Below are 56,493 nucleotides of genomic sequence, written 5' to 3'. Positions count from 1 at the left end.
AGACGCCCACGACGCTCTCGAAGGCCTGCCCCTGGAAGAGCCGCGCGTCGTGGCAGACGACGAATCCCCCGTCCGAAAGCACGACCTCGCCGACGGTGACCGTACTGTCCGTCACCGACTGGTTCTCGAAGTCGAGGCTGGCGAACTGTGCTTGGTCCCCGGCCGGCGCGTCGCCCGGTGAGACGAACCCGAGGTCGACCACTGGCAGGTCGGCCTGGACGTACTGGGCGTCCTCGTTGCCTTCGCTCGTGACGAATTCGTACGTCTGGTTGTCGTTGGAGTCGGCGTGTGGCATCGCGATCAGCGGCATCGGTTCGTCGATGGCCTGCTGGTCGATGGTCCGCCCCGGCACGTCGAACAACTGCACGGACACGTCCGAGTGGCTGCCGGGATCGAGGTACGCCGAGACGCCCACGACGCTCTCGAGTGGCTTGGCCTCGAAGAGGCTCAGATCGTGGATGGTGACGAAACCGCCCGCCGAGAGCACGGTGGAATCGACGACGACCGTCGTCCCGTCCGTCGATTGGTTGGTGAACTCGATCGACGCGAACGGCGCTGGCTCGCCCTGCGCTGTCCCATCGTTCTGCTGTCGGCTCCTCGAATCGGCGACCGCACCGGCGGTCCCGCTCACGCCGGCGAGCAGTCCTGTCGCGGCCAACCCGCGCAACACGCCACGCCGCGTCGAAGCCCCGATACAGGAGGATCGCTGTGACTGCTGTGGTACCATGTCCGAACCCTGTTGTCACGTCGTCCAGTCCGGGCGATAAATCCGCGCAACCGTTTTTTCGATAACCGATTGTTAGTCCGCGTTTCGGTCGACTTACTCCCTGACGGCCAGTCACCTGGGTGATCGTCGGCTCCTCGACCCGATCGTGCCAGAGACTGCGATCGATGCCTCACGTCGGTCTGTCTGGTCGCAAACGGTGACGGACGACGGCGCAATGTCGACGTTAGGAGCAGTCTTCGATGATCAGTCCGCGATCAGGAGTTCCACGGTGAAAACTGCGCCTTCAGGTTCGTTATCATCGATCCACACCTCACCGCCGTAGGAGTCGACGAGTGTACTGACGAGATACAGCCCGACGCCGGTGCCTTCGCTTTCCAGTCCTTTCTCTCCCTTCCCGAAGATCGCGTCCTTCTGGCTGTCGGGGACGCCCGGGCCGTTGTCCGCGACCGAGACCAACAGGGAGTCGTCGGTCTGCGTCGTCGAGACGACGAGTTCCGGCACGTCTTTGTCGTTGTGCTGGATTCCGTTTTTGAAGAGGTTCCGGAACACGGAGTCGAGCAGGTCGTTCGCCACCACCGACACGTCCGGGAGCGAGCCGTCGACCTTGACGACCGCATCCGTGTGTGTTGCCCGAATCTCGTCGAGTTCTCGCTCGATGACCCGCCGCACCTCGACTGGCTCTAGGTCCCGTTCGCTCTTCAGCATCACCTCCGCCATGTCGCGGGCCGTCTTCGTAAGATCGACGGCGTTTTTCGTACTCTCCAGAGCGGTGTCGATGAACTGGTGTGCGTCGTCGTCGGCGTAGTCGTAGAGCAGATCGAGGTACGCCAGGACGATCTGCAAGTCGTTCCTGATGTCGTGGCGGACGACGCGATTGAGGACGTCGAGGTTGTCCCGTTGCTCTTCGAGGCGGTCTTCGTACTCTTTGCGGGCCGTGATGTCCTGGATAACGCCGTCGAAATACGTGCCGGAGTCCGTTTCCGTGGCGAACGCCGTGACCGATCCCCAGAACTCCGTTCCCGAGAGCGTCTCGAGCCGCAGTTCCTCCTCTTTTCTGTTGGGGTCCGTCTCGAGGAGGTGGTCGGAGAACTCTTCGCGCCGTTCGGGCGTCGCGTACAGGTCGCTGACGGCGTGATCGAGCAGGTCCGCTTCGGAGTCCGCGTCGAACATGTCCACCATCGCGGGGTTCACCTCGATGAACTCGCCGTCCTCTCCGGGCGTGTTCCGGTAGATCCCGACTGGGACGTTCTCCATGAGTTCTTTGTAGCGTTCGAGTTCCTGTTCGTACGCGACCCGGTCGGTGACGTCGTGAATGACGGAAAACAGTAGCTCCTCGTCGGCGAGCGTAATCGGTGACGAGTGGACCTCGACCGTTCGCACCTCGCCCGTCGCCAGTTCGTGATCGAACACGAAGTGGTTGCGGTCCGCCTTCTCTGCTCGTTCGCGTTCCCGCGCGACCGCTTCCGGGGAGAGTCGATTGATGTCCTGGATCGTCTTCGACAGTAACTCGTCGCTCGAGTAGCCGTAGAACGCGGCCGCGGCCTCGTTTGCGTCCTCGATCGAACCTGACTCGGGATCGATCAGTAGCATGGGGGCGCTGTGGCTCTGGAACATCGTCCGGAACCGTGCTTCTCGACGGCGCAGGCGGTCTTCGCGTTTCCGCCGTTCGGTCACGTCTCTGAGAATGGCCAGGTGCGCGAGGTCGCCGTCGAACGTGATCGGCGAGACGTTGTACTCGACGACGATCTCGGACCCGTCGTGGGCCTGGATCGTCATCTCGTCGCGTCGTGGGGCGTCCTCTCCGTCGAGCCAGGCCTGATACCGTTTCGTCACTTCCGCTCGTGACTGGGGCGCCACGTACTCGAGAAACGAGTCGCCTTCCATCTCGGCCGGCGAGTCGGCACCGATCATCTCGGCGAGTTCCTGGTTCACTATCACGAGTTGGCCCTGCTGGGCGACGGCGATCGCGTCGTTGCTGTTCTCGACGAGCGTCCGGTACTTCTCTCGCTCCGCCTGGAGCTGGCGGTTCCGTTCGATCTGATCGAGCGCTGCCGTGACGTTCTGGCCGAGCAGGGTCGCGACCGTCTCGTCCTTTTCGTCGAAGTCAGTGCGTCCGTCCGCGGCACAGGAGAGGACGCCATGATCACCCAGCGGCACGAAAATCGCCGAGTGGAGCGGCACGTCCGCCGCCAGATCCTCGGCCGGAATCGGATCGCGGACGATCGTCTCGCCCGCCTCGAACACGTCCCAGAGCCAGTTTCCTTTCGGATGCGTCGGTGACGGGGTTCCCGCGTCGTCGAGCAACTGCTGGTGCTCCGTGGAGTTCGCCACGAGCTCGAGCGTCGACCCGTTCTCGGCGGGCGCCCAGACCGACGACATCGGGAATCCGAGGAGGTCTTCGGCGGCCGCGACGGCGATCTCCCCGACTTCGTCCGTCGTCTCGGCGTCGAGGAGCTGCTGGGTCGCGTCGTGTAAGGCTTCGATCTGGCGTCGGTACTCCCGCCGTTCGGAGATATCTCGGGCGACGCTGAGAATCGCTGGCTCGCCGTCGTAGGAAATCCGACTCGCGTTGATCTCGACGGGAATTTTCCGGCCCTGTTTCGTCTGCTGGACCGTCTCGAACACGAGGGTCTCGTTCTCCTCGACGTTCGCGATCCGGTCCGCGACCTTCGCTGCTTCCGCGGGCGTCGTCAGATCTCGCGGCCCGCGCGAGAGGAGTTCCTCACGCGTGTATCCGAACCGCTCGACGGCCGCGTCGTTGGCAGCGATGAAGGACCCCTGGAGATCGACGACGAGGACGGCATCGTTCATCCCCTCGAAAAAATCCCGAATCACGTCCGCGTCGGTCTCGATCACAATACTGTCGGTTGTCGTTAGATTGCTAAAAGGCAACTGATCGATCGTCGACTCACGACGCCACCGTCGTTGAATGTCGATCGAGTGGAAAATACTGCGGTGCATTCAACGCGTCTTACCCCTCAGTTCCATCCTCCCGTTGCTTCACATTTGCAGCTATGTCTGGCTGCTATTCACGGCAAAGGGAGACACGCCTCTCTAGAGGGTCTCGGAGTCCCTCACCGATGGAGTAATGTCAATTGGTAACGTCGTCTTACCTAATTCTGGTGGACCGCGAGACCGCGCCGAGAACGCTCGGGGGTTCGGTGCAGACGTAAGTTCGGACTTACCTGTTCAGTCACTTTCAATAGACGATCCGTCAAGCAAGAACTATCGCAATCCCCTACCGGCAGTGGCGTGAAATATGATACCGTATGCCAGAGAATCTCGACAAAGAGAAAACGAACGAGACCCGGCGGGGGTTCCTCCAGTCCGTCGGCGTCACGGGCGCACTCGTCGGTGCGGTCGGAGCCGAGACGGTTCTGTTGCAGGACGCTCAGACACAGGACGTCGCGACGACGTTCGCGCTCGGTGGTCGGATCGAAGGCTGGCAGGGCGCGGCACCGACGGACATCGACGGCCAGCGGAATCCCACGCTCTCGCTCGAAGCCGGCAGTACCTATCGACTGTACTGGCAGAATCTCGATGGGGCAGCCCACAACTTCGAGATTCGGGATTCGGCCGGCAGTGCACTCCAGGTGCTGCAACCGATTCCCGTCGACCAGCAGACCGTCCAACAACTGTTCGCGGATGGAGGGCAGGCGAGCACGCCGTCTGGTGGCAATGCGACGGGCAGTCCGGCGACCGAGACCGGCACCGCGACGGCCGGTGGTGGCGCTCAGGATGGTACCCTCGTCTCGACGACCGGAATCGTCACCGAGGAAGGCGCCGCGCAAGCCGTCCAGTTCACTGCGACCGACGAGATGGCCCAGTACATCTGTCCCATCCATCCGACGTCGATGGTCGGCGACGTCACGCTCTCGGGTGGCTCCGGGGCGGGCAACAGCACGAGCGGCTGACGCTGCCCGAAAAAGAGGCGACGGAATTCCCGAGTAGCCGCCACCGATCTCGGGAGCCGCCTTGTTGGTACGTTATTGGGTTTCGGTCGGTGATCCGCCAGGCGTCTCAGTCGGGGTTCCACCCGGCGTTTCGGTCGGCGTCTGCGTCGGTGTTCCGCCCGGCGTTCCTTCCGGCGTCTCAGTGGCCGTTCCGGTGGGCGTCTGCTCGCCGTCGCCGTAGCCGTTCAACTGCAGCTCGGCCTGGGCGACGTAGCCGGTGACGCCCGCAGGGTGGGGCACCTCGTCCATCGACGCTTCCATGATGAGCCAGAAGATGACCCGCTGGTCCTGTATCTGCTCGCCGTCGACGTACTGTGCGGGGTGGTAGAACGCGGCCTCGACCTCCCTGTCCTTGGTTCGGGTCACCTGGTCCTGTGCGGGACCGATTTCGTCGGAGTTGGGGCGGACGACCACGACCTCTAGGTCCCGGTTCAGCGGCACGTCGATCTGTTCGCTCCCGTTGGGGTTCGAGAACCGGAGCTTCTGGCCGGGTTCGCCAACGTGGTAGAACTCCTCCTCGGGAGTGGTCCACTCCTCCCCGTCGAATAGTTGCGTCTGGACGCCCCCGTCGGTCGTCCCCGGCGTGGGTTCCAGGGCCGTTTGGTGAAGATACTGCTGGACGACGATCTCCTCGCCCTCCCAGTCCTCGGGGACGCCGTAGTTGCGGAGCGCTTCCACCAGGTAGCCGGGTCCGTGCCGGCGCCAGATGGGGATCATCCGGCCGTCCTCGAAGAATTCGTAGGAGATGTTGTAGTTGTACGGTCCGAACTGCGCGCCGGAGTGGAAGTCGACGCTCCCGCGGCCCTGTGCCCCGGTGTGGTAGTGGGTCCGGAACTGGAACCCCGAGGGATGCCCACGGCGTTCGGGGTAGTCGATCTTCGCCATTTGGCCGGGACCGCCGAAGGGGATGCTGTGGACGTCCCAGAAGATGTGGTGACCGTTGATCACCGGTTCGTCGTCCGGGAAGTACCACTCGCGAGTGTTACGGCCCTCGCGCGGTGGGAGGCCGTACGCCGTCGGGGTCGCCATCGCGTTCATCGTTTTGAACACTGGCTTGCCGTTGTACTGACCCCAGAAGGTCACCCCCTGGGTCTCCGGCGGTTCCCACCGAACGCTCCAGTTGTTCTGCTGGAACTGTTGGTCGGGCAGCGTCTCGAACCGGTGGAACCCGTTGTTGGCGGTCTTCATCGGCCGGTTTTCCACCGGAACGCTCGGAACCTGGTCGAGGACCGTCTGCTCGTTCGTGGCGGTCTGGCGGGCCATCTCCTGGACCGGATACCGGATGAAGTCGTCGACGATGTACGCCTTCATGAACTGAGGATTGCCCTCCTCCCGGACGTCGAGGAAGCCGGAGACGACGCTGACGCTGTCCTGGTCCACGACGTAGAAGATGATGGTCGAGATCTCGTAGTGCGCGAGGCCGCGACCGCTCGTGATGCTTTCGGCGACCTTGAACATCGGCCAGAAGTCCTTTCCCTGGACGTACTGCTGGACCTCCTGCTGGTCGAGCATGACCTGGCCGCGCCGGACCTCCTCGTCGGTGTACTCCTCGGTCCACGAGACGTCGGTGGGGTCGTTGATCTGGAGTGCGACAATCTCGTTCCGGCGTCGATCGATCAGCCCGTAGATCGTTTGCCGGTTGACCGCCGTGACGTTGAACGTCCCCGATTCGAGGCTCCCGTCGACGGTATAGTCCGTCGGTCCCTGGATGCTCACCGCGTCGAGGTGGTTCGTCAGCGCCTCGTAACTGATGAAGTGCGCGATCCAGTTGCTCGCAACGCGGTTGACCTCCGGGTCGCGCAACAGCGTCTGCACCGCTTCCTTTCGGCGGTGGACGTTGATGATCTCGTAGTTCTCTTCGTGGAAGTCTCGCGGCCCGACCCGTTCGGCCAGGTCGATCCGCTGCTGTGCGTCCGGTAGTTGCGGTTGTTCGTCGGTTGTGATGACGGTGTCGTCGCCCTGCCCGTTTTCCTGTGCCGTCGCCGTCGGCACCACGGTCGCGACGCCGGTGGCCGCCATCCCTTTGAGTACGCTTCGTCTCAGCCATTCGAGCCCGTGCGAATTGGTATCCTCTGGCATGGTCCGTCCGTAGTTCAACGTGCCAACTGAAATGCGTATCATCGCGATTGTATGCCTTGGAAGGAAAGTGCTATCGAAGTGGCTAGAGGCGGAGATTCCTCCATGCCAGATAGGAGTGAAACCGCTAGCGTCACGGAGCGTGCTACCGCGAAATGCGTAGGTTAGTACCTTCGTGGGCAAATAAACTACAGCGGTGGACGGAGACAGGTGGCCGGGGTGACTCGCGATCAATCGTCGGCGGCTTCGGGTTCGGCCAGGAACCGTTCGTCGTGGAGAAGGCAGGCAGCGTGGTGATCGTCGTCGATCGCGTAGTGAGCAGGCCGGTCAGCTTCGCACGGAGTCGGGAACGCAGCAGCGAGGACGTCCCGAGCCGCCTCGACGTCGTCGTCGACGACGGCGTCGAGTGCGTCGTCGAGTGCCCCATCGGCCGCGGGATCCTCTAGTCGTTCGGGAATGTCGAACTCCTCGCGGATCCGTCGCTTCAACCGCACGTCGTCGGTCCCGACCTGTCGGTCTGCCTCGCCCCCAACGAGTTCTCGAAGTGAGGCCAGATCGATCCCTTCGTCGCGGAGGTGGACGCGAACGTCCATCACTGCACGCCAGTTCTCCTGATCGAGGTCGAGGTCCGCTGGCTGGATGACCGCCGGACAACGCGTGTGGAATCGACAGCCAGGAGGTGGATCTGCCGGGTCAGGCAAGTCCCCCGTGAGGCCCGACAGGTGGTGTCGTTGCCGCGGATCCGGTCGGAGAATCGACGCGAGGAGTTCTCGGGTGTACGGGTGGCCCGGATTCTCGAAGACCCCGGCCGTCGGCCCCTGCTCGACGATCTCGCCGAGGTACATCACGGCGACGCGGTCACAGACCTCCCTGACGATCCCCATGTCGTGACTGATAAACAGGACGGCGAGATCGAACTCTTTCTGGACAGATTCGAGCAGCGAGAGAATCGACGCCTGGATCGACACGTCGAGCGCGCTGACGGGCTCGTCGGCGACGATCAGATCGGGGTTCACGACGAGCGCGCGGGCGAGCGCGATGCGCTGTTTCTGGCCGCCGCTGAACTCGTGGGGGTACCTGTCGGCGTCGTCGGCGTCGAGGCCGACCCGCTCCAGGAGGTCGGTCACGATCGCTCGCCGGCGCGACCGGTCGCGCATTCCATGAACGCGGAGCGGCTCCGCGACGGATTCGCCGACCGTCATCCGCGGATCGAAACTCGACGTGGGATCCTGGAAGATCAGCTGCGCACGCCGGCGAAACCGCTTCAGTTCGGCCTTGTCGAACTCGATGACGTCCGCCCCGTCGAAATACACTTCGCCGGCCGTCGGCTCCTCGATTCGGAGGAGCGAGCGGGCGGCGGTCGATTTCCCGCACCCGGACTCGCCTACCAGGCCGAGCGTCTCGCCGGCGTCGAGGTCGAAGCTGATGCCGTCGACGGCGCGGACCTGCCCCGTCTCACGACGGAGCCACCCCGACGTGACCGGGTAGTGCTTCGTGAGATCGCGGACCGACAGGAGCGGGTCTGTCACGGCAACTCACCACTGTTGCCGTCGAGGGCAAATTCAGTCTCCGCGTCTCGGATCGCCGTCGGGTCGTGATTCGGCCCGTAGTAGACGCAGGAGGCGGCGTGCGCCGAGTCGGCCGCCACGTCGTACAACGGCGGTTGTTCGCCCTGCCGGCACTCCTCGATGGCGTGGGGGCAGCGCGGATGAAACCGACAGCCGGCCGGCGGGTCGTTCGGGTCCGGGAGGTCGCCACCGATGGCCTCCATCTGTCGGCCGGGCCGCGGCAGACACCGGAGGAGCGCCCGCGTGTACGGATGGGCCGGGTCGTCGAACAGGGCGGTGACGGTGGCTCGTTCCATCACCTTCCCGGCGTACAGGACGACGACGCGGTCGGCGACGGCGGCGACGACGCCCAGGTCGTGCGTGATGAGGAGGACGCTCAGGTCGTACTCGTCCTGGAGATCGACGAGCAGTTGGAGGATGCCGGCCTGCGTCGTCACGTCGAGGGCCGTCGTCGGTTCGTCGGCGATGAGCAGGTCGGGGTTCGACGCCAGCGCCATCGCGATGACGACCCGCTGTTTCATCCCGCCGGAGAACTCGTGGGGGTAGTCGTCGAACCGACCGGCGGCTTCCGGAATCCCGACGCGATCGAGCAGCGTGACGGCCCGCTCGCGGGCCTCCCGACGAGTGGCGTCTTGGTGGAGGCGGATCGCTTCGACGAGCTGCCAGCCGACGGTGTAGACGGGATTGAGCGCGCCCTGGGGGTTCTGGAAGACGTGGCCGATGCGGTTGCCCCGGAGGGCCCGGAGTTCGCCGTCGGTCATCGCCAGCACGTCCGCACCGTCGAACAGCACGTCACCGCTGATCTCGCCGGGCGGGGTCTCGACCAGCCGGGTGACGGATTCGGCAGTGACGGTCTTGCCGCTGCCCGACTCGCCGACGAGACAGACGATCTCACCCCGCCCCACGTCGAAGGAGACGCCGTCGACCGCGCGGACGGTCCCCTCGTCGGTGTGAAAGACGGTTTCGAGGTCGCGCACCGAGAGGAGCGGATCGCTCATTGTTCCACCCTTGGATCGAGCGAGTCTCGGAGCGCCTCCCCGAGGAAGTTGAACGCGAGGATCGTCAGGAACAGGAAGACGCCGGGGATGGTCGAGATCCACCACGCGGTATAGAGGTCGCCGCGGCCGGTGGCGATGACCTGCCCCCACGAGGGAATGGCCGGGTCGCCGAGTTGGATAAAGGAGAGCGCCGCCTCGGCGAGGATGAGGCCGGGAATCGTCAGCGTCGCCGCCGTGATGACCGTGTTCGAGACGTTCGGGACGATGTGTCTGGTGATGATCCGTGTCTTGCTCGCCCCGGCGGCGACCGCCGCGTCGACGTACTCCTCCTCGCGGCGTTGCAGCGCCTCGCTCCTGACCAGGCGGGCGATCCCGCCCCAGCTCGTCAGCCCGAAGATGACGATGAGCAGGAAGAGACTCCCGCCGAAGAGGTACACGAGCAGGAGATAGAGGAAAAAGGTCGGGAACGTCAGCTGGATGTCGACGTAGCGCATCAGCGCCTCGTCCACGAGGCCGCCGACGTAGGCGGCCGTCGTGCCGACCGCCGTCCCGATGACGACGATCAGCAGCGTCGCGATGAGACCCACCTGCATGCTCACGCGCATCCCGAACACCATCAGCGTCAGGATGTCCTTGCCCTGGCCGGTCGTCCCGAGCGGGTGCGCCCACGTGCCGTGACACGCGCCGTCGACGACCGGCCCGGCGCACTCGACGGGCACCGTCTCCGAGACGGACGTCCAGACCGGCGGCTGGTAGGCGTTGAGGACGTTCAGTTCCGGCCGGGCGATGACGAGCGGGCCGAACGTGCCGACGGTAAAGATCACGGCGAGGAACGCGAGGCTGGCGACGGCGGCCTTGTTCTTCCGGAACTGGCGCCAGTAGTGCATCGTCAACCGCCGGTTGCGAACGAGGGGAACGACCACGTAGAACAGCAGCGCGAGCAGTGTCAGAACGAACAGCCAGTCGAGTTGTGTGACGTTCCACCCGAGTCCGGGGATCGTCGGCGTGCCGGTCGGTACCAGGAAGAAGTCGTACAGGAAGACGGCGGCGAGGACGAGCACGACGGCACCCATCGCGAGCGTCCGGCGGGAGACGGGAACGCGCCTGCCGTCCAGTGCGTCCCAGTCGACGTCCTCGAAGCGAACCTGATCGGGATCGGTCGCGCCCGTCATCAGCGATCACCGTAGTCGATGCGCGGGTCGAGGATCGTGTACGCGATGTCCTGCAGGAGGTTGCCGATGACGGCGACGAACACCGGGATCAGCGTCGTCCCCAGCACGAGCGCCGTGTCCTGGTTGAGGAGTGCGTCGAGGCTCAGCCGACCCAATCCAGGAATGCCGAAGACGATCTCGACGAGATACGAGGCCGTCAGGAACAGGCCCAGCAGGTCGCCGACGAGGATCGTCGAGAGCGGCACGAGCGCCGGCCGGAGGATGTGTCGGAGGAGGATGCGGTTCTCGTCGGCCCCCTTGGCGCGGGCGGTCTTGACGAACTCGGCGCGGACGTACTCCAGGGCCTCGGCACGGGCGTAGCGCATCTCGCTGGCGATGGTCCCGGTCGTCAGGACGAACACCGGCAGGACGAGCTGGACGACGTTCGCCCACGAGAACACTGGCACTGTCGGGTCGAACAGAACGGGCACCCAGCCGAGGGTGACGCCGAACACCAGCAGGAGGATGATGCCGAACCAGAAGTTCGGGATCGACAGCCCGAAGAAGGCGACGAAGGTGCCGACGTAGTCGAGTTTCGTGTACCGGTGGGTCGCCGAGTACAGCCCGATCCCGAGTCCGAGAATCGTCGAGATGAGAATCGCCGGGACGGTGTACATCAGCGTGTACGGGTACGCCTCCATGATCGCCTGGACGACCGGCTGCGAGCGCGTATCGGACCACCCCCAATTGCCGGTCGCGAGGTTAGTCATGTAGTCGGTGTAGCGCTCCCAGAGCGACTGGTCGAGGCCGCGGGCCTGTTCGAACGCCTGCTCGGCCGACGCGGCGTCGCCGGTGCCCTGCGCGGCCTGGAACTGGAGTTCCGCCGCCTGAGCGTTCGGCGTCACCGCCAGCAGGACGAACGTCACCGTCAGGATCAGAACGGAGACGAACCCCGCCCAGGCGACCCGTCGAACGATGTACCAGGTGAGCCCGAGATTACCCATCTGAATCACCCCGCCGCGTACCAGGTCGTCGCGTCCCAGCCGTACCCGAAGTCGGTGGGCCCGAACCCGGCGATCTCGTCCTGGTAGCCGGTGATCGATTCCTCGAAGTTCACGAAGTTGCAGGGTTGATCCCGCGAGAGCACGCCGAACGCTTCCGTGAGTGCCTCCTGGCGGACCGCGTCGTCGGTCGTCGTCCCGGCGGTGTCGAACAGCGACGCCAGGTCCGCCTCGGGGTAGTACCCGAAGAAGTTGGTGTCGCCGCGCCGCTCCCAGAACCCGCGCGTGGCGGTGGGCGTCCGCGGATACGTGTTGAACGCGATCCCGTACAGCATGTCCCAGGGTTCCTGGCTGGTGGCTGCGTTCCGGGGGCCGGCGTTGAACGGCCCGGTCTGCCACGGTGGCGACCCGCTCCCCCGGTAGCTGTTCTGGGCGTACTTCCGGAGCAGCGTGTTGAACTGCACGCCTTCGAGCGCGACGTCGATCCCGACCTTGCCGTAGGCCTGGGCGACGTACTCGACCGTCGTTTTCGTCGTCTCGGTGCCCACCGGGTACACCAGTGTGAGGCTGACCTGCTGTCCGGTAGGGCCGACGAGGTCGCCGCCGTCGTACCCGAATCGGTCCGGGAGCGCGTCGGCGAGCCGTGATCGGGCCGTCTGCGGATCGTATTGCTCACCGACGCCGGTTTCCTCGACCTGGGAATCGTCGTACCAGTCGGACCACTGCGGCTGGAAGGTGTGTGCGACCTGGGCGTGGCCGCGCAGGATGGAGTCGACGATCGCCTCCTTGTTCACCACGTAAGACAGTGCTCGCCGGACCGCTCGTCGCCGGAACGGTCGCCAGCCGTTGGCTCGCTGGTTGTAGATGAGCAGCAGATTGAACGGTTGGGGCGCCTGCTGCACCTGGACAGAGGGCAGACTCTCGTACTGGGTGACCTTGGCCGGTGGAATGCTGGTCGACGTGATTTCGGTGGTCTGTAGCGCCGAGAGGCGGATGCTCTCCTCGGGGATGACCTTGAAAACGTACCGCTGGAAATACGGGGCGTCCCGCCACGTCTCGGGGACGTCGGCGGCCTCGTGCATGTAGTAGTCGGGGTTGCGGGTGGCGACGAACTCGGACTCGCGATTCCACCGCTCGAAGGTGTACGGTCCCAGGTTCCCGCTGTAGGCGAGGGTCTGGATCTCGCGGTCGCGTTTCAGCCCTTCGACGTCCTTGTCGGAGACGTATCGTTCGAGCAGTCCTTTCGGGAGACAGAACGACCCCCACAGGATCGGCCGCATCGGGAACGCCGGGTCGGGGTCGGGCAGCCGAATCTCGAAGGTTCGCCGGCCGGTTTTCACCACTGGAATGAACTCGCCGTTGCGCTGCCAGCTTCCCTGGTCGGTGTAGCCCGCCCAGTTGTCCGGCGCCTGGAACACGTTCTGAATCATGTACACCCAGTCCTCGGCGGTCATCTCCCCGTAGGGGTCGCTCCACCGGAGTCCGTCACGGACTCGACACTCGTACACCCGCTCGTCGTCGGTCGCGAGGGCCAGCCAGAGCGGGAACACCTCCTCGTCGGTCGTCACCGCGTAGGCACCGTCCAGGGCCGTCCCGACGCGGGCGGCCGACGCGGCGTCGGCCACCTGAATCCAGAGCAACGACTCCGCGTCCGTCGCGGCGCCTTCGACCCACTCTCCGCGCACGGCTCGGGTACCCGAGGGCGCGCCGCCGGTCGACCCCGTTCCCGACTGACCACCGCCGAAATTGCAGCCAGCCATGCCTGCGGTTCCCGCGAGACCGAGCAGTCGAAGGAAGTCGCGTCGACGCGGGAATTTCAACCGCTCCGATCCGCTGTCGCCGATCGGCGATCTAGCCCTCATCACCAGAACCCGGCCCGCGAATAGTTTGTTGGCCGGTACCGAATACCATGGGACAGGATATGGCAGAATCGGATAAATGCGCTTGCTATCTTTCCCCACACGTCCGGGCGGAAAGAAAGAAACCCATTCGGCGGTGGACTGTCCCCACTGGCGATCCCGTTCGGTTTCGGCCAGCGTCTGACGATCGTCTGACGGCGCCTCGGTGACCGCCTTCCGTCTGGCGGTTACACTTTCAGGCCGCGTGGCGTACTTATTAGCCCATCTCGGTCACGTGTTGAGCTATGATCGAACGTCTCCGGAACGTGTTCCAGCACGAAACACAGTCCGGTGATCTCTACGAGTGTCGCGACTGCGGGACGACCCTCGACCACTCGGTGCGTCGCTGTCCGTCCTGCCGGTCCGACGAGATCGCCTGCTACGAGTTGTAAGTCTCACGTGTGTCCACGCTGTTCGCGGAAGCTGACGAGACGCGGAATCGTCCATTGTGAGTGATACACACGGTGAGAGACACGAGTCTCTCGCAAGCACCTCGTACACACCCTTTTGATTGTTGTCGTCTATGTGTAGCACGTAGAACCGCGGTCCCGCCATCGTACAGCAAAAACTGGCACAGATATGATATACTTATGACTGACAACTGGGACGACATCAGCTTCGTAATTAGTTCGCAGTACAGAGTCGCAGTCCTCCGGCGTCTCGCCGACGGACCAGCAACGCCCTCACGGATTGCGAACGATAGCGATCTCGGGATCGCCCACATTTCGCGCGCACTCCAGGGGTTGCAGGACCGTGGACTCGTGGAACTGCTCGTGTCCGAAGAACGGCGCAAAGGACGCGTGTACGGCATCTCGGACCGCGGCAGCGAGGTCTGGAGCCGGATCGTCTCCGAGGAGATGGTCGACATGGGCAAGCCTTCCGAGTAGCACGGCCGCTGACGGTGGAGCGAGCCACGGCCGACGACAGTGCGATCGGGACGAGTCGCCCTGCCCGATGCACACAGCGGCATGCACTGGAGAACGGGAGTTCACACGGACGAGATGTCTCTGAGAATCTGTGTTCGCGGAGGATCTCCCTCCTGCACGACGCGGTCACGGCTCGTGGAGGTGCGACGCCGTGGTGGCTGAGCGGCCCGTTCGCGTCGCCGCGATCGTGACGGATTCGTCGTCGCTGGACGAAACCGTTATCGAGGCCTCTCAGCGACTGGACGACGAGCGAGGGATCGCGACCGTCCTCTGCCCGGATCGGGCCGTCGCGAGTCGGGTGCAAACGGTCGTGAACAACCACGGGTGGGAGGCCGCCGTCGAGATAGTTTCCCCGTTCAGCGTGGAGCGGTTGACGACGCGTCTCCTGACCGAACGACCGGACGTGGTCGTCGTCGATCCAGCGGCCCCCGTTGCGATCGCGGACCTTCGCTCCCGGACTGCGGACGCACCGATTCGCGTGTACCCACCGTCGTCAGCCCACGCCCGACGGCGGCGACGGCTCCGACGCGCTCCCGGTCTCGCCCAAGGGGTGACCATCTTCGGGCTCGCGTTCGCGTTCTATCTCCTCTTGGGCCACGTGAACGCGTTCGACGTCGTAACTGGTATCGCCTGCGCCGCTGCCGTGGCCCGCCTGCTATCACGCGTCACGTTTACGGCGGCGCCGACGGTCCAGCGGACGCTCCCGCGACTCGCCAGGGCGACGCTGTTCGTCCCCTATCTCGTCTGGGAGATCGCCAAGGCGAACCTCTGGTTGGCGGTCGTGCTCGTCGATCCGCGGCTTCCGATCGATCCGTCGGTCGAGAACGTCGCGATCGAGGCCGAGTCCAGCCTCGAACGGGCCGTTCTCGCGAACAGCATCACGCTGACCCCCGGGACGGTCGCCGTCGACGTCGGCGAGTCGTCGCTCGTCGTCCACACGCTCACAGCGTCGGCGAGGGGTGCGCTCCGCGACGGTACTCTCGAACGTGCGGTGCGGTTCGTCTTTGGGGGCCGCCAGAGAGCGCGAGCAAACGGCGGTCGAGTCGACGAATGAGCGGGACCGAGCCGGCGCTCGTCGACGACGCGATGGTCGCCGCGGCGGTCGCCGTCATCGCACTGGCGCTCCTCGCCTTTCACCGGGTGATCCGCGGACCGACGCTGCCGGATCGGGTCGTCGCCGTCAACGGGATCGGCACCGCGACGGTCGTCGTGCTCACGTTCCTCGCGGTCGGCCTCGACGAGTCCGGACTGCTCGACATCGCGCTCGTGTACGCGCTGCTGAACTTCCTCCTCTCGATCGGGCTCGCGAAGTACGCCATCGAACGGGGAGGGTTTCTGTGACGCTCCTCGAACTCGCCGTGGTGCTCTGTGTCTGCGGCGCGGTGCTGTTCTTCGGGATCGCCACGCTCGGGTTGTTCCGGCTGCCGGATCTGTACTCGCGAGCCCACGCAACGTCGAAAGGCGACACGCTCGGGACGCTGTTCGCCATCGGAGGGGCGATTCTCGCCAGCGGCGGCGACGACACGACGAAGCTTCTGTTCCTGGTCGGCTTCGTGTTCGTGACGACGCCGACCGCGACGCACGCGATCGTTCACGCTGCCGACGTGGAGGGATACGACGCCTGGACGTCGGGAGGTGACGAGGGAACGTGACCGATCCCGTCGTCGTCGCGCTGTTGGTCTGGCTGCTCGTCACGGCGACGACGGTCGCGGCCTTCAGCGATCCGTTGGCGACGATCGTCGCCTTCGGCGTCTACAGCCTGGGAATGGCGATGCTCTGGGCCGTCTTTCGCGCTCCCGACGTGGGACTCACCGAAGCCGCGGTCGGCGCCGGCGTCACCACGGCGCTCTTTCTGGTCGTCGTCTTCCGCACTGGCGTCGGCCGGCCGGGACTGTTCCGGTCGCAGTCGGAAATCAGCCCGCAGTCGCTGGCAGTCGTCGGCGGCTTCGTCGCGGTGGTGCTGTGGACGGTCCCGTCGCTCCCGGCAGTCGGCGATCCCACCGCCCCCGGATTCCAGCGCGTCGCCCCGGCGTACCTGGCTCGGTCGCCGGCGCTCGGAGTGACGAACGTCGTCACCGCGGTGCTCGTCGCGTTCCGCGGCTTCGACACCTTCGGCGAGGTGGTCGTGGTATTTGCTGCCGGGATCGCAGTGCTCGCCGTGTTCGACCGCGAGGTGGTCCGATGACCACGGACCGGCCCGGTGGCGGCTCGCAGTCGGACCGCCCCCGCAGGCGGGAACTCGACAGTCCGGTCGTGACGAAGACGGTTCGCCTCCTGACGCCGTTCGTGGTGACGCTCGGGCTGTTCACCATGTTCCACGGGACCAGCTCGGTGGGCGGCGGGTTCCAGGGCGGCGTGATCGTCGCCGCGGCCCTCATCACAGTCGCGTTCGCGTTCGGGATCGACCAGACCAGACAGTGGCTCGACGCAGCCTGGCTGACCGGGGCCGCCGTCTCGGGAATCCTCGTCTTCGCTGCCATCGCGACCGGCGCGCTCGTCTTCGACCGCGTCTATCTGGACCTCACGGCGTATCCGGTCCCGAAAGCGGTCGTCTACGCCATCGAGCTCGTGGAACTGGGCATCGGCGCGACGGTCGCGGCGACGATCCTCGTGATGTTCCTGGCGTTGGCGCGAGGTGAGAGCGGGTGATCGGACCGCTCGCCGACCGAACGCCCTACGTCGTCGCCGTGTTCCTCATGGGCGCGGGCCTGTACGTCCTGATCGACGACGAGAACCTCGTCAAGAAGGTGCTCGGCCTCAACCTGTTCCAGACGGGGATCTTCCTCGTGTTCGTCGCTGCCGCGGTCCGGACCGGGGGTCGCTCGCCGCTCGTCGGCGACGCCGGCGGCCCGTACGTGAACCCGCTCCCGCACGTCCTCATCCTGACGGCGATCGTCGTCGGCGTGAGCGTAACCGCGCTGGCCGCCGCGCTCGTCGTCAGGATACACGCCGAACGCGGCACGGTCCGAGCCGACGAACTCGAGCGTCCGACCGACGAGGTGGCCGACCGTGAGTGACGCGCTCCCCTTCCTCGTGACGGTCCCCTTCGTGGCGGCCGTCGTTCCCCCCGTGTTGGCCCGGCGGTACGACCGGGTCGGGTGGCCGGTCGCCGTTGTCGGGCTCCTCGCCCAGACCGGGCTCGCCGGCTGGGTGGCGTGGGCGGTCGTGACCTCTGGACCCATGCGGCTCGTCGTCGGCGGACTGCCGGCAGTACTCGGGATCGAGCTCGCCGTCGACAGGCTCTCGGCCGCTTTCGTCCTGCTCGTCGCAGTGGCGGGGCTATGGGGGCTGGCCTACACCCGGCGCGGTGGCCCCCGATCGGCGACCGGCTACAGCCTGTACTTGCTGTTGATCGCCGGGCTGACGGGCATCTGCATCACGCGCGACGTGTTCAACCTCTACGTGTTTCTGGAGATCAGCGGTCTCAGCGCCTACGCGCTGGTCGCGCTCGGGGATGGGCCCGACGCGGCGCCGGCGGCGCTGAAGTACCTGCTGCTCGGAACCGTCGGGGCGTCGCTGTATCTGCTCGGTATCGGATACCTCTACTTCGGCACGGGGACGCTGAACATGGACGCGCTGGCGCGGACGCTCCCGGCCGTCGGCTACGGGAACCGACTCGTCCTCGGCGCCTTCGGGCTGATCGCCGCCGGCCTCGGCGTGAAGATCGCGCTGTACCCGGTCCACACCTGGAAGCCCGACGCCTACCGGGCAGCGCCAGCGGGTCTTACCGCCGTGCTCGCGGCCCTCGTCTCGACGATCGCCGCGTACGCGCTCGTCCGACTCGTGATCTCGGCGTTCACGCTGCGGTTCCTCGCGAGCACTCCGGGCCTCGTCGCTGCGCTGCAGGCGACGGCGGTCGTCAGCATCGTCGCCGGCGCGGTGCTGGCGCTCCGCCAGCGAGACGTCCGCCGGTTGCTGGCGTGTTCGAGCATCTCGCAGTTCGGGATCGGCGTCGCCGGGCTCTCGCTGGGCACGCGACTCGGCGTCGTCGGCGGCGTCGTCCACCTCGTCGGCCACGCCGTCATGAAGAGCGGGGCGTTCGCCGCCGCGGGCGTCGTCGAGACCGCCTACGGCGCCCGAACCGTCGACGAGTACGCCGGCGCAGCCGACTCCCTCCCGATCACGAGCGCGGCGTTCGCGACGCTCGTGCTCGGCCTCATCGGAATTCCGCCGCTCATCGGCTTTTTCGGCAAGTGGTACGTGGCGGTGAGCGCGCTCCGGAGCGGGGCGTGGGTCGTCGGGAGCGCCGTCCTCGTGAGCACGGTTCTGTCGCTGGCCTACTTCGCCCGACTGCTCCAGCGCATGTACTTCGAGGACGCTGCCGGCCGACTCGACCAGCGGGCCGTCAGCGTCGGGATGGTCGCGACTGGCGTCATCGCGGCGCTCGTTGCCCTTGGCCTTGGACTCGTTTCCGCTGGCCTCGTGGAACTGCTGCTGCCGGCGATCGGGGGCGGACAGCCGTGACCACCGCGTCGCTAGTACCAGTTGCGATCGTGTTCGTGCCGGTGGTCGCGATGGCGCCGATCCTGGCCTCTGGGTCGCGACCGAATCGCAGAGAGGCGTGGACGTTTCTCGCGGCGGGACTGACCCTCGCACTCGCGGCCCAGGCCGCGGCCGCGACGCTGGACGGCGTCGTGTACGAGACGACTCTCGGCCGACTCGCAGTGGGGGCGCCGCTCACGTTCCGGGTCGACGCCCTCGGAGCGCTGTTTGCCTTGCTGGCGTCGTTCCTGTGGCTGGTCGCCAGCGCCTACAGCGTCGGCTACATGCGCGGGTTAGACGAGCACGATCAAACTCGTTATTTCGCTGCGTTCGCCGCCAGTATCGGGGCAACCATGGGCGTCGCGCTGGCGGCGAACCTCCTGACGCTGTTCGTCTTCTACGAACTGTTGACGGTCGCGACGTACCCGCTCGTCGCCCACGCCGAGACCCCGGAGGCCCGTCGTGCCGGACGGCGATACCTCGCATACACGTTGAGCGGCGGCGTGGCCATTCTCGGGGGAATCGTGCTCGTTTACGCCGTGACCGGTTCGGGCGAGTTCGTCGCCGGAGGGCTCGCGGGGCTCGCATCGGAGCCGATCGTCGCCACCGTCGCCTACGGGCTGCTCGTCGTCGGATTCGGCGTCAAGGCGGCGGTCGTGCCGCTGCACGCCTGGCTCCCCGACGCGATGGTCGCTCCGACCCCAGTGTCCGGGCTGTTGCACGCCGTCGCCGTCGTCAAGAGCGGCGTGTTCGGACTCGCCCGCGTCGTCCTGTTCGTCTTCGGTGCCGGCACTGTTCGGTCGCTCGGACTGGGACGCCCGCTCGCCGTCGCTGCGGCGGCGACGATGCTGCTGGCCGGGGTGGTCGCGCTGCGCCAGGACAAACTCAAGCGCGGCCTCGCGTACTCGACGATCAGCCAGCTGTCGTACATCGTCCTGGGAATCGCGTTGTTGACGCCGCTCGCCCTCTTCGGGGCGCTCTTGCACCTCGTCGCCCACGCGTTCATGAAGATCACCCTGTTTTTCTGCGCCGGTGCGATCTACGTCGAAACCGACACCGAGTACGTCAGCCAGATGGGGGGCATCTGGCGGCGGCTCCCGGCACTGATGACGGCGTTCGCGGTCGGGAGCGCCGGACTGGTCGGACTGCCCGGGATCGCCGGGTTCGTCAGCAAGTGGTACCTGATCCTGGGGGCGCTCGACGCGAACGCCCTGGTCTTTGCCGCGACGTATCTCGTCGCCGGCCTGCTCAAACTGCTGTTTTTCTGGCCAGTGCTGCTGACGGCGTACGCCGGGCGCAACGCGACTGACGGATTCCGGCCCGTCGATGTCCATCACGGTGTCGCCACGGGCGAGCACGACGGCGGGCGGACCGCCACGTGGGAGCGACGGACGCCGCTGACCGAGAGCAGTTGGTGGTTGCTCGGTCCCGTCCTGGTCACGGCCGGGGGTGCGGTCGTGCTCGGCGTCGTTCCCGACGCGACGCCGTTCTGGGCGCTCGCGCGAACGGTCGGTGCGGAGGTGTTCCCCGGTGGCTAGCGGTCTCACGACCCTCCCGCCGGTCGCGGTGTTCCTCGCCGCCGCGCTGCTCGTCGCAGTGGTGCCGCGGCGGCCAGGCGCCATCGCGGGAGCTACCGTGGCTGCCCTCGTCGTCCCCTGGCTTCTGCTCGTGCCTGCCGGTTCGCACCTCCAGACGCGGCTGTTCGGGTTCGCGGTCGTCTTGTTCAACGTCGACCCGTACTCCAGAACGGTCGGACTGATTCTCGCCTTCGTCACCGCTGTCGCCGTCACGTACGGATACGGGACCGGCGGGTCGCGGCGGCAGGTGGCACTCTCGCTCGCGTACCTCGGTGCCGGGCTCGCGGCTGTCTTCGCCGGCGACTGGTTGACGCTCGTCCTCGCGTGGGAGGGGCTGGCAGTCAGTGCGACGGCGCTCGTCTGGGCGAGCGGTGACGACGACGCCGCCAGAGCCGGCCTCCGCTACGCTGTCTATCACCATCTGGGCGGAATCGCACTGATCGCCGCCGTGCTGATCCGCTACACCGTGACGGGAACGTTCCTCTTCGGTGGGGGATTCGGCGTGGGCATCGCGGCCGCGCTCGGCGTGCTCGGGATCGGTCTCAACGTCGGTTTCATCGGCCTGCATCCCTGGCTCGTCGACACCTACCCACGCCCCCACGTGGCGACGAGCGTCGCGTTATCGGTCTGTACGACCAAAGTCGGCGTCTACGCCCTCGCCCGCGCAGTGCCCGACGGGGGCCGACTCCTCGCGTACGTGGGCGGGGCAATGCTTCTCGTCGGCGTCACGTACGCCATTCTCCAGACGGACATGCGGCGGCTCCTCTCGTATCACATCGTCTCGCAGGTCGGGTTCATGGTCGCCGGCATCGGCATCGGCTCGCCGCTCGGTATCGCCGGCGCGTTCGCTCACCTCGTCAACAACGTCCTGTACAAGAGCCTCCTCTTCATGATCGCGGGCGTCTTGCTCCTGCGGACGGGTGACGAGAATCTCAAACACCTGGGCGGTCTGATCCGGGAGGTCCCGCTGACGTTCACGGCGTTCCTGATCGCTGCGCCGGCGATCGCGGGCGTCCCCGGGTTCAACGGGTTCGTCAGCAAAGCCATGGTCATCGACGCCGCCGAGGACGCCGGGTTCGACGCCCTCTGGTGGCTGCTCGTCGTCGGCAGCGTCGGGACCGTGGTCTCGTTCGTGAAGTTCGGATACTACGCGTTCTTCCACGGCGACGCCGACCCGACCGTCCGGGATGCGGGGCCGGCCGAAACGCTCGCGTTCGCTGCGGTAGCGGGCCCGTGCCTCCTCTTCGGCCTGGCACCGTCGCTTCAGTTCGGCGTCCTTCCCGGCGCGACCGCAGCCGCAAAGCCGTTCGCGCCGAGTCAGTTCACGAAGGCCGGCGCGATTCTCGGTGCTGGCGGCGTCGCGTTCCTGTTCCTCAAGGCCCCACTGGCGCGCATCAGCGATGTTCCCGACCTCGACGCGGTGTATCATCCGGCCGGGGCGCGAACGCTCCGGATCGTGACCGGCACACTCGCGACCGCCGGACACTACCTGGACGCCGGGACCGAAACCGCGTCGACGGCGGCCACCCGGGTTCTCACGCGGTCGAACTCACGTCGGGAACCCGACAGTCTCTCTACCGATGCGGTCGGGAGGGGTGTGTTGCTGCTCGTGACTGCCCTCGTGGTCTTTCTGTTCATCCTGTTCGCTTGAACGGCACGTCGGTCGCGACTCGCTCAGGGAACAACCGTTACCGGAACGGGCGCACGTCGGACGATCGTTTCGACGACGCTCCCCTGCAGCAGGTCCCGGAATCGTCGCTCCTCCGGGCGGCCGATGACGAGGTGATCGACGCCCTCGGTCCGGCTCTGTTCTAGGACCTTGGTCGCGAGGTTACCCCACTCGACAGCCGTGCGAACGTCACGGTCGTATCGGTTTGCGATCCGCTCTGCGGCCGTGAGCGCTCGCTTTCGCTCGCGGGTGCGCTCGTCTTCCTCCTGTTCGAGCACGTCTTCGAGCTCGGTCTGGGACGTGATGACCTGGTGTTCGTCGACTTTAGTGGCGGATACGAACAGGACGGTGACCGCCGCGTCGGGGAACTGTTCGAGTGCGTACTCCAGGGCATCGCGTGCGGAGGCCGAGCCGTCGAACGGGACCAAAACCGACCGCGGCGTCAGGGTCGTCCCCGTTCCCTCGCGCTCGGTCGGCATTGTACGAACCACGGTCACTGGGACCGGTGTCGTCCGGATCACTTCCCGCGAGACGCTCCCCAGCAGGAGGTTCGCGGTGCCGCCCAGTCCACGCGATCCCATCACGATCTGGTCGAAGTCGTTCGTCTCGATGTAGTGAGGGACCTCCGTTCTGGGACGGCCGTAGATCAGCGTCGTCCGGATGGTGCCGCCGTGACCCTCCCCGACTGCCTTCGCCTCGTCGAGCAGTCGCTGACGCTCGGCGAACACGTGGTCGAGTCGCTCGCTGGGATGGCCCGCCGCCTTGCTGTGGTCCGGGAAGGGCTCGATCAGGTGGAGTATCGTCACGTCGCCGTCGGGAAACTGCTCGAACGCGTGGTCGAGCGCGAGGCGTGCCTGATCGGAGCCGTCGTACGGCACTAATACTCGGTCAGCCATACCTCTGCATACGATACCAGTTCCCAAGTCGCTTCTCACCCCCTGAACTTTCAAGCCCTCCGCGGCCGCAAGCCGCCGCATGGCACCACTCGACGACGAGGTGATCGTGGTTACGGGCGCGAGTCGCGGGCTCGGGCGGTCGATGGCCGAACGCTTCGCAGCGGAAGGCGCACGCGTCACACTCACAGCACGCGACGAACAGCGACTGACGGCAGTTGCGAGCGACCTCACCGCGGAGTCGCTCGTCGTTCCCGCCGACGTTCGCGAGCGTAACGCAGTCGAGACCGTCGTCGAGGAGACCGTCAGCGAGTTCGGGCGCATCGACACGCTCGTCAACAACGCCGGCGTGAGCCTGCTCGGCATGAACGACGGCCGGACGCGGCTCACCAACGTCAGCGAGGACGAGTGGGACACCGTCCTCGACGTGAACCTCAAAGGCGTGTTCCTGTTCACACGGGCTGTGATTCCCCACATGGCCAGCCAGGGCCACGGCAACGTCATCAACGTCTCCTCGGGATTGGGCCGGAGCGCCATCGCCGGCGCTGGCCCGTACGTCGCCTCGAAGTGGGGACTCGAAGGGCTCACGCGCGTGACCGCCCTCGAAGGCGACGAGCACGGTATCAACGTGAACGGTCTCGATCCCGGCGGCCGGGCCAACACCGACATCTGGTCGCATCTCCCTGCCGCGGAGCGCGAGGAGATCCTGCAACCCGACGTGATGGACGACGCCGCCGTCCTGTTGGCCGCGCAGGGACCTGACGGGATTTCGGGAGAGTCGATGCCCGCCCAGGAGTGGGAACAGCGCCTCAGTTGAGACAGCCCACCTCCGCTGGGGGGTGTGAGCGCAAACTGCTACGCGCGTTCTCCGACCTGTGTCACCGAGAGGTCGTCGGCGACCGCAAGCCGGAGCGTCGCGTCGTCGAGCGTTATCGTGACGTGTGTAGCGAACGGATCGGTCGATTCGACAGTGGCCTCCCAACTGTCGCCGGTGGTGTACTCGAAGTGTCTCCAGAGCGGGACGTCCAGCAGCGAGACGCCGTGTTGCCAGAACGCCTCGATGACCACTGGATGGAACGCGACGATCACGTCGACCGGGACGTGAACGGTGAATCGACATTCCCGACACTGGTTTACAGAGACGACGAACGGTTGCCCACCTCTCTTGGTCACGTCGACGGTACCGTAACATTCCGGACAGACGCTCCCCCGGACGAAGAGGTACTTCGTCCAGATACTGTACCCGAAGCTATCGACGATTTCCTGGGGCGAGCGACCCTGTGACGCGCTCCGTGGAAAGAGGTCGGTGGTGATCCGTTTCTCCGAAGAACGTGTCGCCCCGGAATGCCCGACCGCTGCCGTCCCGAGTATTGCCCGTCGGTCGCGGGACCACGGGTCTGTGCGCACAGTGTCTTGTCGGCGAATCCTTCGACGTCACCGGACCCGACTGGTGACGCGTCCGATCGCGTGGTTTCGTGGCGTTACAGCAGTTCGAGGTCGCCGCGTTCGACGGCGGCTCGCACGTCGTCGCCGTGGTACGGCATCTCGCTGGCGCCTGCCCAGAGCCGTTCACTGCCCGTCAACTGCAGCGTGAGCCGCTCTGGATACGCGCCGTCGGCGAGGGTCTCGTCGGACGCGTCGACGACCTCCACCGTCTGGCCTGCGTCGAGGCCCACGAACCGCTTGTGGACGGTGAACTGCTGGCCTGGTTTCACGTCGGGACGCCGGTCGTCAGCCGCTCGCTGGAGCATCTGAGGCATCGTAGACTAATTTAAGCCTTCCACTCGTTTAGAGTTTATCGCGGGTATGCCCGGGAATTTAAATACGCCGCCCAGCAGTATTTCGGGGATATATAAATCAGACGACATATTCACCGAACCCCGGCCGCTCTCCGAGTTACTTGTGACGACAGAACCAGTACTTCCGTTCCGAGTTGCGGGAACCGTACTGACGCGCGGCTCGCGTTCACTCACCAGGGACGAGTGATCGGACTTCGGTCACTCGCCGTACGCGTCGAGGAGGTCCCACTCCTCGCGGATGAGTTCGCGCACGCCGTGTTCGAGAACCCCCTCACCGAGCGACGTCGCCTGATAGTAGGAGTACAGCCCCTCACTCGTCTGCTCTTTGCGTTTCCGGTTCGCGACGAGGCCGACGTCGACCAGTTTGTCAAGGTGGTAGTGGAGCGTGTTCGAGTCGGCGTCGAGCTGGTCTGCGAGTTCGCTCGCGCTGTGTGCGCCCTCGTCGACGAGCAGTGAGAGGATGCGAAAGCGGTGTTCGTTTCCGATCGCCCGCTGCATGGCGAGGTAGTCCGAAAGGTCCAGTAAGCTCTGTTCCGGTAGCCGAACCGGCCCGTTTTCGAGGTCGTCCCGCCGCTCGGTCTCGCCCATGTCGAAGCATACCGACCGCGACCACAAAGCGTTTGCTGACTCAGTGATGTTCGAAAACGCCAAGTCTTTAAGTAGTATGGGTCGGAACGCCGAGTATGCGCGACCGGATCAGGGGGGAACTGGGAGACGTCGTACACTCGCAGTTGCTCGTCTATCTCATGGGGCCGTACACGGCGTTCGATATTCGGAGCGCGCTCGAACAGGCCGAAGACCCGACCGACGTGGTGGACCTGGCGTCGCTCCCGGAATCGATCGATTTCGGCGCGCTCGTCGACTCGGACGGCGAACTCGACGGGGACGAAGCCATGCTCGATCTGTTGCTCGAGGTCCGCGATACCCTCCGGACGAAACCCGGCGTGAATGCGTTCCTCGCGTTGGATATCGACATTCCGCTGGCGGAGACAGACGCCGCAACGCAGAGCATCGAGTTCGCGCTCGCGAGCAACGCCGTCGTTTATCTCGTCCCGAAACTCGGCGACAATCTCGGCGTCGGCATCGAAACGGGCTCTGTCCTGGAGGCGATCTTCCAGCGGGACGACGTCGGTGAGACGGGCCACGACGAGCGCGTGGCGTTCGTCCACGAGTCCGGCGTCAGAAGCGCGATGATCGCGTCCGTCGTCGAGCGCTGGGATGCGCAGGTCTACACCTACGAGGACCGCACGGACCTCGTTCGCAAGGTCCGACTCTACGTCCGAGACATCGCCAGGCGCGAACAACACGGAGAGTTGCCACGGCTCGGAGACGAGTAAACAGACTGGGGGTGAGGACAGTGTCGCGAAGGGATGAGTGGAAGCGAGCACTCGGGTCGGCTGTGGCCGAAGTCCACGGACGAGCGCGTGACGTCCCGAGTGCCCACCAGGACCGGTACGCATCGATCCGGGCAATGAGCTGAGCGTGTGACGGCTGACTGTGGCTCGGTCGCGGTCCTGGTACTCGAACGAACGAGATGGGACGTAAAAATCGTTTTTCTGCAAACATGAAACGTCCAAATTACCAGGAAGATGACTGAAATATGGTGAGACAGAACCAGCAGACAGCAGCGATATTGCTCCTTCTCTCGTGAGATACTGGCAGTGCTATGAATATGTCATAATTATCTCGATCCGTGCGTTAGTATTACGTGACCGCCACGTTCCTACTTCGTCGGGTGGATGCGCACGTCTGAGTGGCTGTTATACGATGCGCCAGCTGCAATAGAGGACAGATCGTTTGCACGTTCGAGATCGAGCCGCCTCTGCAGTCCCACAGTGACGATAGTGGCGAACGCGAAACGGGCAGATTCTCGCGATTCGAGCCACTGTCTCGACCGTCTGGGAGTAGCCCCGTCACAGCACGGCATCAAAGCCCACCGATATCATAATCATATCATTTCAGACGGCGGCGTCATACTCCGTACGACTCAGTCGTAAACATCACGACGACCGGACAGATCACCGGGCTTGCTCCGGGTTCGTCTCGGCAGGCAGACCACCGCAGACGATGTATGACTGAAATTACACCCGTTCGATACATGTCGTAATTACGTTCGAAGTCGACGAGGCCGACCGGGTGCACCCAGTTCTTCCATCCACGTTTCCTGATAGTTCACGCGTTCCCCTCACATATCATGTATACATAAAAGTACATTTTAGGGATGGGTCCGAACGTGAGGCGTACCAGGAACCGCGCACTGCGTTGGCACCGGCTGCGTCCACGACCGTGGACCAGCAGCGACCACTGATTCGTCGCGGTCCTGGTGAACGCACGAGACGGTCAACTACCACCGGGCGCGGGTCACGGTCAGTGACACCGCGCAGTACGAGGCTGGTACTTGACCCCTCCCATCTCTCTCGACGTGTCTGTCAGCAGAGCCCCGACTGCGCCAGCACTGGTCGGGTGAACCGGTTCACGCACGCGCAGTCACCCACAAAACCAAGTAGCGCCGGAACCGAACCGCCAGATAGCACGCCACAACGCGGAACCGGTGGACTGCGACGCGGGCTCGGTCCCGCGTTCGGGACAGTCCCCGGTTCCACCCCCCAAATGCATGCCAACTGATCCTTCCCCCGCGGACCGTGCGACGCCGATCCACGAGTTCCTCACGCCGGAGGAACGGCTCGGGCCGGACGCCGTCGTCCGTTCGCGGGGTTGGTTGCTCGCTATCGACCGAGAGACGGCCGCCCAGCCGCTCGACGCGTTTCCGCTGGTCCTCTGTCCGGCACAGAGCGGTGACGAGTTCACCGTCTTCAGAGCCCGCGAACGGTTCACGATCCCCGACGACGCCTGCCTCGAGCGACTGCCGACGATCCTGACGGTCGTGGAGGGGTCCTATCAGTACGCGCTCTTGCAGTGCCGTCTCGTCTCACCGACGGCCGATGACGCGGTCCCTGCAGACCGGCTTCTGACCGCACCACCGGAACTCCAGGGGCGGACGATTCCGGAAACCCAGCCAACGAGACCGCCTTTCTGGGACGCGCTCGTCCAGCAACAGCACGCCGCGACCGAGACGGACGGCCCCGCCGCCGGCGACGGCGTCCACGAACCCGCGGACGTCGCCGTTCCCCCGCAGTACTTCGAGGACTCCTGACCGCCCGTTGTCTCGGGCGAGTGCTGATTGTGTGAGCGGGGCTCGCCCTACTCACCACCCTAAGTTATCAAAGTTGATAACTAGGGCTGGCGGCAAGTCTGACGAAATCTACAACGAGTGCAGCCCTACGGCCTTTTCAGCGGAGGTAAACGTCCGCGGTCGGCCAACACATTTTTCAAATATCATAATGTATGTTCGGACAGTCCTCTCGGAACTGCAATGAGACGGTGGCAAGGAGTCCGTTGCGAACCGGCGGGACGTCGTCCGGAGGAGACCATGAACGAGGACCACCCGACACACAGCGCGCGTCGCGACGGCGAGCTCACGGTGGAGATGCGCAGGCGAGATCGGCCGCTCAACACCGAGGTTTACGCGGTCGAAGACGAACTGCGCGTCGAGGTCGCGACCGAGATGGACGACGGCACGCTGGACGTCACGACGTACCAGTTCTACAAGGTCCGAACTGAACAGACCGCGATCCCGAAATACGAGATCGATCCCAAGTTCCGGCTCGTCGTCGCCGCTGCGCTCCGCGAGTACGGGTACGAACTCGCCTGTCAGTAGCCCCGCACGCACCGCCGAACCGCCTCTTTCTGCGCCAGACGCACTCTATGGAGAGGGATCGCCCGCCAGTGGGGCCAGTGCCACACCGGGGCGTTTCCGGATTTCCGGAAATCCGGAAAGCCCCCTGCATCGCTTATCCGTCCTTGCTCGCTGGTATCGACCATGCGTCAACTCGACTCGATTCCCGAACTGCCACGGTTAGAGCCCGGCCTCACCCTGCTGCGCGTGGCCGGCGAGGGCCGGCCGCTGAAACCCCTGCAGTCGCTCGTCATCGATACGCTGTTGCTCGGCGACGGGACCGGTCAGGCCGTCTGGATCGACGCGCTCGATCACGCACGGACGGACACGCTGTCCGCGCTCGCACCGAGTCCGCGACTGCTCGACCGCGTCTCGGTCGCGCGCGGGTTCACGGCGTACCAGCACGCCGCGCTCGTCGAGCACCTGTTTTCCCTGTGCGAGTCCGACGACCGCGACGCCCGGTCAGTGACCCCAGACTCGGTGTCGCTCGTCGTCTGCCCCGCCGTCGACGGGCTGTACCGCGACGACGACGTCGGCGAAGACGTGGCCGAAGCCCTGCTCTACCGCGTCCTCGCTCGGCTCCAGACGCTCGCTCGCACGCTGGACGTGCCAGTGCTCGTCACGCGGTGGGAGGACGACGCCCTGTCGGCGCCGTTCGAGACGGCAGCGACCAGAACGATCACGTGCCGGCAGACCGACCTCGGCGTCCGGTTCGAGGGCGGCGACCACGAGACGCTCGTCTACCAACTGCCGGGCGGCTACGTCCAGACCACGCTGGCGTACTGGGCCGAGATCCTCGACGCCAGAACGCCGCTGTACGAGCGCTACAGCGTCGGCGAGAGTCAGCCGATCACGCCGGAGGCGCTGGAGGGCTGACGGATGGGGCGCACGAATCCCACGTTCCGGGGCGTCCTGCAGTCGATCGAAGAGCGCTGGCAGGCGTACCGGCGAGCGCTCCGACACGGTGACAAAGAGTACTTCGACGACCTGTTCGAGTACGCACGCGCCCACGCGGACGCCGCCGGCTATCTCAACCGGGAGTCGCCACTGCTTCCGGTTCTGTTTTCGATGTCGCTCGGCCAGGAGAAACGCCGCCAGGAACTCGAAGCCCGCGTCGCGGACCTCGAAGCCCGTGTGGCAACCCTCGAAGCCGACGAGCCGACCGACGGCGAGCGCGCCGGCGAACAGTCAGCGCCGACGGACAGGAGCTGACAGATGTTCACGGTCGAGTACCTCGACGACGGCGTGCGCACGTGGTCGCTGACGGCCGACGGCGCCGAGTGTGAACTGGACGAGACGTACCGCCCGACGCTGTACGCGTCGGCCTCGTCGGCCGTCGACGCGCTCGCGGACCGGGCGGCCGCGCTTCCGTACGTGACGACGACGAGCGTCGAACGCCACCGGACTGCCTTCCGCGACGACCCGGAACCGGTCGTCCGCCTCGACGTCGAGCGAATCGACGACGTGCGCCGGGCCGCCACCCGCATCCGCCGCTGGGGCGACCCCGGCGAGTATCGCCTCTACAACGTGGACTTCTCCCGGGAGTTCCGCTACTGCCTGGAGACCGGCACCGCCCCCGTCCCCGAGCGCGACCCGACGACGCTCGAACTGGCGGTCTCGCCGGTCGCCCTCGACAACGACGACCTGTCCACCGTCAGGATCGACGGCGACGTCCACAGCGGGCCCGTTCCCGAGATACTCGACGCGATTCAGACGCGCGTCGACGCCGTCGATCCCGACGTGCTCGTCGTCAGCGCCGGCGACCTCGTCCCGACGCTCTACGAGGTGGCCGCCGATCACGACCGCGAGTTACAGCTCGGGCGGCGACCGGGCTGGCAGCAACTGGCCGGCGAGTCCACCTACACCAGCTACGGGCGGGTCGGCCACTCGCCGGCCCGGTACGACGTGCCCGGGCGTGCGCTCGTCGACCGGTCGAACACCTTCTTCTACACCGAGACGAACCTGGAGGGCTGTCTCGATCTGGTGCGTCGGTCCTGGAAACCCCTGCAGGAACTGTCCTGGGCGTCGATCGGCAACGTCCTCACGGCGATCCAGATCCGGGAAGCGCTGGCCCGGGACGTGCTGGTCCCCTGGAAGTCCTGGCGCCACGAGCAGTTCAAGACGGCGAGACAGCTCCAGGACGCGGATCGGGGCGGGTTCACCTTCTCCCCCAGCGTCGGCGTCCACGAGACGGTCCACGAACTCGACTTCAGCTCGCTCTATCCCAACATCATCTGCGAGTACAACGTCTCGCCGGACAAGATCCGGTGTGACTGCCACGCCGACCGCGAAGACGTGCCCGGGCTCGGGTACAGCGTCTGTGACGAGCGGGGCTACCTCCCCGACGTGCTCCAGCCGCTCGTCGACGACCGCGACGCCATCAAAGACGAGATCGCGGCCGCGACCGACCCCGAACGGATTCGCGAGCTAGAGGGGCGGTCGAGTGCGATCAAGTGGATCCTGGTGTCCTGTTTCGGCTACCAGGGGTTTTCGAACGCCAAGTTCGGCCGCATCGAGTGCCACGAGGCGATCAACGCCTACGCCCGGGAGATCCTCCTGGACGCCAAGGAGGCGCTGGAAGCCGCCGGCTGGCGCGTCGTCCACGGCATCGTCGATAGCATCTGGGTGACTCCACGGCCGGACGCGACCCAACGGCCGCTGCCCGCTGTCGCCGCGGAGATCACGGACGACGTGGGCATCCGCCTCGAATACGAGAACGAGTACGACTGGATCGCGTTCGTCCCGCGACGGGACAGCGACGCCGGCGCGCTGACCAAGTACTTCGGGGCGGTCGCCGACGCCGAGGCGTACAAGTACCGGGGCATCGAGTGTCGCCAGCGGAGCACACCGGCGTACGTGGCCGACGTTCAGCGCGACCTCGTGGACTGTTTCGACGCGCACCGGTCGCCCGAAGCGGTCTGTGACCGGCTGGCTCGCGAACTCGCACGGCTCCGGGCAGGGGAGGTCGACCCCGAGCGACTGGTGATCGACAAGCGGACGTCGAAAGCCGCGGGCGCCTACGGCCAGTACACGCACACCGTCGCCGCGCTCGAACGGGCGGCCGACGCCGGCCGCGACGTCCATCCCGGAGAGCACGTCCGGTACGTCGTCGTCGACGACGAGAAGTCCTCGCGCGACCGCGTGACGCTCGCGGCCGAGTCGCCCACGGACTACGATCCGGCGTTCTACGCTGATCTGCTCGTCCGGGCGGCCGAGAGCGTCCTCTCGCCGGTCGGGTGGCGACGAGCCGACGTTCGGGAGTACCTCGCGGAGACGACCGAGGCGACGCTGGCGCGATTCGGCTAGCGGCTGGGCCTACGTCGAGACGGCGTGGAACTCGGCGAGAACGTCCTCGGGGACGGGATTCTCGTACTCGAACGGCTCGTCCGCACAGAGGTCCGCGAAGTCCCGGTCGGTCGTCACGAGTTTGTCGGCGTCCGCTTCCCGCGCGAGCGCGACGTAGAAACAGTCGTACACGTCGTGGTTTTTCGCTGCGCTGATCTCGTACGCGTCGAGTATCGTCGCCGGCGTGACGTCGACCGGTTCCATGGGGTACTGGAGCAGCGAGCTCACCGCGTTACGCGCCTCGACCGTCGAGAACCCCAGATCTTCCAGGACCCACTGAACTCGCAGCGGCAGATAGCCGAACATGAGGAGCGTGTGTTCTCCCTGAAGCGCGGGACTCACCTCCTCAGCGACGTACTGGTGGCCCGGGTGATCGTCGATCAACTGGATAGAGAGGGCGTTCAGATCGGGGAGCAGCCGCATCTACCGTCCTCCGAAGGTCGCCTCGCCCGCGTTGCGAAACGCGTCCTCACCCCACTCGTCCCGGGATCTCCCCGAGGAGAGCGTCTGTAGCTCGGGAAGGTGACGGACGAGCCGAATGTCAGATCCCTCTCGCACGACCGTGAACGTCGTTCCTTCTTCGAGGTGGAGGTCGTCCCGAAGTTCCTTCGGGATCGTCAGTCGCCCGCGGTCGTTGATCTCGGCCTCTCCGTACTCGTCGTCGTTCGCTGCTTCGTCAGTCGAACTCATCCCATCACCACAGCTGTATCTGACTGGTTGTATCACCATAATATGTGGGGACGATCTCAGCTCGGCCAGTGAGTCCGGGCCAGTTCCGCAGGCGGTCAGGCTCTCCTCCACCGGCGAGTCTGATGCGGTGTGCTGTCAACCACAGACGCCCGAAGCGGTGGCGCACTGAGAGCCACACTGAATCTAAATGTGTGGTGCTTGCGTGTTAGCGCGGCTCTGCCTGCGGTATTTCAGTTACGGTCCCGAAGGACGGATACTGTGTCCTCGGAGGATGACCTCCCCAACGAGAGCTTGCAGGTCGGGATCGATCAGGCCCAGAGCGGCGCGCCCGCGGGCGGTACGGCGACCCGCGATCGGTTCTCGGCGAGCGAGATCTTCCAGCGGATCGTCGCCAGCGCCGAACAGGAAGTCGAAGACACGCACGCCGAACTGTTCTACAGCGGGATCGCAGCCGGCTTTGGGATCACTATCACGCTGCTGGGATACACGGTCGTGAGCGCCATGGTCGGCGACGCCGGCGGGCTCGCACGACTCGTCAAACCGGTGCTGTATCCGATCGGGTTCGTGATCATCGTCATCGGCCACTACCAGCTCTACACCGAGAACACGCTGCCGCCGGTGACGCTCGTGCTCACCCGGCTGTCGAGCATTCCGGCGCTGTTCCGCGTCTGGGGACTCGTCTTGCTGGGGAACGTCGTCGGCGTCGGGATCGGGGCCTTCGTCCTGGCGAACACCGCCGTGCTCTCGCCGGCGGAGGCGGCCGTCGCCGAGCAGTTCGCCACCGAGGCGATGCACGTCTCGTGGTGGGGCGTCTTCTTCAAAGGCGTCTTCGCGGGCTGGCTGGTCGGCGGGCTCGTCTGGGTCGATCACGGAACGCGAGACACGGTCGGACGTATCGTCATCACGTATCTCCTCATCTACCTGATCCCCGTCGTCGGTCTGTTCCACATCATCACCTCGATCGGCGACGCCCTCTTCCTGTTTTTCCGCGGCGGGGCAGCACTGGTGCCGCTCGTCTGGGAGTTTCTGCTGCCGGTCTTCCTCGGCAACACGCTCGGCGGCGTCGTTCTCGTCGGGGTCCTCAACTACGCACACACCGGCGAACACATATCCGGGGCGGACGACGCCGCAGAGGAAGAACTGTCGCTGCAGGAGTGGGTCTTCGGCGGACTTGTCGGACGGTGGCGAGTGATGTTCGAGAATGAAGAGTAGCCGAGTATCGGCGGTCGACTCCGCCATCGCTCGTTCTCGCACGGAGTGGGACGGAAACGTACTGCCGGAGAGCCGACGCTAGCTGGGATGGCACGGTCAACAGGCGAGGTCGACAGCCGAAACGAGTCGGCTGGGGAGGCGGTGACAGTTGGGGCGAGAACGTGTTCGCACCCTGCTGTCGCAGGCTCTCTCGTTACGGTTGCGAACGGTGAACGTCACACTGGAGGACCCAGAGGATGACTGACTCACAGAGCGACGGCGTCTTCGATTCCATCGTCGATTTCCGTCGGGAGTTCGTGAAGAAAGGAGCGCTGGCAGCGGGCAGCGTCGGGCTCGGTCTCGGCAGTCCGAGCGGCGTGCTCGCCCAGGACAGCGGCGACCAGCAGGCGAGCGGCGGTGAAGCGGTGATGTACAACAACGAGTTCCACCCCGGCGGCCAGGTCCGCATCATCTCCCCCGTCATCGAACAGACGCCGAATCTGGCGGGGCTGCCCCAGTTTTCCCAGCGCTACAACATGCGCTTCGCCGAGTACCTGCTCACCGGCGAAGACGTGCTGTTCTACACCGCCCAGGACGCCCAGGTCGAAGAGGGTGAGGTCTACGCGCTGGGCACGGAGATCACGCCGTTCGAAGACGGCGCCGAAGAGGGACTCGTCACCGTGACCTTCGAACCCGTCGCAGGCGGAGACCAGTACGTAGACCTCGTCGGCGCGCCGAGCGGAGATACGGCAGGGAACGCGACGGACGCACAGGCGACCGACACGCCCGCAACGGAGACATCGACCACCGGCACTCCCGCGACGGGGACGCCGAGCGGCGATGCGGGGAACGGTGACGTCCTGCTCGAACCCGACGACGACTTCGGGCTCGTCGACGGCGGAGGGAAAGCACTCGTCCGGGCGAACAACTTCTATCCCGGTGGCCTCTTCCAGGTGGTGTCGGACGTCGTCGAGTGGACGCCTCGCCCGGACGTCGCGGGCTCGGACATCTTCAGCGAGTACAACACGCGTATCGGCGAGTATCTGGGGACGAGTGAGCAGTTCGATTTCTACCCGGCACAGGCCGCAGCGATCGACACCGGCGGCGTCTACGTGATGCGCGACGAGTTCGACATCACGGATCCCGAAGGAAACCTCGTCACCGTCGACGTCGACAGGGTCGACGAAACCGATCTCGACACCGACCTCTACGACGAGGGCCTGCGCTGACGTGGCAGGGCTACGCGACGCTGCCACCCCTGCGTTCGGCCCGCGATCAGGATCCCAGAACCGGTGAGACAGACGACGTGACCTAGTGGGAGAGGACGTCGGGTGACGCGTAACACGCCTCGAGGCGGTTCGTGTCCGGTACGTAGTCGATAATTCCGAGGTCGTCCATCAGCGGGAGGTGGACGTGGTGCAGCGACACCGCCACCTCCTCGACGGTCTCCTCGGCGGGCGTCTCCACGTCGCGCTCCCGCGTGGCGACGGCCGTCGCCAGATCCGTCAGTTCGAAGGGCGCAGGCCGATCCGTAACGACGGCGAGCGTGTCTCTGCGGCGCTCTACAGCGAGCAACCGGAAGCGCTCGCTCTCGGTCAACTCGGTCGCTCCCGGCTGGGTCTCCGTGTTTTCGTAGGTGGACTGGGTCATGATGGGACACTCCGACCAGACGGCGTCGGTGTGGGTTCGCTTCGGCGGCGAGTGCCTGTAAGGCTGTACTAAAAATGGTTAGGCCCGCATTGAGGGACGAACTGAGCCAGATGCGTGTCAGATTGCTTCGGTTTCGGCCGCTCGCTCCACAGTAGCTACCAGACCCTGTCGCGACAGGAGCGACCCACTTTCCTCCACCGGCGGAGGGTTAATACCTCGTGGCCGGCACAACGCAATCATGGACGCCGATTCGTTGACCGAGAGCCTTCGGGAGACGCTCGCGCTGTTCGACGTGACCGGTCCGCCGTTGACGACGACGGAGGTGGCGACAGCGCTCGATCTGGGTCGTCGGAGCACGTACGAACGGCTGGAGCGACTCGTCGAGCAGGGGCGGCTCGAAACCAAGAAAGTGGGGGCGAGCGCGCGCGTGTGGTGGCGACCGCAGGCGACGGGGACAGACGAGCAGTCGGCCCCGGACTGGCCCGCCGCTGCCGAATCGCTGATCGACGACGTCCTCAACCGAGCCGAGGTCGGCGTGTTCGTGCTCGACGAGGACTTCGAGGTGGCCTGGATCAACGACGCGACCGAGCGATACCTCGGCCTCGACCGCGAGCAGGTCCTCGGGCGGGACAAGCGCCACCTCGTCGAATCGACCATCGCGTCGGTGATCGCAGACTCGTCCGAGTTCGCCGACACCGTGCTGGCGACCTACGACGACAACACGGACACGGAACGGTTCGAGTGCCGGGTGACCCCGGACGGGGATCGACGGGAACGCTGGCTCGAACACCGTAGCAAGCCCATCGAGCACGGGGCGTACGCCGGCGGCCGAGTCGAACTCTACTACGACGTGACGGACCGCAAGCGGTCGGAGCGCGCACACAGGACCGAACGCGAGAAGTTCGAGTCGCTCGTCGACGCGGTCGAAGACTACGCGATTTTCACGCTCGACCGCGACGGCTACGTCCAGACCTGGAACGCCGGCGCCGAGCGGATCAAGGGATACGACGCCGCGGAGATCGTGGGCGAGCACTTCTCGGTGTTCTATACGGACGAGGAGCGGGCGGCGGACGTCCCCACACAGAACCTCGCCGAGGCGCGGGCCACCGGTTCGGTCGAGGACGAGGGGTGGCGCGTCCGGGCCGACGGGTCACGGTTCTGGGCGAAGGCGACGATCACGCCGATCTACGACGGTGAGGACCTCACCGGGTACGCCAAGGTCACCCAGGACATGACCGAACGGCGGGAGTACGAACAGCGACTCCGCGAGGAGAAGGCCTTCACCGAGAGCATCCTCGACAACCAGCGCGACATCGTTTACGCGTTCGACGCCGACGGACAGTTCCGCCGGTGGAACGACCGTCTCCGCGAGGTGACGGGGTACCGGGACGAGGAGATCGAAGCGATGGGTCCCGTCGACTTCATCGCCGACGAGGCGGCCGAGGAGACCAGGGAAACGGTCGAGCAGGTGCTCACCGACGGGGAGAGCTTCACGGTCGAACTCCCGCTCGAAACGGCCGCCGGAAACGCGATTCCCTACGAGTTCAGCGCGAGCGCCATGACCGAGGACGACGGGACGATCGTCGGATTCACCGGGGTGGCTCGTGACGTGAGCGAGCGGAAGGCCAGGGAGCGGCGACTCGCTCAGCAGCGTGAGATCCTCGAGGCCGAACTCGACGAGGTGTTCGACCGCATCGAGGACGGGTTCTTCGCGCTCGACAACGAACTGCGGTTCACGTACGTCAACGACTACGCGGCCGACCTGCTCGACATATCGGAGGCGGAAGTCATCGGTGTGGACATCTGGGACGTCCTGGAACCAGGAGCGGTCGCGTCCAGGACGTTCAAGGACGCCGTCGAATCACACGAGAAGAGATCCTTCGAGGAGTACTACGAACCGCTCGATGCGTGGTTCGAAAACCACGTGTACTCCTCGGAGAGCGGGATTTCGGTGTACTTCCGGGACATCACCGAGCGCAAGGAGCGCGAGCGGAACCTCGAGGAGTACCGTCGGCGCTATCGGACGCTCGTCGAGAACTTCCCGAACGGCGCGGTCGCACTCGTCGACGAGACGCTCCGGTACGTCTCCTTCGGCGGAACGCCCATGGGGGACACGGACGTATCGAGGGAAGATCTCGAAGGAGAACACCTCCGCGAGGCGCTCTCCGAGGAGCTGGCCGACGTCGTCGCCCCGCACTACGAAGCGGCGCTAGAGGGGAAGACCGCGACGTTCGAGGAATCGGTCGGCGGGAGCCACTACCGGTTCCACTTCGCGCCGGTTCGCGACGACGACGGTGAAATCTTCGCCGCGATGGGGATGTCACAGGACATCACCGAACGGAAAGAGTACGAGCGCGAACTCGAGGACGCCAAATCGCAGCTCGAAGCCGCGACAGAGGCCGGCGCCATCGGAACCTGGGAGTGGCACGTTCCCGACGACGAGATGGTGACTGGCCCCGCGCTCGCCACGAAGTTCGGCGTGGACCCGGAAGCTGCGCGGGAGGGCGTGACGCTCGGCTCGTTCGTCTCGGCCGTTCACGAGGAGGATCGCGACCGGGTCGAAGCAGAGATCGAAACGGCGCTCGACGCCTGTGGGGAGTACGAATCGGAGTACCGCGTCTGGAACGCCGACGGCGAACGGCGGTGGGTGGTGGCCCGCGGGCACGTCGAGTGTGACGACGACGGGACACCCGTCACGTTCCCGGGCGCACTGACCGACATCACGGAACGCAAGGAAGCCGAACTCGAACTGGAACGCCAGCGTCAGCAACTCGAAGCGGTGAACCATCTCAACGAGGTCGTCCGCGACATCACCAGTGCCGTCATCGACCAGTCCACGCGGGCGGAGATCGAACGCACTGTCTGCGAGCGCCTCGCCGAGACGGAGTCGTACCTGTTCGCCTGGATCGGAGACATCGACGCCGCGTCGCAGACGGTGAACCTCCGCACGGAGGCCGGCGTGGACGGGTATCTCGACGAGATCACGATCTCCGCCGATCCCGCGGACGACCGAAGTGCAGGCCCGACCGGACGGGCCATCCGCACTCGTGAACCACAGGTGACGACCGACGTCGAAACCGACGCCAGACACGATCCCTGGCGCGAGGCCATCGAGCCGTACGGCTTTCGCTCGTCCGCGTCGATCCCGATCGTCCACGAGGAGAGTTTCTACGGCGTCCTGAACGTGTACGCCGCACGGCCGGACGCGTTCCAGGGGTCCGAACGCGACGTCATCGGTCAACTCGGTGAGGTCGTCGGTCACGCGATCGCCGCGACGGAGCGCAAGCAGGCGCTGATGAGCGACGAACTCGTCGAACTCGACTTCCAGGTGCAAGACGTGTTCTCGGGCGTCGATCACCCGACCGAGACGAGCGGCCGGATCACGCTGGACCACGCCGTCCCGGTCGAAGACAGCGAGTTCCTCGTCTACGGCACGGCGACGCCCGACGCCGTCGAAACCGTCAGAAGCCTCGTCGAAACGGTCCCGCACTGGGAGGCAGTCACCGTCCACTCCGAGGACGATCCGGTGCGCTTCGAGGTGCGAACGGTCGACCCGCCGGTGCTCTCGGTCGTCGCGTCTCGCGGCGGGTATTTCGACAGGGCAGTCATCGAAGACGGCGACTTCCGGATGACGATCCACCTCACGCCGAACGTCGACGTGCGCGAACTCATCGACGTCGTCGAAGCGACCTACCCGGGGGCCGAGATGCTCCGGCGGCGCCAGATCAGTCGTGCACCCGACGACCCGAACTCCGCGCATCGACGCCTCCTGGCAGATCTCACCGACCGACAGCGCGCCACGTTGGAAGCCGCCTACCACGCGGGCTTTTTCGAGTGGCCCCGTGACGCCGCCGGCGAAGACGTCGCCGACTCCCTCGGCATCGCATCGCCCACCTTCCACCAGCATCTCCGCAAAGCCGAGCGGAAAGTGTTCGACGCGCTGCTGTCGGCGCCGGCTCCCAGCACCGGCTAGCTGTCACGGACAGCCAGACACTCGCGACCGACATCCTCTGCCTGTCCCATTGATGTGATGAACCCGCAGCTATCGAATCTGATACTACCGAAGCGGCCGGAGTTACGAATAGCCTACGTGCTCTCCGCTCGACTGCGAGCACATTCGAGGAACAACACGCTGTACTGCCCTGAATTCGCTCACAGTACGTAGCGATAGAGAACCGTTGCAGAATATAGAAACGGCTCGTGTCGCGGTCTCCCCAGAATGGACGACAGCCTCGACGAGAGTGATGCAGTCCACAGCTCTACGTGCGCTGGCAAATACCAGATGAGCACGCGTTCTAGCGTCTGAATGCCTGGTTTCAACTGGACTAGTTACAGCCTAAAACCACGCGATGGCGGGGGCGTGTGGAGCTGAAAGTAGTGGGACAGCCAAAAAGTGATTTAATCTTTTAAGAATTAGCATAGTACTGCTGTAGTCTGGGGGTTTTCTTGTTCTAGATGTGTGATAATATAGAACAGGTGTGAAAACAATAGATGCTAATCCATCTCATAGTCACCTTGATTATCTCGAACGATAATTTGTAGAGTCCCAACCGAGGACCCGTACGTTTCAGGAGGATTCAAGAATGCAATGTGTGGCGTGTGGCCGTCGGAGTTCGTACAACAGAGCGGTGGTCGATACGGTCACCGAGTCAGAGGTCGGTGTGTTGTGTCCGGAGTGTGAACACGAGCAGTTCGGACAGATGCTCGAGAACGGTGACTGGACGGACGAGGAGTGCGTGCTGTGTGACCGCGACGGGTTCTACGCGCTGCCGGCGTGGCGGGCGTACGTCGTCGAGATCGACGGGAAACGGATCTCGCGATCGGAGTACTCGATGGAGCCACCGAGTCCCGCGCTCTGTGACAAACACTACGGGGAACTCACCGAACAGACTGCGGGTCCCGCCGAGAGTCCGGTGTCCCCACAGCCCTGAACCGATGAAGTGTCTCTCCTGTGGACTGGAGGCCGGGTTCACGCGACTCATCGTCAACGTCGAAACCACAGAGAAGGAGGGCAGTCTGTGTTCCAACTGTGAATCGAAGCTCTCGCGACTGACGCTGAGCGAGTACAGCGCCGAGTCGGATGGGAGCCACAGTTGTCTTGAATGTGACGCGGAGGCGACTTTCGCCCTCCCGGAGATGCACCTCGCACTGGACGATGACGACGGCGAGCAGTTCTCCTACGAGTACGAGATCGAACCGGACACGCCACACCTGTGTACCACCCACCTCGAAGCGCTCCTCCAGCGGCCCCGCCAGGTCGATCCGCTGAACATGCTCGAAGACAGGATCTGACCCCGTTCGATCCGAGGCGGTTCGCCCGACGCACTCTCTTTCTCCCGACCGGCCGCGGCTGCAAAGCAGGTTCTGGCCCCCCTCAGTACGGGATCACCTGGAATCCCGAGGGGAGAACGAGGCCACCGACGAGGAACAGGAGGGCCGTAATGGCGGCCGTGATGAGCGCGTAGGGCATCTGTGTCCGAATGTGGACCATGTGGTCGCTCCCGCTCGTCGAGGACGCCAACACCGTCGTGTCGCTGATCGGTGAGGCGTGATCCCCGAAGATCCCGCCGCTGAACACGGCCCCGAGGACGAGCGGGAGGTTCGCGCCGGTCGCGAACGCGAGCGGAATCGCGATGGGGAACATGATGCCGTAGGTCGACCAGGAGGAGCCGTCGGCGAAGCTGACGAAACTCGTCACGCCGAACACGCCGACGGGAATGATCCAGGCCGGGAGACCGCCGAACACGTTTGTGACGAACGACGCGATGCCCAGCAGCGAGACGGCCTTCTGGATGGAACTGGCGAACGTCAGGATGACGGCCGCCAGGAGAATGCCCTTGAATCCGACGAGGAGGGCGTCCGTGGCGTCCTTGTTCGACGGGATGTCGCCTTTGAACCGATACAGTGCGAACGCGACGACGAGGGCGGTGAACGAGGCGATTCCCAGCTGCACGCCGCCGATGTTGAACGCCCAGGGACCGCTGGGCGGGGCGACGAGTTCCCAGCCAGCGATCGAGAGGAGCGTGGTCCCGGTTTTCCCCTCGACGAAGACGACGGGGCTCCCGCGCCAGAACATCGCGCCAAGACCCACGACGATCATCGTCAGAATTGGGACCGCGAAGTTCCGCCAGTCCGGCGTGGCGGTTTCAGACATCTCGTACTCGTCCATCTCCTCGGCGATCATCGGATCGGCGTCCTCGCCGAGCACGCCGTTGCCGGCTCGCGCACGCGACTCTTCGCGCTTCATCGGCCCGAGGTTGGGAACGACCTGCCAGGCGACCAGCGCCGCGATGGCCAGCGCGACCCAGGAGTAGAAACCGGTGAACAGCGTGTTGAAAAACAGCGGCCACACCGCGCCCGTCGCGGCGCTCACGCTCTCGCCGCCGGTACTGACGAAATCGCTCATCCGGCTCGGCAGCAACCCCTGCTTGTGCGCTTCGACCAGCCCACCGCCCATGAACCCGACCATCGCCGCGCCCCACGTCGAGTAGAACGCGAGCCGGGCGGCCGGCGAGCCCGCGGAATCGACGTAGTAGGCGAGTTTGGCCCGTGACACGTCGAACGCGTCCGTCAGCGGGCGCATCATCGAGCCGACCACGAGACAGTTGAAGTAGTCGTCGATGTGCACGGCGACGCCCGCGAGAAAAGCCGCCTTCTCCACGTCGGCCGCGGAGTCGGCCCGGGCGGTCAGCGCCTGCAGCACGCCCTGAATGGCGCCGGCCCGAATCATCAGGCCGATCATCCCGCCGATGGCGAAGATCGCGAGCAAGACGTTCTCGACGTACCACGCACCGAACATCGGCGCGTTCGCCATGATCTCCGGAACGAACTTCAGCCCGAAGAGAGCGCCGAGGACGACCCCGCCGACGCCGATCGACCAGGGGTCGCCGTCGCCCTGCGGGTGCATCTGCCCGAGGTCGCCGCCGACCGTCACGAGGTCGGCCGGCACCCCGACCGCCTGCGGATGAAGGGCACCCAGAATGACACCTGCAGCGACGATCCCTGCGAACAGGCCTATGAGCGCGTCGCGCGTGTACCACGCCAAACTGATCGCGAGCAGTGCGGGCACGATCGACCACGGTCCTGCGACGATACCCTGTACCATTGCCCGGTGTTGGTTCCAGGCGTGTTAAATATACTCTGATATGCGTTATATTGGAGAACAGGTGAGTCCCTCGACGCGGCCGAACGCGACGTATCCGGTCAGTGACCCGCAGTCTGCCGCTGTTATCGAACCTGGTGGGCTGTTCTGTCAGCCTCGAAACACTCACTGTGGCAGAAAATTGTGGTGTCTAATAGCCCGCATTCTCGGCCCTCGGCCGAGCAGCCCCAGTCTTACCCCTCTGGTTCCGACGCGAACTCGCGCCAGAACGACAGCAGCCAGTACCCGAGTCCAGTGCCGATCAGCCCGGCGGCGAAGAAGTACAGCAGAAGTTGTGAGCCGAACACTCGCCCGGGGAACCGCAGCGCGTACAGCAGCCCCTCCCCGGTCAGTGCCACGAGGACGAAGCCGACGATGGCGATGCCGATCGCCCCGAGCATCGCCGTGATGCCGTCCGCGTCGTACCTGATAAGGCCGACGATCGCCGTCACGAACACGACCGCGAGTCCGAGGCTGTAGAACGGCAGTCGCGACAGACTATCGGTCAACTCACCGGAGGCGAGGCCGAGCACGCCGACGAAACTCGCCGTAAGGACGACCGAACTGCCGAGGACGAACCCAACGGTTCGCCGCGCGATCTCCCGTCGCCACAGCGTGACCATACCTTCATCTCTCATCTGAGTTTCAAAAATCTACTGGCAGGTTCGCCCGCGAGACAGTCGGGAAACGTCTTGGGTAGGTGGTAATTACGGACAGAAGGCATATACTCGTTGGCTGAATAACATTTGAGAATGACCGACCCGCCTGCGGAGATTCCGGTGACGGTCGACGGCGAGACGCTGCCCGTCGTCGACTTGCTCACGGGCAGGGGCTTCATCACCGGGAAGTCGGGAAGCGGGAAGTCGGTGACGGCGAGCGTCATCGCCGAGGAGTTGCTCGAACACGATCTCGGCTTTCTCATCGTCGATACCGACGGCGAGTACTACGGACTCAAAGAGCAGTACGAGGTCCTCCACGTCGGCGCGGACGAGACCTGCGATGCGCAGGTGAGCGTCGACCACGCCCCGCTCCTCGCGGAACTCGCGCTCGAAGACGGCGTTCCGATCGTCCTCGACGTCTCCGGGTATCTCGACGAGGACGAGCGAACGGCCCTGCTCGAACGCGTCGTTCGCGAGCTGTTCGTTCGCGAGAAGGAGTTGCGACAACCGTTTCTGCTCGTCGTCGAGGAGGCCCACGAGTACCTCCCCGAGTCCGGTGGCCTCGACGCGCTCGGCGAGCGGCTGTTACAGATCGCGAAGCGAGGGCGCAAGCGCGGGCTGGGAATCTGTGCGATCTCCCAGCGCCCGGCGGCCGTCGACAAGGATTTTATCACGCAATGTAACTGGCTGGTCTGGCACCGCCTGACGTGGAACAACGACACGGACGTCGTCCGGCGGATCATCGACGCCGACGCGGCCGAGACGGTCGAGACCCTCGCGAACGGGGAAGCGCTCCTGATGACCGACTGGGACGAACGGGTCCAGCGGGTCACGTTCCGGATGCGAGAGACCGTCGACGTCGGGACGACGCCCGATTTCTCGGCACCGACCGTGCCCGACCTCAAGCCCGTCGACCCGGCACTCGTGCGCCGTCTCGAAGCGGTAGGAGCAGCGTCCGCGTCGAACACGGAGGCTGCAGGAGACGCTGCGACCGAGACGGCGGAGTCGAACGCGAGCGAGGCGAGTGGAGAGTCCGGCAGCGCACCCGACCAGGACAGCGCAACTGACTCGGCACTCTCGGAGCGCGACTCACGTCACGCGGCGCGTTCCCGAGCGAGTCCGACGCCTGCCCAGCGTGAATCACTGCTCCTCGAAGTCGGGGACATGATGGTGTTCCTGTTTCGGGCCGTCCGAACCCGGAGTGTCCGGGCGTTCCGGTACCTGGCACAGCAGGTGCGCAGTGGCGTTCTCGGACTCCGTGCCGTGGCAGCGACCGCCGCAGAAAGCGGGGGAACGCAGACGCCGTCAAATCGGCAGTCGAAGATCCGGCTGGTGGCCCTGCTGGCGGTCGTGCTCGGCCTCGGCTTACTCCTGGTGTTGTTCGCCGGATAATCGCCGCCACTCGCGGCGCAGCGACACCGTCAGTCGGCTGCGTCGGCGGTGAGAAATCGGTGTCGCGCGACGAGATACAGCGGCCCCGCGATCGACGAAGCGACTGTACAGCCGACGACGAACAGGCCTCCGAGCGACGCGACCACCGTCTGCCACGACCCCGACGGCAGTCCCACGAGAAGTGTCTGGAGCGCGGCGACGACACTGCCGCCGGCGATGATAAACGGCCACGGATTCGGCTGCCAGGACCGATCCGTGGCGGTCAGCGCCCTCGCGTCGTTGTACAGGAAGACCGTTCCGGCGACCCCGACGAGGAAGAACGTCCAGTAGAGGCCGACGCTGATCGCCCAGGAGATCGGGTCGGGAAACGGCGCCAGCACGCCGAGTTCGTCGACCGCCAGTGTGAGCAGGCCGAGCACCGTCGGGACGTACAGCAGCCACGTGGGTCCGTGACCGAACACCGTCGACGCGGTCCCCATTCGCTGCTCACTGACGACGATGTCGTCTGGCGTGTACGGCGCGTGGTCGGAGACGACGACCTCCAGGTCGTCCCCGTCGTCCAGTCGGACCTCGACGACGCCCTCCCAGCTGGCGGTCGTTACCTCCCATTCGTCCGTCCGATCACGGATCTGGATTCGTCCCACGCGAGTCACCTCCCTCCGCTGTGAACTGTACGATAGCGTCCGCTCTCCGGACTGCGTCGATGGTAGTGTGCGTGTCGTGTCGTCATAGATTCTCCTGGCCGTCACACTCGGTCGCCGAGCAGTGACGCCTCTCACGCTGGGAAACGCTTTTGACCTCGCACCGAGAAGCACGTGATGTTCCACCAACCCGTCCTTCTGGTGACTCGTCAGTTCCCTAGCGACCAGTACACAGACACCCCGAGAAAATGAATATTATGCAATGATTAGAATACGTCCTAATTATGATCGATACCCCTCCTTCGAAACGTGACGTACACCCCTCACTGCGTGTGATTTCTGCTCACTCGGTCCCTGAGCAGTCATATATACTGACGCCGTTTTCGCCAAACCCATTGGCGATCTGATATAGGCGGGACCCCGTCGAACTGAGCGGACTCCCGTGATTTCACCACTGCTGGCTCGTCGATAGGACAGTTCGGATAGATAATATTTCTGCCACCGTTTCGGGTCCAGTCAGACGATCCGGTCGAAGACGAGGTCGGTGTCCGGCGTGATCTTGCCCGCCGAATCCGGGGCGACGTCGGTGATCTGGACGTGGGGCGGATCGTGTTCGTCGATCGCGAAAAGCGGGACGAGATCGCCGACGAAGACGCCGCGGTTGGACAGGAGCGATTCGACCTGGCGCCGGTCGCCCGCAGACGGCGTCTCCGTCCGGGTCGTCGTGTACTGGACGTGGACTGTACTCGCGTCGTCGATCTTCGCCGGTTCGATCGTGATCGTGTCGTCGAGTTCGACGGCCGCGTTGTGGCGGACGACCGTGTCCATGAAGATCCGACCCGTGTGCCACTCGTCGGGGTCGGAGTGAGCCGCTCGCGCGTAGGTGATGTCGGTCCCCTGGATCTCGACGATGTCCCCGGGGCGACACCCGAGATGGAGGAGTGACGGCGCCCCGACCAGTACTGTCTGCCCGTGCCCCCGTTTCGTCGGGAGATCTGCAACGTCCAGTCTGACGCCGCGTCGGCGGCGGTTGGTGTACTGCGATGTCATCGGCGGGAGGCGTGCTCACGTCGCTACTTGCCGGCGTACAGGTGACACTGACGGGCAGTCGGTAAAACACCTTCCGTAGCCATCATGTCTTTGATATAACTACTCCCCAGTAACACGACGTGAGTGTCGTTTCTCGCACGCGGTTCACCGCAGTGAGTACGCGATGGGGCACCCGTTGCAACACACTATAGTAATCGGACTGTGAACTCTGCAACTAGTCCGCAACAACGCCGGCGACAGTGCGCCGGCTGTGACGTCAGGGGCCAGTTTGCCGTGACGGCCGTCAGTCACGGCGTGAGGCCATCACAGACACACAGCGACAACCAGGTGAGAGACGAGATGACGAATCGATCTCCGAGTACCAGGGGCGACGTGACGGCTGCCGAACCCGGACGTCCGGAGTCGCCCCGGGGAGCCGTTTGCCCGGCCAGCCAGCCATGACGCGCGTGATACAGAACGCCAGGGTGTTACAGGACGACTTCCTGCCCAACGAGATCGTCCACCGGCACGAGGAGGTCAATCAGATGTCGAAAGCCCTGGAGCCGGTGATCGACGGGGACAGACCCCAGGACACGTTCCTGGTCGGTCCCTCCGGCGCCGGCAAGACCTGTATCGCTCGCTATACGGTGGACAAACTCCAGGAGAAGGTCCTCGACATCGAGAGCCACTACATCGACTGCTGGCAGCACTCGAATCGGTTCCGGGTGCTCTACAAAGTGCTCGAGGGCGTCGGGACGTCGTACGACATCCACCGCTCGACCCCTCAGGACGAGATGCTCGCGCGAATCGAGGACATCGAGCACCCCTATCTGCTCATCCTGGACGAAGTCGACCAACTCGAAGACAAGGGCGTCCTCCGGAAACTGTACGCGATCCCGCAGGTGACGATGGTCCTGATCGCCAACCGGAAGCGCGAGGTCCTGTCGACGCTCGACGAGCGCTTACAGTCGCGGTTGCGAAGCAGCGAGTTCGTCCGGTTCGATCGGTACACGGAGACGGAACTGGTCTCTCTACTCGAGGACCGGATCCGGTGGGGGCTCACGCAGGACGCGCTCACGACGGCGCAGGTCGAACGGATCGCCGACGCGGCAGCGGGGAACGCGCGCGATGCGATCAGTATCCTCCGGTCGGCCGCCCGAAACGCCGATCACGAGGGGGCGGCCACGATCCGCGAGCAGGACGTCTCGAAGGCGATCCCCTCTGCACGCGAGGAGATCCACCAGAAGAACTTGACGAAGCTCAACGCCGATCAGCGCCAGCTCTACGAGATCCTCACCGAGACGGAGGAACTGTCGCCCAACGAGATCTACGAACGGTACAAGACCCGCATGGCAGAACCCAAGACGAAACGCACCGTGCGGACGTATCTCAAGAAGTTAGCGGATTACAACCTCGTTCGGAGTACCGGCAGCGGCCCCAGTCGCTCCTACGAGGCGATCGAACTGTAGCTTCCCTGGCACCTGTTCGTGAGACGTACCTGGTACTATAGCTCTCGTGATGCGTGTATGACGGCTACTGACGCCCGAATTTCCAGGACGGAAGCATCTCTCGGCACAACCGTATTACACACCCCCGTATTCTAGATCTCTTATACGAAAGGGCAGTTATGTCATAATTACGTCCATATATGGCAGATCCGCTCGCTGTTGTGCGGTCTACTCGTGAAACTGATCGGATATCGACGCGAGTGCTGAGACATATCGTGTTTGCACAATAACATTGATTGCCCTGTAGTGACGATTCGTGGTACGGTCACAGAACCGAGTGGACGTTGGGGGATCCAGGGGCCGTGCCTGCTGGATCAGTGGCAACGCATTCGACCGAGAGCGACGCCGTCTGGTCGTCCGCACAAAACCAGGCCAACAGATGACTATGCGTGATTCGAGCAGGACGCCGACTCACCACGAGATGAACGCGAGTATTGATAACGGAACGACGACGCAGACGTGGGACGGCGAACAGCCGTTCCACAGAGCGTTGTTCGAGACCCTCGAGTCAGCAGCGAACGTCGCGGTGACGGAGATCGAACCCGTCTACGAAACGATCGACGTCGAGTCACTCGAGCGATTCATCACCAACAGTTCCAGTAACGACATCTTCACGGCGTTCTCCTACGGCGGGTGTTACGTCGAAATCCAGGGGGACGGGACGATCACGGTCACTCCGTTCCGACAGATCGATCCGAAGTGACCCCCGCGATCGGTGGCCGACTCTCAGGGGTAGAATCTGGGAACGTCGGGATACTCGTCGGTTTTGCTGCGAATCGAGATGCCGTCACCGATCGCTCGGGGGATCGGCTCGATATCGTCGTCGGGGAGAGAGAGCGGCATGTGAATCCGTTCGACCAGTCCGCGCGAGAGGAGCGCGACGACCTCACCGAACGCGGCGTCGAGTGACCCGAGAAACGAGACCTTGTCCGGATCGACGTCGTCGAACCAGTGGTAGGTGTGGCGACCGAACTCGAAGATAACGACGTCCCACTTGAGATCCGTTCGAAGGGTCTCGAACACCCCGTAGTTCGACAGCGTTGTCATATCGTTCTCAAATAACTCGTGCCCACATTAGTATTCATCATATAATAATATAAATTAACCCTTCGCTGAGCGGGTATAGGTTGGCTAACGGCACCCGAGTGCTGTCGAACCGCGGCCAATGCAGCGATCTGACTGACCAGAACGCTCTCGGGCGTCGCACCCGCAGGCGGGAACAGGCAGTCCGAACGACTGCACGCTGTTCGTGAGTGCCCCACCATGAGTATTTCATCAGTCGTGGCTGCGACCGGGCCGAGTAGCTGGCACCGACCGAGACTGTAGCCCCCAGTAGCGGCCAGTCAATGCCTCACCGGCTCGAACGGAGCGGACCGACCGCGTTTTTTGTCGTGGTCTCGTATCCGAGGCCGTGCCGTCGTCTTTCGACACCGAGGCGGTTCTCGCGCGGACGGCCGTGCTGGGTCGCCGAGTGTACGCGACGATGAAGCGAGTCGACGTCGGCTTCATGGCGGGGAGCGTCGCCTATCAGGCGTTCATGTCGCTGTTACCGCTCATCGTCGTGCTGTACCTCCTCGTCGCGATGGTCGCCGGTGAGCAGTTGGCCGCGCGGGTGCTCGAACTCACCGAAGCGGTGCTTCCCACGGAGACGAGACAACTGCTCGCGACGGCCGTGAGCAGCCAGATCGCGACGACTGCGACGTCGATCGTGAGTCTCGCGATCCTGTTGTGGGGAGCGATCGGTCTGTTCCGGACGTTCCAGACGGCGTTTGCGAGGATCTACGAGACCACCACGAAAACCTCGCGCGTCGATCAACTGCTCGATGCACTGGTGACGTTCAGCATCGTCCTCGTCGCCACCCTTGCCGCTGCGGGGGCCGCGACAGCGTCCGTTGTCGTTCGGGTCCCGTTCTTCGACCTCGTGAGTGCTACCGTCCTCCTGGTCGGTCTCGTCGTCGCCTTCCTCCCGATGTACTACCTGTTCCCGAACACCGCGCTCCCGCTCCGCAACGCGCTCCCCGGTGCCCTGATCGCAGCCGGTGGCTGGACGCTCCTCCAGTGGACGTTCCAGCTGTACCTCCAGCACGTGTCGAGTCCGAACGTCGCCGGCGCGCTGGGAGCGATACTCGTGTTGCTCACCTGGCTCTACTACGGCAGCTATCTCGTCCTGTTCGGGGCGGTCGTGAACGCGTCGCTTGCCGGTCCACCACCCTCGAAGCCGTCCGCGGACGCAGTCGCTGACGTCTCGGAGGGTGGGTGAAGTCTGCAGCAAAAACGGCTCCAGGGTGGCCGTGCAGGGAGAACGAGCAGTGCACGGGGTATCGCAACGCGAGAGCGCTCCCTGTTCGTGACCGATCCACCACCGTCACTGATATTTCACGGGTGAGCGTCAGTAGCGTTTCTGCTAATTGGTATGAAATTTTATGCAAATCTATCTATATTAGTGTTCCGAGGTGTCGAGTATGCGCATGGGATCTTTCGGGCACGACTCAGGTGAGTCGGCTGAACAGACAGCAGTGACCATCGTCGGACCGAACCCGCCGAACCCCTGCTGAGACCCATGACTGAACAGCCATCACTCTCGGACTCACACAGGCGAATCCTCCGGTATCTCGAGAACAGCAGCGAGCAGATCACGCTGACGGCGTCGGTGATCGCGTTCAATCTCGACGTGCCGTCCGACGAGGTCGAGCGCTGTCTCGCGGAGCTTCGCGCGGAGGGACTGGTCCGCGTCATCGATACGGGCCCGTCCGTGTACCGCATCTCTCCGATCGGCTCCCGGTTGTGTCAGGACCTGTCAGACGAGTCGCCGTGACCGACGGATGGTCCCGTCGTCGACTCGCCCCTCGCCGGCTGCCAGTTCGACGCATCTGTCTTACGGGGCAACCCGACTGGCGTCCGGCAATTATCCGTTCTCGCGGCGGACACAGAGATTACAGCTGTCTGACGCATCTTTTTGATAGATGCCACTGTATACCATGAGACCCACACAACCATGCGACATCATCCCGTAGATTCCGTGCCAGGAGAGAGTCGGACTCGTGTGTCGGCGATGGTGATCACGCCATGAGCGGTCCGTCTTCACCGAAGCGATCGAGCGAGGGCGACCTCCCGAACGTCGGGACCCAGCCGTCGCAGTCCTCCACGGAGTTCTTCTCGGGGGAGCATGCGCACACCGACGCCCCGCGCGTCAAGCACGTCCAGAAAGAGTGGGGGCACCGAAACATCTACGTCCCCGACGCGCTCGACGAGGCACTCGACTCGGTCAGAGCTGACCTCGGGGACAGCGTCGAAGCGGAGTTCGGCGGCCAGATGGCCGTCACGCGCCATTTCTACCCAGTGCTGATCAAGTTGGGGCTCGCACAGATCAGCGACCTCTCGCCCGCCGAGTTCGCAGCCGAGGTCGAGACGATTCCGGGCGTCGGAGCGAACGAATTCACCGAATAACATGACCGACGAGTGGGTTCCAGTCGAGGAGGTGACAGACCAGCCCGCGGACAGCACGCCGCAGTTCGAAATCCAGACGTCCTATCGGTCGGCTGGAACGCACGTCGTGATCGGCACTGATTCGGCGGGGCCGATCGGGTCGGAGAACTTCGTCCAGGTCTCTGGCGCCGAGTACTCGCTGACACGGCACTTCTATTTCGAGTCCGTTGCCAGGGATCGGCTGACGTCGTTTGCTGATCGCCTCGTCCACGACGAGGCGTTTCGGTCACGCAGCCTCGCTGGCACGGCGGACTGGAAACAGGTCGCAGATATCTACGGGGAGGCCTCACGGCGAATCGAGGCCGTCTTCGAAGACCGGGGTCTCCTCACTCACCGTATCGGGCAGACGAGCGAGACAGACCGGTACGAACGCGCAACGGACTGTCTGCACGCGATCTGTGAAGACGCGTTCCACGAAATCGATCGCCAGGTGCGAAGCGACGACCTGATCGACGGGCTCGATACGTTCATCGCCGACTGTCTCGATCGAGCCCGCGAGGAAGCGGCGACGATCGCGGATCGCGCGGAGACACACCGGATCGACTGAACACAGGTCCCGCCGTCCTGCTGGATCGACGGGCGTGCATTCTCACTCACAGCTTCGACTGCGACCGCTCGCTCGCTGCTTCGGGCTCAGTCGGTCGAGTTGACGGGACCTTTGTACTTCGACTTGATCTGGTCGCCGTCACGCCACTGCCAGTAGTAGTAGCGGTTGCCGTTGATCTCCTTGACGGTGACCGTCGCTTTCGACGGAACGCCGTCGGGAGGATCGTCGGACTGCTGGTCTGACTGCTGGGCGGGCTTCTCGTCGGGCTGACTGCTCGACTGCCCGTCCGAGTCCTGCCCGGACTGCCCTGTCCGGTCCTCGTCACGACGGTCTCCCGGTGGGGTCGGCCGGCTCACACTGGCTGGTTCGTCACGATAGTCGGCGAGTTCGTCGGCGTACCTGGCGATTGCCCGGAGAACCACCGGTGACTGCTCGGCGAGCGTCCGCTCGATTTCGGCCGGGAGTTCCGCCGGTGGCGTCGGTGGTGACTCTGCCATCTTCGGTCTGTTACCCAACGTGAAGCCCACGACCATAGAGTTGTAGGGTGACACACTGGTCAGAACGCCGCTGTGTCGACTGCAGAGAGCGTGCGACCTTCGAGTCGACCGGGTTCGCTTCCAGTCGTGGACGCTCCCCCATCAGGCCTCATAACAGAAATAGTATATATTCAAACCACAGGCTAGCAGTGTCGACTATCATTTTTTCTACGAGTCTTGACGAGTGGGGGCTTGGCCAGATTTCATCCAGAGTCTGGATGCGAGTCGCTGTCGTCGTGCCTTCATTGCCAACTGACACAGCTGAGTATGAAATCAATCGCCGATTGAATGAGGGCCGTATTGCGCGACCGAAGCTAATCAAAAGAGAAATGATGACTAGAAATAGGATGTGTCTATCCAGATACAAGAAATCATTGCCTTGACGCTAAGCAGCTTCGGTAAGAGATGTCGACTGCTGTGAACAGCGTTGATTTGCGTCGAGGCAAGATAGTCACCATGAGACCGATGAGCCGTGAACAGAACTTCGTGATCATCCCCTTCGAAGAGGGTGAACGGTGTCATGACGCGAGGCGGACCTCGCAGTAAGCGAGTACGGTTGTGGGCAGGTATCTATGTCGGGATCTTCGGGACGGAAGACCTCGACGACGAAACAGATACAACTGACAGGACATCCGGAACCGTGAGCGAACACTGACGACCCGCGGCCTTCGAATGAATCGCCGTAGCGCTGACTCGGTTTCCGTCGAATAAATTGGCTTCATGTATTTTCTATCTTCACGGTCGTCAGCCACGCTGTGGCTGTCTCGATCACCGCTTTAGAATAGCATCACTCTGGCTCTTCCTCCGATAGCAACAGTGAGGTCAGACGGTCGGTCACATCGGCACTGACAGCACCCGCTAGCTGCATAGCTTCCTGTTCGTAGGTATCTAAACCGAGGACGTCGCGGAAGAACCACGACAGCGTGACGTACCGTTCATGAAGATCTGTTGCCGTCGTTCGTCCCTCACAGGTCAACGTTGCTCCATTATACGGCTCGTGACTAACGAGCCCTTTCGAGTCGAGTCGCTGTAGCATCTCTGTCGCTGCTGCGGGCGATTTCCCGACGGTGTCTGCTATTTCCCCTGGCGGAATTGGCGGTGACTGTTGCTGTTCTTTGATATACAGGACGAGTAAATAGTGCGACGCCCCAGTCATCGACAGCGTCGCAATCGATGAAGTGGGAACATCGACGACCTCGCAATCAAACTAGAACGTGCGATCCTGACTGGAAAGTCCCGTGAACAGGTCAGGTTCGCGTCCCGTTCCGCCATCATTCGTCTTCGGATGTCTGTGGGTTCCGCTTGCTGGAATCGGTTGTATACCTGTTTGCGGATCGTTGATCGATGATCGAGCTCTTCACCGTCTCATCTCTTTCTCCCGGGCCAAAGACACCAATATAGACGTCTGCCCACAGTTGGGCACGTCTACTACGTGGGCCAAACATACATGTTTTAGGCTAGCCTAAAAACAAATAACTCTACCGGATTAGGTTAGCCTAAACCATACCCTCCTCGAATCTTTAGGGTTGTCATTGAAGCTCTATAGCAGCGATCTGTCACTCTTCTCTGTTTTCTTCACAAGAGGCGGTAATACCGTGGCATGCGTTGCTGACTGGCCAGCAGGTTTAGGCAGTGCGAAAAGATCATATTCTATTTATATTGTCCCACATATTTGGAAAATCTGTTTCTGTGGACCTCTTCGCAGCCAATTTTAGGGTATCCGAAAGGCACAGATTTATTACATATTGGCACCTTTGTAGATCCGTTATGAGCGTTGAAAGCCTCGAACGACAAGCACGGAACTACCTGAGTAACAACGTCCCACAGATACAGGAACACGGTGGGCACTTCGAGATCGAGGACGCCGACACTGAAAGCGGAGAGGTGACGGTCGCTATCGGCGGCGCCTGCTCCGGATGTGGCATTGCACCGATGACAATGAAGGCGATCAAGCACCGCCTGCCAACAGAGGTAGACGACATCTCGAAGGTGACTGTCCGACGGGCCGGCGGGCCGCGGGCAGCTGTCATGCCGTCGATGATCGACGAAATGGAAGAAATGGAAGAGTACGAAGACTACGACCCGGCGTTCTGAAAAAGGCCAATCGCGACGGGACCGACACGTGGCGATGTTTTGGATGGGCAACCGTCCTCGAGTCTCCAGTGGGGTGTTATTTTTTCACCGACCACTGATATGAAGGGCTTCAATCAAATTGGGTTTTTGGGGAAGGGTCATCCACCTCGCCTACTTGGGGGAATACGAGCCATCAATCACGATTCCAAGAGGGGACACTACTTCTCCCCAGTCTCTTTGTTGTCGAAGAAAGTCATGTCGAGACGCTGTATCTTCTCGTCGGCGTCGGTCCGAATGCCGAACATCACCCCGTGGGCGAAGAAGTTCATCGCCACACCGCAAACCCACGCCAGTAGTGCCGACAGCAGCAATGCAGTCCCGGCAAGTCCAGTAGAACGCCAGAACTGTGCCGCTGCCTCCGTGGGCAACCAGGTCTGAGGGACGAGCGGTAACGCGTACTCGCTTTCACAAGTAAATACGGCGTCGATGGCCGTACCGATGACGAGCGGCGTGACGAGCGTCGCGGCGTGTGTCCCGATGCTCGCAAGCAGTCCAAGCACGAGCTACCGCGAATGGGAGTGTCCGTACTGCCTGGACAGCCCCGTCAGTGGACTCGTGACTTAGTCGCGATATTCGTCGCTGAGCCCACCCGGATCAGCACTGGCCTGACTCATGCCGTCGACGCGTCGGCTGGCGGTTCTTCGCGTTCCGTTCCGTCATCCGGATCAGTTGCCATCCCCCCGTCGATCGGTCGCAGTGGCGTGATCTGTGGACTCCCGTTCGCACAGGAGACGGTCGCTTCGATTTGGAACACCTCCGCGAGGAGGTCCTCCGTGACGATCTCGCCGGGTGGGCCGCGGGCGAATATCGAGCCGTCTCTGAGCGCAACCATGTGATCGGCGTGGCGCGCCGCTTGGCTGATGTCGTGAAGCACGAGGACGACAGTGATGTCACGCTCGCTGCGAAGGGTTTCGACGACCTCCATCACCCGGAGCTGATGCTGGAGGTCGAGGAAGGTCGTCGGTTCGTCGAGCAGCAGCACGTTCGTCTCCTGGGCGAGTACCATCGCGATCCAGACGAGCTGTTTCTGCCCGCCGCTGAGACTCCCCAGGTCTCGGTCCCGAAGGTGTGTGACGCCAGCCAGCGACAGCGCGTCCTCGACTGCCGTTTCGTCCTCGTCGGTCACCGACTCGAAAAAGCCACGGTGGGGATACCGGCCGTGATACACCAGATCCTCGACAGTGAAGCCGTTAGGCACGATGTTCTCCTGGGAGAGCAAACCGAGGTTCTGCGCGAGTTGCTTGGTCCCCATCTCGGCCACGTCCTGCCCATCGAGCAGGACTGTGCCAGCGTCGATATCGAGTTGCGTCGCGAGTCCTTTCAGAAGCGTACTCTTCCCCGAACCGTTCGGGCCGACGAGCGCGGTCACTTCCCCTGGCGGGACAGCCACGGACTCGTCGTCGATAACCGGCTCGTCGGTCGAGGGATAGCCGATGACCAGCTCGTTGCCATCAAAAGAGGTCCCACGGGTGCGATCTGTCGCCGTCCGGGCTGTCGGGTGCTCGCGCATCAGACCTCTCCCAGTTGTTCCTGTCGCCGCATCAGATACAGGAAGTACGGCGTGCCGATCAGGCCGGTCACGATGCCGACGGGTATCTGCGTCGGACTCAACGCGAGTCTCGCCCCCACGTCGGCAGCGACCATCAACGCCGGGCCGGCGAAAACACAGCCCACGATCAACCGCTTGTAGTCGCTTCCAACGATACTCCGGACCATGTGCGGGACGATCAGGCCGACGAAGCTGACGATGCCCGCGACGGCGATGCTGGCCGCCGCCGCGAGGACCGCGACCCCCGACAGCGCGAATCGGACGCGTTCGACGGACATTCCGAGCGACTTGGCAGTCGACTCCCCGAGCAGGAGGACGTTCAACTGCCGCGCTCCGCCGAGAGAGAGAGCCATCACGACGGCTGTCCACGGCAGGATCATCCGCACCTGTGCCCAGTCGACGCCGGTGAGCGAGCCGGTCGTCCACGCGATCGCCGACTGGACGACGCCGATGTCGTCGGCGAAAAAGAACAGCGCCGTCTGCAACGATCCGAACGCCGTCCCGACGATGACGCCCGCGAGGATCAACCGGACTGGACTCGT

General features: G+C 64.2%; 57 protein-coding genes (2 of these 57 only partly in view). 32 read left to right on the top strand and 25 right to left on the bottom strand.

What is annotated here, in order from left to right:
* Both MU553_RS20375 and MU553_RS20370 read right to left on the bottom strand, forming a co-directional pair.
* Positions 1-727, bottom strand: partial view of a DUF7282 domain-containing protein gene (locus tag MU553_RS20375; protein WP_247381151.1) — the 5' portion only. Its footprint begins 245 nt before the window's first position; only the first 727 of its 972 coding nucleotides appear in the window; the start codon lies at positions 725-727; its stop codon lies beyond the left edge, outside the window.
* 243 nt (positions 728-970) lie between these two features.
* The gene (locus tag MU553_RS20370; RefSeq protein ID WP_247381149.1) at positions 971-3,583 is read right to left on the bottom strand and encodes a PAS domain S-box protein; all 2,613 of its coding nucleotides are present in this window, start codon (positions 3,581-3,583) and stop codon (positions 971-973) included.
* 413 nt (positions 3,584-3,996) lie between these two features.
* Here MU553_RS20370 and MU553_RS20365 point away from each other — a divergent pair, with 413 nt between their 5' ends.
* Positions 3,997-4,641, top strand: a complete 645-nt coding sequence (locus tag MU553_RS20365; protein WP_247381147.1) for a twin-arginine translocation signal domain-containing protein — start codon at positions 3,997-3,999, stop codon at positions 4,639-4,641.
* 72 nt (positions 4,642-4,713) lie between these two features.
* On the opposite strand, the gene MU553_RS20360 is transcribed toward MU553_RS20365, so the two are convergent.
* From MU553_RS20360 to MU553_RS20335, 6 genes are all read right to left on the bottom strand, one after another.
* Positions 4,714-6,759, bottom strand: a complete 2,046-nt coding sequence (locus MU553_RS20360; RefSeq protein ID WP_247381145.1) for a hypothetical protein — start codon at positions 6,757-6,759, stop codon at positions 4,714-4,716.
* Positions 6,760-6,986: 227 nt separating this feature from the next.
* On the bottom strand, positions 6,987-8,285 hold the full coding sequence (locus MU553_RS20355; RefSeq protein WP_247381143.1) for an ABC transporter ATP-binding protein: 1,299 nt from the start codon (positions 8,283-8,285) through the stop codon (positions 6,987-6,989).
* Positions 8,282-9,322, bottom strand: a complete 1,041-nt coding sequence (locus tag MU553_RS20350; RefSeq protein WP_247381141.1) for an ABC transporter ATP-binding protein — start codon at positions 9,320-9,322, stop codon at positions 8,282-8,284. Before MU553_RS20350 ends, MU553_RS20355 begins: the two co-directional genes overlap by 4 nt.
* Complete coding sequence (locus tag MU553_RS20345; RefSeq protein ID WP_247381139.1) at positions 9,319-10,494, bottom strand: ABC transporter permease; 1,176 nt, start codon at positions 10,492-10,494, stop codon at positions 9,319-9,321. The genes MU553_RS20350 and MU553_RS20345 overlap by 4 nt, the downstream gene beginning before the upstream one ends.
* Positions 10,494-11,477: an ABC transporter permease gene (locus MU553_RS20340; protein ID WP_247381137.1), complete on the bottom strand. Its 984-nt coding sequence runs from the start codon at positions 11,475-11,477 to the stop codon at positions 10,494-10,496. Before MU553_RS20340 ends, MU553_RS20345 begins: the two co-directional genes overlap by 1 nt.
* Positions 11,478-11,482: 5 nt before the next feature.
* Complete coding sequence (locus tag MU553_RS20335) at positions 11,483-13,336, bottom strand: ABC transporter substrate-binding protein (RefSeq protein WP_247381136.1); 1,854 nt, start codon at positions 13,334-13,336, stop codon at positions 11,483-11,485.
* 281 nt (positions 13,337-13,617) lie between these two features.
* Here MU553_RS20335 and MU553_RS20330 point away from each other — a divergent pair, with 281 nt between their 5' ends.
* From MU553_RS20330 to MU553_RS20280, 11 genes are all read left to right on the top strand, one after another.
* A complete protein-coding gene (locus MU553_RS20330; protein WP_247381135.1) occupies positions 13,618-13,764 on the top strand; it encodes a hypothetical protein in 147 nt (48 codons plus the stop codon).
* 198 nt (positions 13,765-13,962) lie between these two features.
* A complete protein-coding gene (locus MU553_RS20325) occupies positions 13,963-14,259 on the top strand; it encodes a winged helix-turn-helix domain-containing protein (protein ID WP_247381134.1) in 297 nt (98 codons plus the stop codon).
* 190 nt (positions 14,260-14,449) lie between these two features.
* Positions 14,450-15,352, top strand: coding sequence for a Na+/H+ antiporter subunit E (locus MU553_RS20320; RefSeq protein ID WP_247381133.1), 903 nt, complete (start codon positions 14,450-14,452; stop codon positions 15,350-15,352).
* Positions 15,349-15,639, top strand: a complete 291-nt coding sequence (locus tag MU553_RS20315) for a cation:proton antiporter (RefSeq protein ID WP_247381132.1) — start codon at positions 15,349-15,351, stop codon at positions 15,637-15,639. The genes MU553_RS20320 and MU553_RS20315 overlap by 4 nt, the downstream gene beginning before the upstream one ends.
* Positions 15,636-15,950 (top strand): monovalent cation/H(+) antiporter subunit G, encoded by a 315-nt coding sequence (gene mnhG, locus MU553_RS20310; RefSeq protein WP_247381131.1) that lies wholly within the window; start codon positions 15,636-15,638, stop codon positions 15,948-15,950. The genes MU553_RS20315 and mnhG overlap by 4 nt, the downstream gene beginning before the upstream one ends.
* Positions 15,947-16,483: a DUF4040 domain-containing protein gene (locus tag MU553_RS20305; RefSeq protein WP_247381130.1), complete on the top strand. Its 537-nt coding sequence runs from the start codon at positions 15,947-15,949 to the stop codon at positions 16,481-16,483. Before mnhG ends, MU553_RS20305 begins: the two co-directional genes overlap by 4 nt.
* On the top strand, positions 16,480-16,947 hold the full coding sequence (locus tag MU553_RS20300) for an MnhB domain-containing protein (protein ID WP_247381129.1): 468 nt from the start codon (positions 16,480-16,482) through the stop codon (positions 16,945-16,947). The genes MU553_RS20305 and MU553_RS20300 overlap by 4 nt, the downstream gene beginning before the upstream one ends.
* Complete coding sequence (locus tag MU553_RS20295; RefSeq protein ID WP_345893413.1) at positions 16,944-17,315, top strand: sodium:proton antiporter; 372 nt, start codon at positions 16,944-16,946, stop codon at positions 17,313-17,315. Before MU553_RS20300 ends, MU553_RS20295 begins: the two co-directional genes overlap by 4 nt.
* Positions 17,308-18,762, top strand: coding sequence for a proton-conducting transporter transmembrane domain-containing protein (locus tag MU553_RS20290; protein WP_247381127.1), 1,455 nt, complete (start codon positions 17,308-17,310; stop codon positions 18,760-18,762). Before MU553_RS20295 ends, MU553_RS20290 begins: the two co-directional genes overlap by 8 nt.
* Positions 18,763-18,812: 50 nt before the next feature.
* A complete protein-coding gene (locus MU553_RS20285; protein ID WP_247381125.1) occupies positions 18,813-20,318 on the top strand; it encodes a proton-conducting transporter transmembrane domain-containing protein in 1,506 nt (501 codons plus the stop codon).
* The gene (locus MU553_RS20280) at positions 20,311-22,008 is read left to right on the top strand and encodes a Na(+)/H(+) antiporter subunit D (protein ID WP_247381122.1); all 1,698 of its coding nucleotides are present in this window, start codon (positions 20,311-20,313) and stop codon (positions 22,006-22,008) included. The genes MU553_RS20285 and MU553_RS20280 overlap by 8 nt, the downstream gene beginning before the upstream one ends.
* Positions 22,009-22,031: 23 nt before the next feature.
* Here MU553_RS20280 and MU553_RS20275 read toward each other — a convergent pair whose 3' ends face one another.
* The gene (locus MU553_RS20275) at positions 22,032-22,922 is read right to left on the bottom strand and encodes a universal stress protein (RefSeq protein ID WP_247381119.1); all 891 of its coding nucleotides are present in this window, start codon (positions 22,920-22,922) and stop codon (positions 22,032-22,034) included.
* A 79-nt stretch (positions 22,923-23,001) separates the two neighbouring features.
* Between MU553_RS20275 and MU553_RS20270 the strand changes: the two genes are divergently transcribed.
* Positions 23,002-23,736 carry an SDR family NAD(P)-dependent oxidoreductase gene (locus MU553_RS20270; protein WP_247381117.1) on the top strand — a complete coding sequence of 245 codons (735 nt, stop codon included), beginning with the start codon at positions 23,002-23,004 and terminating at the stop codon, positions 23,734-23,736.
* A gap of 38 nt (positions 23,737-23,774) precedes the next feature.
* Here MU553_RS20270 and MU553_RS20265 read toward each other — a convergent pair whose 3' ends face one another.
* From MU553_RS20265 to MU553_RS20255, 3 genes are all read right to left on the bottom strand, one after another.
* Complete coding sequence (locus tag MU553_RS20265; RefSeq protein WP_247381115.1) at positions 23,775-24,326, bottom strand: DUF7351 domain-containing protein; 552 nt, start codon at positions 24,324-24,326, stop codon at positions 23,775-23,777.
* 74 nt (positions 24,327-24,400) lie between these two features.
* Positions 24,401-24,679 carry a hypothetical protein gene (locus MU553_RS20260; RefSeq protein ID WP_247381113.1) on the bottom strand — a complete coding sequence of 93 codons (279 nt, stop codon included), beginning with the start codon at positions 24,677-24,679 and terminating at the stop codon, positions 24,401-24,403.
* A gap of 237 nt (positions 24,680-24,916) precedes the next feature.
* A complete protein-coding gene (locus MU553_RS20255; protein ID WP_247381111.1) occupies positions 24,917-25,306 on the bottom strand; it encodes an ArsR/SmtB family transcription factor in 390 nt (129 codons plus the stop codon).
* 95 nt (positions 25,307-25,401) lie between these two features.
* Here MU553_RS20255 and MU553_RS20250 point away from each other — a divergent pair, with 95 nt between their 5' ends.
* The 6 genes from MU553_RS20250 (at position 25,402) to MU553_RS20225 (ending at position 31,760) form a co-directional block, all read left to right on the top strand.
* Entirely contained in the window at positions 25,402-26,055 is a 654-nt protein-coding gene (locus tag MU553_RS20250) for a DUF7509 family protein (RefSeq protein ID WP_247381109.1), read from the top strand.
* 1,277 nt (positions 26,056-27,332) lie between these two features.
* Positions 27,333-27,872, top strand: a complete 540-nt coding sequence (locus MU553_RS20245) for a hypothetical protein (protein ID WP_247381107.1) — start codon at positions 27,333-27,335, stop codon at positions 27,870-27,872.
* A 276-nt stretch (positions 27,873-28,148) separates the two neighbouring features.
* On the top strand, positions 28,149-28,436 hold the full coding sequence (locus MU553_RS20240) for a hypothetical protein (RefSeq protein ID WP_247381105.1): 288 nt from the start codon (positions 28,149-28,151) through the stop codon (positions 28,434-28,436).
* Positions 28,437-28,598: 162 nt separating this feature from the next.
* The gene (locus tag MU553_RS20235) at positions 28,599-29,330 is read left to right on the top strand and encodes a P-loop NTPase family protein (protein WP_247381104.1); all 732 of its coding nucleotides are present in this window, start codon (positions 28,599-28,601) and stop codon (positions 29,328-29,330) included.
* A gap of 3 nt (positions 29,331-29,333) precedes the next feature.
* A complete protein-coding gene (locus MU553_RS20230; protein WP_247381102.1) occupies positions 29,334-29,666 on the top strand; it encodes a DUF8156 family protein in 333 nt (110 codons plus the stop codon).
* Positions 29,667-29,669: 3 nt separating this feature from the next.
* Positions 29,670-31,760, top strand: a complete 2,091-nt coding sequence (locus tag MU553_RS20225; RefSeq protein WP_247381100.1) for a type B DNA-directed DNA polymerase — start codon at positions 29,670-29,672, stop codon at positions 31,758-31,760.
* A 9-nt stretch (positions 31,761-31,769) separates the two neighbouring features.
* Here the strand turns inward: MU553_RS20225 and MU553_RS20220 are convergent, their stop codons facing one another.
* Together MU553_RS20220 and MU553_RS20215 are read right to left on the bottom strand one after the other, a co-directional pair.
* Entirely contained in the window at positions 31,770-32,222 is a 453-nt protein-coding gene (locus tag MU553_RS20220; RefSeq protein WP_247381099.1) for a type II toxin-antitoxin system VapC family toxin, read from the bottom strand.
* The gene (locus MU553_RS20215) at positions 32,223-32,489 is read right to left on the bottom strand and encodes an AbrB/MazE/SpoVT family DNA-binding domain-containing protein (RefSeq protein ID WP_247381097.1); all 267 of its coding nucleotides are present in this window, start codon (positions 32,487-32,489) and stop codon (positions 32,223-32,225) included.
* 258 nt (positions 32,490-32,747) lie between these two features.
* On the opposite strand from MU553_RS20215, the gene MU553_RS20210 reads away from it, so the two are divergent.
* Both MU553_RS20210 and MU553_RS20205 read left to right on the top strand, forming a co-directional pair.
* Positions 32,748-33,701, top strand: coding sequence for a formate/nitrite transporter family protein (locus tag MU553_RS20210; RefSeq protein WP_247381096.1), 954 nt, complete (start codon positions 32,748-32,750; stop codon positions 33,699-33,701).
* A 236-nt stretch (positions 33,702-33,937) separates the two neighbouring features.
* Positions 33,938-34,909 (top strand): hypothetical protein, encoded by a 972-nt coding sequence (locus tag MU553_RS20205; protein ID WP_247381095.1) that lies wholly within the window; start codon positions 33,938-33,940, stop codon positions 34,907-34,909.
* 82 nt (positions 34,910-34,991) lie between these two features.
* Here MU553_RS20205 and MU553_RS20200 read toward each other — a convergent pair whose 3' ends face one another.
* Entirely contained in the window at positions 34,992-35,330 is a 339-nt protein-coding gene (locus MU553_RS20200) for a DUF7344 domain-containing protein (protein WP_247381094.1), read from the bottom strand.
* A gap of 238 nt (positions 35,331-35,568) precedes the next feature.
* Here MU553_RS20200 and MU553_RS20195 point away from each other — a divergent pair, with 238 nt between their 5' ends.
* The 3 genes from MU553_RS20195 (at position 35,569) to MU553_RS20185 (ending at position 40,622) form a co-directional block, all read left to right on the top strand.
* On the top strand, positions 35,569-39,303 hold the full coding sequence (locus tag MU553_RS20195; protein ID WP_247381093.1) for a PAS domain S-box protein: 3,735 nt from the start codon (positions 35,569-35,571) through the stop codon (positions 39,301-39,303).
* 610 nt (positions 39,304-39,913) lie between these two features.
* Positions 39,914-40,261 (top strand): hypothetical protein, encoded by a 348-nt coding sequence (locus tag MU553_RS20190; protein ID WP_247381092.1) that lies wholly within the window; start codon positions 39,914-39,916, stop codon positions 40,259-40,261.
* A 4-nt stretch (positions 40,262-40,265) separates the two neighbouring features.
* Entirely contained in the window at positions 40,266-40,622 is a 357-nt protein-coding gene (locus MU553_RS20185) for a hypothetical protein (RefSeq protein ID WP_247381091.1), read from the top strand.
* Positions 40,623-40,704: 82 nt separating this feature from the next.
* Here MU553_RS20185 and MU553_RS20180 read toward each other — a convergent pair whose 3' ends face one another.
* Positions 40,705-42,435: a Na+/H+ antiporter NhaC family protein gene (locus MU553_RS20180; RefSeq protein ID WP_247381090.1), complete on the bottom strand. Its 1,731-nt coding sequence runs from the start codon at positions 42,433-42,435 to the stop codon at positions 40,705-40,707.
* Positions 42,436-42,665: 230 nt separating this feature from the next.
* Positions 42,666-43,094, bottom strand: coding sequence for a hypothetical protein (locus tag MU553_RS20175; protein WP_247381089.1), 429 nt, complete (start codon positions 43,092-43,094; stop codon positions 42,666-42,668).
* A gap of 129 nt (positions 43,095-43,223) precedes the next feature.
* On the opposite strand from MU553_RS20175, the gene MU553_RS20170 reads away from it, so the two are divergent.
* Entirely contained in the window at positions 43,224-44,522 is a 1,299-nt protein-coding gene (locus tag MU553_RS20170) for an ATP-binding protein (RefSeq protein ID WP_379815088.1), read from the top strand.
* Positions 44,523-44,551: 29 nt separating this feature from the next.
* Here MU553_RS20170 and MU553_RS20165 read toward each other — a convergent pair whose 3' ends face one another.
* Entirely contained in the window at positions 44,552-45,166 is a 615-nt protein-coding gene (locus MU553_RS20165; RefSeq protein ID WP_247381088.1) for a hypothetical protein, read from the bottom strand.
* Between the two features lie 513 nt (positions 45,167-45,679).
* Positions 45,680-46,213, bottom strand: a complete 534-nt coding sequence (locus tag MU553_RS20160) for a hypothetical protein (RefSeq protein ID WP_247381085.1) — start codon at positions 46,211-46,213, stop codon at positions 45,680-45,682.
* 437 nt (positions 46,214-46,650) lie between these two features.
* Between MU553_RS20160 and MU553_RS20155 the strand changes: the two genes are divergently transcribed.
* A complete protein-coding gene (locus MU553_RS20155) occupies positions 46,651-47,661 on the top strand; it encodes a Cdc6/Cdc18 family protein (RefSeq protein WP_247381083.1) in 1,011 nt (336 codons plus the stop codon).
* Positions 47,662-48,121: 460 nt separating this feature from the next.
* A complete protein-coding gene (locus tag MU553_RS20150; protein WP_247381081.1) occupies positions 48,122-48,403 on the top strand; it encodes a HalOD1 output domain-containing protein in 282 nt (93 codons plus the stop codon).
* A gap of 23 nt (positions 48,404-48,426) precedes the next feature.
* On the opposite strand, the gene MU553_RS20145 is transcribed toward MU553_RS20150, so the two are convergent.
* Entirely contained in the window at positions 48,427-48,747 is a 321-nt protein-coding gene (locus tag MU553_RS20145) for a hypothetical protein (RefSeq protein WP_247381080.1), read from the bottom strand.
* Positions 48,748-49,111: 364 nt separating this feature from the next.
* Between MU553_RS20145 and MU553_RS20140 the strand changes: the two genes are divergently transcribed.
* The 4 genes from MU553_RS20140 (at position 49,112) to MU553_RS20125 (ending at position 51,733) form a co-directional block, all read left to right on the top strand.
* Positions 49,112-49,960 carry a YihY/virulence factor BrkB family protein gene (locus MU553_RS20140; RefSeq protein WP_247381077.1) on the top strand — a complete coding sequence of 283 codons (849 nt, stop codon included), beginning with the start codon at positions 49,112-49,114 and terminating at the stop codon, positions 49,958-49,960.
* Positions 49,961-50,260: 300 nt separating this feature from the next.
* Positions 50,261-50,515 carry a MarR family transcriptional regulator gene (locus MU553_RS20135; protein ID WP_247381076.1) on the top strand — a complete coding sequence of 85 codons (255 nt, stop codon included), beginning with the start codon at positions 50,261-50,263 and terminating at the stop codon, positions 50,513-50,515.
* A 251-nt stretch (positions 50,516-50,766) separates the two neighbouring features.
* Positions 50,767-51,147 carry a DUF8160 family protein gene (locus MU553_RS20130; RefSeq protein WP_247381074.1) on the top strand — a complete coding sequence of 127 codons (381 nt, stop codon included), beginning with the start codon at positions 50,767-50,769 and terminating at the stop codon, positions 51,145-51,147.
* Between the two features lies 1 nt (position 51,148).
* Complete coding sequence (locus MU553_RS20125; RefSeq protein WP_247381072.1) at positions 51,149-51,733, top strand: hypothetical protein; 585 nt, start codon at positions 51,149-51,151, stop codon at positions 51,731-51,733.
* Between the two features lie 86 nt (positions 51,734-51,819).
* On the opposite strand, the gene MU553_RS20120 is transcribed toward MU553_RS20125, so the two are convergent.
* Entirely contained in the window at positions 51,820-52,230 is a 411-nt protein-coding gene (locus MU553_RS20120; RefSeq protein ID WP_247381070.1) for a DUF6788 family protein, read from the bottom strand.
* A gap of 826 nt (positions 52,231-53,056) precedes the next feature.
* Positions 53,057-53,425, bottom strand: coding sequence for a metal-dependent transcriptional regulator (locus MU553_RS20115; protein WP_247381069.1), 369 nt, complete (start codon positions 53,423-53,425; stop codon positions 53,057-53,059).
* 611 nt (positions 53,426-54,036) lie between these two features.
* Between MU553_RS20115 and MU553_RS20110 the strand changes: the two genes are divergently transcribed.
* Positions 54,037-54,363, top strand: a complete 327-nt coding sequence (locus MU553_RS20110) for a NifU family protein (RefSeq protein ID WP_247381067.1) — start codon at positions 54,037-54,039, stop codon at positions 54,361-54,363.
* 197 nt (positions 54,364-54,560) lie between these two features.
* Here MU553_RS20110 and MU553_RS20105 read toward each other — a convergent pair whose 3' ends face one another.
* The 3 genes from MU553_RS20105 to MU553_RS20095 form a co-directional block, all read right to left on the bottom strand.
* Positions 54,561-54,902, bottom strand: a complete 342-nt coding sequence (locus tag MU553_RS20105) for an ABC transporter transmembrane domain-containing protein (RefSeq protein WP_247381065.1) — start codon at positions 54,900-54,902, stop codon at positions 54,561-54,563.
* A gap of 110 nt (positions 54,903-55,012) precedes the next feature.
* Positions 55,013-55,912 (bottom strand): ABC transporter ATP-binding protein, encoded by a 900-nt coding sequence (locus MU553_RS20100; RefSeq protein ID WP_247381064.1) that lies wholly within the window; start codon positions 55,910-55,912, stop codon positions 55,013-55,015.
* On the bottom strand, positions 55,912-56,493 hold the 3' portion of the coding sequence (locus MU553_RS20095; RefSeq protein ID WP_379815118.1) for a FecCD family ABC transporter permease. It continues 459 nt past the right edge of the window; only the last 582 of its 1,041 coding nucleotides appear in the window; its start codon lies off the right edge, out of view — the gene reads right to left on this strand; its stop codon occupies positions 55,912-55,914. The genes MU553_RS20100 and MU553_RS20095 overlap by 1 nt, the downstream gene beginning before the upstream one ends.

It is taken from the genome of Halorientalis brevis, assembly GCF_023077655.1.
The sequence above is the reverse complement of the archived record's forward strand: the minus strand, read 5'-3'. Positions and strand labels throughout refer to the sequence as shown.

Coding starts and splice junctions, on each gene's coding strand:
- MU553_RS20365 (WP_247381147.1), top strand. CDS start 3,997: ATGCCAGAGAATCTCGACAAAGAGAAAACGAACGAGACCCGGCGGGGG.
- MU553_RS20360 (WP_247381145.1), bottom strand. CDS start 6,759: ATGCCAGAGGATACCAATTCGCACGGGCTCGAATGGCTGAGACGAAGC.
- MU553_RS20350 (WP_247381141.1), bottom strand. CDS start 9,322: ATGAGCGATCCGCTCCTCTCGGTGCGCGACCTCGAAACCGTCTTTCAC.
- MU553_RS20345 (WP_247381139.1), bottom strand. CDS start 10,494: ATGACGGGCGCGACCGATCCCGATCAGGTTCGCTTCGAGGACGTCGAC.
- MU553_RS20340 (WP_247381137.1), bottom strand. CDS start 11,477: ATGGGTAATCTCGGGCTCACCTGGTACATCGTTCGACGGGTCGCCTGG.
- MU553_RS20335 (WP_247381136.1), bottom strand. CDS start 13,336: ATGAGGGCTAGATCGCCGATCGGCGACAGCGGATCGGAGCGGTTGAAA.
- MU553_RS20330 (WP_247381135.1), top strand. CDS start 13,618: ATGATCGAACGTCTCCGGAACGTGTTCCAGCACGAAACACAGTCCGGT.
- MU553_RS20325 (WP_247381134.1), top strand. CDS start 13,963: ATGACTGACAACTGGGACGACATCAGCTTCGTAATTAGTTCGCAGTAC.
- MU553_RS20315 (WP_247381132.1), top strand. CDS start 15,349: ATGAGCGGGACCGAGCCGGCGCTCGTCGACGACGCGATGGTCGCCGCG.
- MU553_RS20300 (WP_247381129.1), top strand. CDS start 16,480: ATGACCACGGACCGGCCCGGTGGCGGCTCGCAGTCGGACCGCCCCCGC.
- MU553_RS20285 (WP_247381125.1), top strand. CDS start 18,813: ATGGCGCCGATCCTGGCCTCTGGGTCGCGACCGAATCGCAGAGAGGCG.
- MU553_RS20275 (WP_247381119.1), bottom strand. CDS start 22,922: ATGGCTGACCGAGTATTAGTGCCGTACGACGGCTCCGATCAGGCACGC.
- MU553_RS20270 (WP_247381117.1), top strand. CDS start 23,002: ATGGCACCACTCGACGACGAGGTGATCGTGGTTACGGGCGCGAGTCGC.
- MU553_RS20260 (WP_247381113.1), bottom strand. CDS start 24,679: ATGCCTCAGATGCTCCAGCGAGCGGCTGACGACCGGCGTCCCGACGTG.
- MU553_RS20255 (WP_247381111.1), bottom strand. CDS start 25,306: ATGGGCGAGACCGAGCGGCGGGACGACCTCGAAAACGGGCCGGTTCGG.
- MU553_RS20250 (WP_247381109.1), top strand. CDS start 25,402: ATGCGCGACCGGATCAGGGGGGAACTGGGAGACGTCGTACACTCGCAG.
- MU553_RS20245 (WP_247381107.1), top strand. CDS start 27,333: ATGCCAACTGATCCTTCCCCCGCGGACCGTGCGACGCCGATCCACGAG.
- MU553_RS20240 (WP_247381105.1), top strand. CDS start 28,149: ATGAACGAGGACCACCCGACACACAGCGCGCGTCGCGACGGCGAGCTC.
- MU553_RS20235 (WP_247381104.1), top strand. CDS start 28,599: ATGCGTCAACTCGACTCGATTCCCGAACTGCCACGGTTAGAGCCCGGC.
- MU553_RS20230 (WP_247381102.1), top strand. CDS start 29,334: ATGGGGCGCACGAATCCCACGTTCCGGGGCGTCCTGCAGTCGATCGAA.
- MU553_RS20225 (WP_247381100.1), top strand. CDS start 29,670: ATGTTCACGGTCGAGTACCTCGACGACGGCGTGCGCACGTGGTCGCTG.
- MU553_RS20220 (WP_247381099.1), bottom strand. CDS start 32,222: ATGCGGCTGCTCCCCGATCTGAACGCCCTCTCTATCCAGTTGATCGAC.
- MU553_RS20215 (WP_247381097.1), bottom strand. CDS start 32,489: ATGAGTTCGACTGACGAAGCAGCGAACGACGACGAGTACGGAGAGGCC.
- MU553_RS20205 (WP_247381095.1), top strand. CDS start 33,938: ATGACTGACTCACAGAGCGACGGCGTCTTCGATTCCATCGTCGATTTC.
- MU553_RS20200 (WP_247381094.1), bottom strand. CDS start 35,330: ATGACCCAGTCCACCTACGAAAACACGGAGACCCAGCCGGGAGCGACC.
- MU553_RS20195 (WP_247381093.1), top strand. CDS start 35,569: ATGGACGCCGATTCGTTGACCGAGAGCCTTCGGGAGACGCTCGCGCTG.
- MU553_RS20190 (WP_247381092.1), top strand. CDS start 39,914: ATGCAATGTGTGGCGTGTGGCCGTCGGAGTTCGTACAACAGAGCGGTG.
- MU553_RS20185 (WP_247381091.1), top strand. CDS start 40,266: ATGAAGTGTCTCTCCTGTGGACTGGAGGCCGGGTTCACGCGACTCATC.
- MU553_RS20180 (WP_247381090.1), bottom strand. CDS start 42,435: ATGGTACAGGGTATCGTCGCAGGACCGTGGTCGATCGTGCCCGCACTG.
- MU553_RS20175 (WP_247381089.1), bottom strand. CDS start 43,094: ATGGTCACGCTGTGGCGACGGGAGATCGCGCGGCGAACCGTTGGGTTC.
- MU553_RS20170 (WP_379815088.1), top strand. CDS start 43,224: ATGACCGACCCGCCTGCGGAGATTCCGGTGACGGTCGACGGCGAGACG.
- MU553_RS20160 (WP_247381085.1), bottom strand. CDS start 46,213: ATGACATCGCAGTACACCAACCGCCGCCGACGCGGCGTCAGACTGGAC.
- MU553_RS20155 (WP_247381083.1), top strand. CDS start 46,651: ATGACGCGCGTGATACAGAACGCCAGGGTGTTACAGGACGACTTCCTG.
- MU553_RS20150 (WP_247381081.1), top strand. CDS start 48,122: ATGAACGCGAGTATTGATAACGGAACGACGACGCAGACGTGGGACGGC.
- MU553_RS20145 (WP_247381080.1), bottom strand. CDS start 48,747: ATGACAACGCTGTCGAACTACGGGGTGTTCGAGACCCTTCGAACGGAT.
- MU553_RS20135 (WP_247381076.1), top strand. CDS start 50,261: ATGACTGAACAGCCATCACTCTCGGACTCACACAGGCGAATCCTCCGG.
- MU553_RS20130 (WP_247381074.1), top strand. CDS start 50,767: ATGAGCGGTCCGTCTTCACCGAAGCGATCGAGCGAGGGCGACCTCCCG.
- MU553_RS20125 (WP_247381072.1), top strand. CDS start 51,149: ATGACCGACGAGTGGGTTCCAGTCGAGGAGGTGACAGACCAGCCCGCG.
- MU553_RS20120 (WP_247381070.1), bottom strand. CDS start 52,230: ATGGCAGAGTCACCACCGACGCCACCGGCGGAACTCCCGGCCGAAATC.
- MU553_RS20115 (WP_247381069.1), bottom strand. CDS start 53,425: ATGACTGGGGCGTCGCACTATTTACTCGTCCTGTATATCAAAGAACAG.
- MU553_RS20110 (WP_247381067.1), top strand. CDS start 54,037: ATGAGCGTTGAAAGCCTCGAACGACAAGCACGGAACTACCTGAGTAAC.
- MU553_RS20100 (WP_247381064.1), bottom strand. CDS start 55,912: ATGCGCGAGCACCCGACAGCCCGGACGGCGACAGATCGCACCCGTGGG.